57 protein-coding genes and 4 tRNA genes (2 of these 61 running past the window's edge) are annotated in these 56110 nt (G+C 60.4%); 44 read left to right on the top strand and 17 right to left on the bottom strand.

The features are described 5' to 3' along the window. The 4 genes from QQJ98_RS14845 to QQJ98_RS14860 form a co-directional block, all read left to right on the top strand. A protein-coding gene (locus QQJ98_RS14845; RefSeq protein ID WP_284326126.1) for an Nramp family divalent metal transporter crosses the window boundary here: on the top strand, nt 1–1215 show its 3' portion. 114 nt of this gene lie to the left of the window's left edge; 1215 of the gene's 1329 nt are visible here — the last part of the coding sequence; the start codon falls outside the window, past its left edge; the stop codon is at nt 1213–1215. Between the two features lie 319 nt (nt 1216–1534). Further along, a complete protein-coding gene (locus QQJ98_RS14850; protein WP_284326127.1) occupies nt 1535–2173 on the top strand; it encodes a glutathione S-transferase family protein in 639 nt (212 codons plus the stop codon). A gap of 13 nt (nt 2174–2186) precedes the next feature. Beyond that, the gene (locus QQJ98_RS14855) at nt 2187–3566 is read left to right on the top strand and encodes an L-serine ammonia-lyase (protein WP_284326128.1); all 1380 of its coding nucleotides are present in this window, start codon (nt 2187–2189) and stop codon (nt 3564–3566) included. Between the two features lie 207 nt (nt 3567–3773). Then, entirely contained in the window at nt 3774–4694 is a 921-nt protein-coding gene (locus QQJ98_RS14860; RefSeq protein ID WP_284326129.1) for a DMT family transporter, read from the top strand. On the opposite strand, the gene QQJ98_RS14865 is transcribed toward QQJ98_RS14860, so the two are convergent. Beyond that, the gene (locus QQJ98_RS14865; protein ID WP_284326130.1) at nt 4633–5307 is read right to left on the bottom strand and encodes a thiamine diphosphokinase; all 675 of its coding nucleotides are present in this window, start codon (nt 5305–5307) and stop codon (nt 4633–4635) included. The genes QQJ98_RS14860 and QQJ98_RS14865 overlap by 62 nt on opposite strands. Before the next feature lie 143 nt (nt 5308–5450). Here QQJ98_RS14865 and QQJ98_RS14870 point away from each other — a divergent pair, with 143 nt between their 5' ends. Next, nucleotides 5451–7985 (top strand): hypothetical protein, encoded by a 2535-nt coding sequence (locus QQJ98_RS14870; RefSeq protein WP_284326131.1) that lies wholly within the window; start codon nt 5451–5453, stop codon nt 7983–7985. 109 nt (nt 7986–8094) lie between these two features. On the opposite strand, the gene QQJ98_RS14875 is transcribed toward QQJ98_RS14870, so the two are convergent. Continuing rightward, nucleotides 8095–8331 (bottom strand): DUF2842 domain-containing protein, encoded by a 237-nt coding sequence (locus tag QQJ98_RS14875; protein ID WP_284326132.1) that lies wholly within the window; start codon nt 8329–8331, stop codon nt 8095–8097. Nucleotides 8332–8335: 4 nt separating this feature from the next. Beyond that, the gene (locus QQJ98_RS14880; RefSeq protein WP_284326133.1) at nt 8336–9628 is read right to left on the bottom strand and encodes an adenylosuccinate synthase; all 1293 of its coding nucleotides are present in this window, start codon (nt 9626–9628) and stop codon (nt 8336–8338) included. Nucleotides 9629–9774: 146 nt separating this feature from the next. Between QQJ98_RS14880 and QQJ98_RS14885 the strand changes: the two genes are divergently transcribed. From QQJ98_RS14885 to QQJ98_RS14905, 5 genes are all read left to right on the top strand, one after another. After that, nucleotides 9775–10170 carry a DUF6524 family protein gene (locus tag QQJ98_RS14885; protein ID WP_284326134.1) on the top strand — a complete coding sequence of 132 codons (396 nt, stop codon included), beginning with the start codon at nt 9775–9777 and terminating at the stop codon, nt 10168–10170. 57 nt (nt 10171–10227) lie between these two features. Beyond that, nucleotides 10228–10551: a VOC family protein gene (locus tag QQJ98_RS14890; RefSeq protein WP_284326135.1), complete on the top strand. Its 324-nt coding sequence runs from the start codon at nt 10228–10230 to the stop codon at nt 10549–10551. Nucleotides 10552–10731: 180 nt separating this feature from the next. Continuing rightward, nucleotides 10732–11166 (top strand): preprotein translocase subunit SecG, encoded by a 435-nt coding sequence (gene secG / locus QQJ98_RS14895; RefSeq protein WP_284326136.1) that lies wholly within the window; start codon nt 10732–10734, stop codon nt 11164–11166. Nucleotides 11167–11315: 149 nt separating this feature from the next. After that, nucleotides 11316–12959, top strand: coding sequence for a CTP synthase (pyrG, locus tag QQJ98_RS14900; RefSeq protein WP_284326137.1), 1644 nt, complete (start codon nt 11316–11318; stop codon nt 12957–12959). 18 nt (nt 12960–12977) lie between these two features. Continuing rightward, nucleotides 12978–13985: an HNH endonuclease gene (locus QQJ98_RS14905; protein WP_284326138.1), complete on the top strand. Its 1008-nt coding sequence runs from the start codon at nt 12978–12980 to the stop codon at nt 13983–13985. Nucleotides 13986–14021: 36 nt separating this feature from the next. Here QQJ98_RS14905 and QQJ98_RS14910 read toward each other — a convergent pair whose 3' ends face one another. Next, a complete protein-coding gene (locus QQJ98_RS14910) occupies nt 14022–14321 on the bottom strand; it encodes a helix-turn-helix domain-containing protein (RefSeq protein ID WP_284326139.1) in 300 nt (99 codons plus the stop codon). Then, entirely contained in the window at nt 14318–14656 is a 339-nt protein-coding gene (locus QQJ98_RS14915) for a type II toxin-antitoxin system RelE/ParE family toxin (protein WP_284326140.1), read from the bottom strand. Before QQJ98_RS14915 ends, QQJ98_RS14910 begins: the two co-directional genes overlap by 4 nt. A 220-nt stretch (nt 14657–14876) precedes the next feature. Between QQJ98_RS14915 and QQJ98_RS14920 the strand changes: the two genes are divergently transcribed. From QQJ98_RS14920 to QQJ98_RS14990, 15 genes are all read left to right on the top strand, one after another. Further along, a complete protein-coding gene (locus QQJ98_RS14920; protein WP_284326141.1) occupies nt 14877–15653 on the top strand; it encodes a 23S rRNA (adenine(2030)-N(6))-methyltransferase RlmJ in 777 nt (258 codons plus the stop codon). Nucleotides 15654–15668: 15 nt separating this feature from the next. Further along, nucleotides 15669–16559, top strand: coding sequence for a PhzF family phenazine biosynthesis protein (locus tag QQJ98_RS14925; RefSeq protein ID WP_284326142.1), 891 nt, complete (start codon nt 15669–15671; stop codon nt 16557–16559). A gap of 39 nt (nt 16560–16598) precedes the next feature. After that, the gene (locus tag QQJ98_RS14930) at nt 16599–17036 is read left to right on the top strand and encodes a tellurite resistance TerB family protein (RefSeq protein WP_284326143.1); all 438 of its coding nucleotides are present in this window, start codon (nt 16599–16601) and stop codon (nt 17034–17036) included. Next, nucleotides 17033–17806: a phosphate/phosphite/phosphonate ABC transporter substrate-binding protein gene (locus QQJ98_RS14935; protein WP_284326144.1), complete on the top strand. Its 774-nt coding sequence runs from the start codon at nt 17033–17035 to the stop codon at nt 17804–17806. Before QQJ98_RS14930 ends, QQJ98_RS14935 begins: the two co-directional genes overlap by 4 nt. 101 nt (nt 17807–17907) lie before the next feature. Further along, entirely contained in the window at nt 17908–18687 is a 780-nt protein-coding gene (locus QQJ98_RS14940; protein ID WP_284326145.1) for an ABC transporter ATP-binding protein, read from the top strand. 56 nt (nt 18688–18743) lie between these two features. After that, complete coding sequence (locus QQJ98_RS14945) at nt 18744–19466, top strand: transporter substrate-binding domain-containing protein (RefSeq protein ID WP_284326146.1); 723 nt, start codon at nt 18744–18746, stop codon at nt 19464–19466. 52 nt (nt 19467–19518) lie between these two features. Continuing rightward, on the top strand, nt 19519–20400 hold the full coding sequence (locus QQJ98_RS14950; RefSeq protein ID WP_284326147.1) for an ABC transporter permease: 882 nt from the start codon (nt 19519–19521) through the stop codon (nt 20398–20400). Next, nucleotides 20397–21224, top strand: coding sequence for an ABC transporter permease (locus tag QQJ98_RS14955; protein ID WP_284326148.1), 828 nt, complete (start codon nt 20397–20399; stop codon nt 21222–21224). The genes QQJ98_RS14950 and QQJ98_RS14955 overlap by 4 nt, the downstream gene beginning before the upstream one ends. Nucleotides 21225–21367: 143 nt before the next feature. Further along, complete coding sequence (locus QQJ98_RS14960; RefSeq protein ID WP_284326225.1) at nt 21368–22705, top strand: glutamine synthetase family protein; 1338 nt, start codon at nt 21368–21370, stop codon at nt 22703–22705. Nucleotides 22706–22845: 140 nt separating this feature from the next. Continuing rightward, on the top strand, nt 22846–23538 hold the full coding sequence (locus QQJ98_RS14965; protein WP_284326149.1) for a type 1 glutamine amidotransferase: 693 nt from the start codon (nt 22846–22848) through the stop codon (nt 23536–23538). A gap of 36 nt (nt 23539–23574) precedes the next feature. Continuing rightward, complete coding sequence (locus QQJ98_RS14970; protein ID WP_284326150.1) at nt 23575–24930, top strand: glutamine synthetase family protein; 1356 nt, start codon at nt 23575–23577, stop codon at nt 24928–24930. Nucleotide 24931: 1 nt separating this feature from the next. Then, nucleotides 24932–26233, top strand: coding sequence for an NAD(P)/FAD-dependent oxidoreductase (locus QQJ98_RS14975; protein WP_284326151.1), 1302 nt, complete (start codon nt 24932–24934; stop codon nt 26231–26233). A 179-nt stretch (nt 26234–26412) separates the two neighbouring features. Then, nucleotides 26413–27639, top strand: coding sequence for a DegT/DnrJ/EryC1/StrS family aminotransferase (locus QQJ98_RS14980; protein ID WP_284326152.1), 1227 nt, complete (start codon nt 26413–26415; stop codon nt 27637–27639). A 96-nt stretch (nt 27640–27735) separates the two neighbouring features. Beyond that, a tRNA-Gly gene (locus tag QQJ98_RS14985) sits at nt 27736–27810 on the top strand. 132 nt (nt 27811–27942) lie between these two features. After that, nucleotides 27943–28017, top strand: a tRNA-Gly gene (locus QQJ98_RS14990). A gap of 100 nt (nt 28018–28117) precedes the next feature. Here QQJ98_RS14990 and QQJ98_RS14995 read toward each other — a convergent pair. Further along, complete coding sequence (locus QQJ98_RS14995) at nt 28118–28399, bottom strand: DUF2218 domain-containing protein (protein WP_284326153.1); 282 nt, start codon at nt 28397–28399, stop codon at nt 28118–28120. Between the two features lie 119 nt (nt 28400–28518). Here QQJ98_RS14995 and QQJ98_RS15000 point away from each other — a divergent pair. After that, nucleotides 28519–28592: transfer RNA gene (locus QQJ98_RS15000), tRNA-Cys, on the top strand. A 34-nt stretch (nt 28593–28626) separates the two neighbouring features. Here QQJ98_RS15000 and QQJ98_RS15005 read toward each other — a convergent pair. Further along, complete coding sequence (locus QQJ98_RS15005; RefSeq protein WP_284326154.1) at nt 28627–29277, bottom strand: trimeric intracellular cation channel family protein; 651 nt, start codon at nt 29275–29277, stop codon at nt 28627–28629. A gap of 236 nt (nt 29278–29513) precedes the next feature. Here QQJ98_RS15005 and QQJ98_RS15010 point away from each other — a divergent pair, with 236 nt between their 5' ends. Further along, nucleotides 29514–29819, top strand: coding sequence for a (2Fe-2S)-binding protein (locus tag QQJ98_RS15010; protein WP_284326155.1), 306 nt, complete (start codon nt 29514–29516; stop codon nt 29817–29819). Beyond that, nucleotides 29767–30252, top strand: a complete 486-nt coding sequence (gene bfr, locus QQJ98_RS15015; RefSeq protein ID WP_284326156.1) for a bacterioferritin — start codon at nt 29767–29769, stop codon at nt 30250–30252. Before QQJ98_RS15010 ends, bfr begins: the two co-directional genes overlap by 53 nt. Nucleotides 30253–30462: 210 nt before the next feature. Here the strand turns inward: bfr and tdh are convergent, their stop codons facing one another. The 8 genes from tdh to pdxH form a co-directional block, all read right to left on the bottom strand. Next, nucleotides 30463–31488 (bottom strand): L-threonine 3-dehydrogenase, encoded by a 1026-nt coding sequence (tdh, locus tag QQJ98_RS15020; protein WP_284326157.1) that lies wholly within the window; start codon nt 31486–31488, stop codon nt 30463–30465. Then, complete coding sequence (locus QQJ98_RS15025) at nt 31485–32675, bottom strand: glycine C-acetyltransferase (RefSeq protein WP_284326158.1); 1191 nt, start codon at nt 32673–32675, stop codon at nt 31485–31487. The genes tdh and QQJ98_RS15025 overlap by 4 nt, the downstream gene beginning before the upstream one ends. 140 nt (nt 32676–32815) lie before the next feature. Then, nucleotides 32816–33382, bottom strand: coding sequence for a helix-turn-helix domain-containing protein (locus QQJ98_RS15030; RefSeq protein WP_431307828.1), 567 nt, complete (start codon nt 33380–33382; stop codon nt 32816–32818). A gap of 113 nt (nt 33383–33495) precedes the next feature. Further along, the gene (locus QQJ98_RS15035; protein WP_284326160.1) at nt 33496–34905 is read right to left on the bottom strand and encodes a protein adenylyltransferase SelO; all 1410 of its coding nucleotides are present in this window, start codon (nt 34903–34905) and stop codon (nt 33496–33498) included. A 132-nt stretch (nt 34906–35037) separates the two neighbouring features. Further along, nucleotides 35038–35114 (bottom strand) — tRNA-Pro (locus QQJ98_RS15040). A 42-nt stretch (nt 35115–35156) separates the two neighbouring features. Beyond that, nucleotides 35157–35603, bottom strand: coding sequence for a DUF192 domain-containing protein (locus QQJ98_RS15045; RefSeq protein WP_284326161.1), 447 nt, complete (start codon nt 35601–35603; stop codon nt 35157–35159). A 5-nt stretch (nt 35604–35608) separates the two neighbouring features. Beyond that, nucleotides 35609–36136 carry a cold-shock protein gene (locus QQJ98_RS15050; RefSeq protein ID WP_284326162.1) on the bottom strand — a complete coding sequence of 176 codons (528 nt, stop codon included), beginning with the start codon at nt 36134–36136 and terminating at the stop codon, nt 35609–35611. A gap of 118 nt (nt 36137–36254) precedes the next feature. Further along, nucleotides 36255–36857: a pyridoxamine 5'-phosphate oxidase gene (pdxH, locus tag QQJ98_RS15055; protein ID WP_284326163.1), complete on the bottom strand. Its 603-nt coding sequence runs from the start codon at nt 36855–36857 to the stop codon at nt 36255–36257. 96 nt (nt 36858–36953) lie between these two features. Between pdxH and fabI the strand changes: the two genes are divergently transcribed. The 8 genes from fabI (at nt 36954) to trpE (ending at nt 45306) form a co-directional block, all read left to right on the top strand. Continuing rightward, nucleotides 36954–37790: an enoyl-ACP reductase FabI gene (fabI, locus tag QQJ98_RS15060; RefSeq protein WP_284326164.1), complete on the top strand. Its 837-nt coding sequence runs from the start codon at nt 36954–36956 to the stop codon at nt 37788–37790. 32 nt (nt 37791–37822) lie between these two features. Then, nucleotides 37823–38437 (top strand): LysE family translocator, encoded by a 615-nt coding sequence (locus QQJ98_RS15065; RefSeq protein ID WP_284326165.1) that lies wholly within the window; start codon nt 37823–37825, stop codon nt 38435–38437. A gap of 74 nt (nt 38438–38511) precedes the next feature. Then, nucleotides 38512–39030 (top strand): xanthine phosphoribosyltransferase, encoded by a 519-nt coding sequence (gene gpt, locus QQJ98_RS15070; RefSeq protein ID WP_284326166.1) that lies wholly within the window; start codon nt 38512–38514, stop codon nt 39028–39030. Nucleotides 39031–39506: 476 nt separating this feature from the next. Further along, nucleotides 39507–40016 carry a DUF2127 domain-containing protein gene (locus tag QQJ98_RS15075; RefSeq protein ID WP_284326167.1) on the top strand — a complete coding sequence of 170 codons (510 nt, stop codon included), beginning with the start codon at nt 39507–39509 and terminating at the stop codon, nt 40014–40016. A 194-nt stretch (nt 40017–40210) separates the two neighbouring features. Further along, nucleotides 40211–41404, top strand: a complete 1194-nt coding sequence (locus tag QQJ98_RS15080; RefSeq protein WP_284326168.1) for an aminotransferase — start codon at nt 40211–40213, stop codon at nt 41402–41404. Beyond that, complete coding sequence (locus QQJ98_RS15085) at nt 41346–41807, top strand: hypothetical protein (protein WP_284326169.1); 462 nt, start codon at nt 41346–41348, stop codon at nt 41805–41807. The genes QQJ98_RS15080 and QQJ98_RS15085 overlap by 59 nt, the downstream gene beginning before the upstream one ends. Before the next feature lie 102 nt (nt 41808–41909). Continuing rightward, nucleotides 41910–43790 carry a peptidylprolyl isomerase gene (locus QQJ98_RS15090; RefSeq protein ID WP_284326170.1) on the top strand — a complete coding sequence of 627 codons (1881 nt, stop codon included), beginning with the start codon at nt 41910–41912 and terminating at the stop codon, nt 43788–43790. A gap of 7 nt (nt 43791–43797) precedes the next feature. Then, nucleotides 43798–45306 (top strand): anthranilate synthase component I, encoded by a 1509-nt coding sequence (gene trpE / locus QQJ98_RS15095; protein WP_284326171.1) that lies wholly within the window; start codon nt 43798–43800, stop codon nt 45304–45306. A gap of 298 nt (nt 45307–45604) precedes the next feature. On the opposite strand, the gene QQJ98_RS15100 is transcribed toward trpE, so the two are convergent. Further along, nucleotides 45605–47257 (bottom strand): divergent polysaccharide deacetylase family protein, encoded by a 1653-nt coding sequence (locus QQJ98_RS15100; protein WP_284326172.1) that lies wholly within the window; start codon nt 47255–47257, stop codon nt 45605–45607. Nucleotides 47258–47418: 161 nt separating this feature from the next. On the opposite strand from QQJ98_RS15100, the gene QQJ98_RS15105 reads away from it, so the two are divergent. The 6 genes from QQJ98_RS15105 (at nt 47419) to lexA (ending at nt 52344) form a co-directional block, all read left to right on the top strand. After that, a complete protein-coding gene (locus QQJ98_RS15105; RefSeq protein WP_284326173.1) occupies nt 47419–48006 on the top strand; it encodes an aminodeoxychorismate/anthranilate synthase component II in 588 nt (195 codons plus the stop codon). Further along, on the top strand, nt 48003–49016 hold the full coding sequence (gene trpD / locus QQJ98_RS15110) for an anthranilate phosphoribosyltransferase (protein ID WP_284326174.1): 1014 nt from the start codon (nt 48003–48005) through the stop codon (nt 49014–49016). Before QQJ98_RS15105 ends, trpD begins: the two co-directional genes overlap by 4 nt. Nucleotides 49017–49106: 90 nt before the next feature. Then, nucleotides 49107–49919, top strand: coding sequence for an indole-3-glycerol phosphate synthase TrpC (gene trpC, locus QQJ98_RS15115; protein WP_284326175.1), 813 nt, complete (start codon nt 49107–49109; stop codon nt 49917–49919). Continuing rightward, the gene (gene moaC, locus QQJ98_RS15120; protein WP_284326176.1) at nt 49916–50407 is read left to right on the top strand and encodes a cyclic pyranopterin monophosphate synthase MoaC; all 492 of its coding nucleotides are present in this window, start codon (nt 49916–49918) and stop codon (nt 50405–50407) included. Before trpC ends, moaC begins: the two co-directional genes overlap by 4 nt. After that, nucleotides 50404–51579: a molybdopterin molybdotransferase MoeA gene (locus QQJ98_RS15125; protein WP_284326177.1), complete on the top strand. Its 1176-nt coding sequence runs from the start codon at nt 50404–50406 to the stop codon at nt 51577–51579. The genes moaC and QQJ98_RS15125 overlap by 4 nt, the downstream gene beginning before the upstream one ends. Nucleotides 51580–51657: 78 nt before the next feature. Then, complete coding sequence (gene lexA, locus QQJ98_RS15130; protein WP_284326178.1) at nt 51658–52344, top strand: transcriptional repressor LexA; 687 nt, start codon at nt 51658–51660, stop codon at nt 52342–52344. A gap of 7 nt (nt 52345–52351) precedes the next feature. On the opposite strand, the gene QQJ98_RS15135 is transcribed toward lexA, so the two are convergent. Further along, a complete protein-coding gene (locus QQJ98_RS15135) occupies nt 52352–54457 on the bottom strand; it encodes a ComEC/Rec2 family competence protein (protein ID WP_284326179.1) in 2106 nt (701 codons plus the stop codon). A gap of 75 nt (nt 54458–54532) precedes the next feature. Between QQJ98_RS15135 and gltX the strand changes: the two genes are divergently transcribed. Beyond that, complete coding sequence (gene gltX, locus QQJ98_RS15140; protein WP_284326180.1) at nt 54533–55963, top strand: glutamate--tRNA ligase; 1431 nt, start codon at nt 54533–54535, stop codon at nt 55961–55963. Between the two features lie 75 nt (nt 55964–56038). Further along, on the top strand, nt 56039–56110 hold the 5' end (the start) of the coding sequence (gltA, locus tag QQJ98_RS15145; protein ID WP_284326181.1) for a citrate synthase. 1224 nt of this gene lie beyond the right edge of the window; 72 of the gene's 1296 nt are visible here — the first part of the coding sequence; the start codon lies at nt 56039–56041; its stop codon lies off the right edge, out of view.

Below are 56110 nucleotides of genomic sequence, written 5' to 3' on the forward strand. Positions count from 1 at the left end.
GCCTTTCTTGGGCCGGGCTATATGGTTGCGGTCGGCTATATGGACCCCGGCAACTGGGCGACCTCGCTCGCCGGTGGCTCGAAGTTTGGCTATACGTTGCTGGTGGTGGCGCTGATTTCCAACCTGATGGCAATTGTGCTGCAATCGCTGTGCGCCCGGCTTGCCATCGCCTCGGGGCGCGATCTGGCGCAAGCCTGCCGCGACGCCTACCCGCGCTATATCTCGATCCCGTTGTGGCTGGCCGCTGAAATCGCCATCATCGCCACCGACATTGCCGAGGTGATCGGCACCGCCATCGGCCTGAACTTGTTGTTCGGCATCCCGCTGGAGCTGGGTGTGCTGATCACAGCATTGGATGTGTTCCTGATCTTGTGGTTGCAAACCAAAGGCTTCCGCTGGCTAGAGGCCTTTATCATCGTGCTGTTGGGCGTGATTGCGTTGTGCTTCGGCATCCAGATTGCCCTTGCCGATCCGGTCTGGGCCGATGTGATCAAAGGCTTTGCCCCCACCACCGAAATCCTGCGCAACCCCGAGATGCTGTATCTTGCCCTTGGCATCCTTGGGGCGACGGTGATGCCGCACAACCTCTATCTGCACTCTGCCATCGTGCAAACCCGTGACTACGGCGACAGGATCCCCGAAAAGCGCGAGGCGCTGAAATTCGCCACCATCGACAGCACGGTAGCGCTGTGCTTTGCGCTGCTGATCAACGCCTCGATCCTGATCCTTGCAGCGGCTTCGTTCAACACTTCGGGCCGCACCGAGGTCGCCGAACTGGGCGACGCGCATCAGTTGCTGGGCCCGCTGCTTGGCTCGGGCATTGCCCCCACCCTCTTCGCCATCGCTTTGCTCGCCTGCGGGCTGAACTCCACCGTCACCGCCACCCTTGCAGGTCAAGCGGTGATGGAAGGCTTTTTGCAAATCCGCCTTGCGCCATGGCTGCGCCGCCTGATCACCCGCGCCATCGCCATCGTCCCCGCCGCTGGCGTCACCCTTTATTACGGCAGCGCTGGCACGGGGCGCTTGTTGATCCTGACCCAAGTGGTTCTCTCGCTGCAGCTGTCCTTCGCGGTGGTGCCCTTGGTGATGTTCACCGCCGACCGCGCCAAGATGGGGGCATTGGCAGCGCCCCGCTGGCTGGTCGCGCTGGCCATATTGATCGCCGTGGTGATCATCGCGCTGAACGCCAAACTGCTGTGGGATTTCATCGGCTGATCCCGCAGGCCCGCGCGCAATCGGCTAGAACGTCTAAATAGACTAAAACAAGATTAACATTTGCGTCCCGCGACCGGCGGCCTCGTCCCTACGGGACTTGGCCGCCGCAGAATTTTTGACGTAAGTTATTCATCTGTTTTCTAAATATCCCCGCCGGAGGCTTCCGATACTGGCCGCAGGAGCCTCCGGCGGGGATATTTAGAAAACAGATGAAATGGCACAACCACCTCCTTGCCGCCGCTGCGCACCGTAATGTGTCGCTTTCTGCATGCTAACCGGTGGGCCTTGCGCCATATTGGCGCGAAAGGAGCCAGCCCGCATGTATATCCTGCATCATACCCCCGACTCGGCAGCCCTGATCGTACGACTGGTGCTGGAAGAGCTTGGCCTGCCCTATCAGATCGCGCCCATTGATCGCGATGGCGGTGCGCTTGACACTGCGGCCTACCGCAAGCTGCAGCCTTTGGGCAAAATCCCTGCGCTGCAGACCCCGGACGCCACAATGTTTGAGACCGCCGCGATCCTGCTGCATCTGGCGGAAATTGCGGGCAAACTGGCCCCTGCGCCAAACACGCCGCAGCGCGGGCCGTTTCTAAGCTGGCTGTTCTTCACCTCGAACAACCTGCATCCGGTGGCGATGCAGTATTACTACCCGCACCGCGTCGCAGGTGTTGAAAATGCCGATGCGGTCAAGGCACAGGCCGCGGCGACCCTGCAAGAGTTGATGGCGACGCTGGAGAATATGGTGGCGCTTGACGCCCCCGACTGGTTGTCCACCACGCCTTCGGTCTTGGGATATTACATCGCGGTGCTGATGCGCTGGCTGTCAGAGCCCTGCCCAAGCGCCAGTTACCCAAGCCTGCACAAGATCCTTGCAGCGCTTGAAGTCACGCCCGCCGCCCGCGCCTGCGCCCAGGCCGAGGCTTTGGGCGACGCCATCTTCACCCATCCTTATTGATCGGACCGCCCGCATGTTTCTTTCGGTTTTCGACATGTTCAAAGTCGGCGTCGGCCCGTCTTCCTCTCACACCATGGGGCCAATGGTCGCCGCCGCGCGGTTTCTGGATCTGATGCGGGCCTCGCCGTTTCAGTTTGCCGGCGTCAAAGCCTCGTTGCACGGCAGCCTTGCCTTCACCGGCATAGGCCATGCCACCGACCGCGCCACCATTCTTGGCCTCGCAGGGTTTCACCCGGCAACCTATGATGCTGAAAAGGCCGAGAAAGCGCTTGCCGCAATCGCGGAGACCCACACGATCCACGCCGAGGGGCTGCCGCCGCTGCGCTTTGACCCCAAAGCCGATCTCAACTTTGATTACGGCCCCGCCTTGCCCGGCCATGCCAATGGCATGATGCTGAAAGCCACCGATGCGCAGGGCGACGTGATCTTGCAAGAGATCTATTATTCCATCGGTGGCGGCTTTGTGCTGAGCGCGGCAGAACTTGCCGACGCAGGTGCGGGCAAATCCAAAGCCAAGGCCGACGTGCCCTACCCATTCGAGACCGCCGACGAGATGTTGGCGATGGCGAAGGCATCGGGTCTGTCGATTGCGCAAATGAAGTTGGCGAACGAGTTGAAATTCCGCTCCAAGGCCGAGATCGACCGTGGCATCGCCCGGCTGTGGGAGGTGATGAATTCCTGCATCTCGCGCGGGATGGAGGGCACGGGCATCTTGCCCGGTGGCCTGAAAGTGCGCAGGCGGGCCAAGGGCATCCATGATGCGCTGCTGGCAGAGCGCGGGCTGAACATGACAGCGCCGCATACGATCAACGACTGGATGTCGCTTTACGCGATGGCGGTGAACGAGGAAAACGCGGCGGGGGGTCAGGTGGTGACGGCACCAACCAATGGCGCGGCGGGCGTGTTGCCTGCGGTGCTGCGCTATTATCTGGATCATGTACCGGGGGCGAGCACGCAGAAGATCGGGGAGTTTCTGCTGACCGCTTCGGCCATCGGTGGGCTTTGCAAGCACAATGCCAGCATTTCAGGGGCGGAATGTGGCTGTCAGGCCGAAGTCGGCTCTGCCGCCGCAATGGCCTCGGCGGCACTTGCCGCAGTGTTGGGCGGCACGGTGATGCAGGTAGAAAACGCCGCCGAAATCGCGCTGGAGCATCACCTTGGCATGACCTGCGATCCGGTCGCCGGGCTGGTGCAGGTGCCCTGCATCGAGCGTAACGGTTTGGGCGCGATCAAGGCGGTGTCTGCCGCAAGCCTCGCCTTGCGCGGCGATGGCGAGCATCTGGTGTCACTTGATGTCTGCATCGAGACGATGCGGCAGACGGGGCATGACATGCATGAGAAGTATAAAGAGACCTCGCTTGGGGGCCTTGCTGTCAACGTGCCAAATTGTTGAAACGCTGATCCAGCGGTGCCGCTTGCGCGGCAGATGTTTTCCCCTCCCCCGGCCTTCGCCGGGATGAGGGGGCTGCCGCCGCGACAGGATTGCGGCGGGATGCTGCGGGCAGCGGTGCAGATTGAGTATTTTTAAAAGAGCAAATCCTGCCGGCGCAGGGTCGGTTTCAGGCAGGACAGCGCACGCAGCCCCAGCTAGCCATGCTGCATGAACAATGATCGTATCATTCCCGGCATCCTGCTGATGCTTGCGTTTTGTGTCTTGGCGCCGTTGCTGGACACCGCATCGAAACTCGCCACCGCCGCTATTCCGGTGGGCCAGATCACCACGGCGCGGTTCTTGGTGCAGGGCGCTTTGATGCTGCCGATTGCCCTGCTGATGCGATTGCCGCTGCGGATTGATCGCAAGACGTCGATGTTGATCACCCTGCGCTCGGCGCTGCTGATCATTTCAACCTATGGATTCATTGCTGCGGTTCAGGTGATGCCGATTGCCGATGCGCTGGCGATTGTGTTTATCGAGCCGTTCATTCTGCTGCTGCTTGGGCATTTGCTGTTTGGCAACCCGATTGGCCCGCGCCGCATTGCGGCCTCGATCGTCGGCTTTGCCGGGGCGATGTTGGTGATCCAGCCGTCGATCACCCAATACGGCACCACCGCGCTTTATCCGTTGATGACGGCATTCAGCTTTGCGCTTTACATGTTGATCACCCAAGCCATCGCCACCGGTATGCATCCTGTCACCCAACAGCTGCATACCTCGATTGCCGGTGGGGTGATCTGTTTGCCGGTGATGCTATGGGCCAATGGCACTGGCATCGCCGAGTTGGACCCGGTGATGCCCGAAGGGCTGAACTGGCTTTGGCTGTTTGGCGTGGGGTTTTGGGCGGCGGCTTCGCATTTGTGCATGACGATGGCGCTGAAATCTGCGCCTGCCTCGACGCTTGCCCCGCTGCATTACCTTGAAATCGTCTCAGCCGTGATCCTGGGCTATCTGGTGTTCGGCGATTTCCCAAATGCGCTGACTTGGCTGGGCATCGCCATCATCGTGGCCTCGGGGTTGTATATCATCCACCGCGAGCGTCAGACCCTACGCCAAGCCCGATCAGTGCTGCCTGCAGAGATCTGATCGGCAGGATCACCAGCATCTTGCGGGCCGAGAACCGCAACTGCACCGGCCCCGAAACCTCGTTCGAGGTGCCGATCATCGCATCTGGCGCAAAGTGCAGGTCCTGCAACGGCCAGCGCAGCCCTTCGCTTTCCCCGGTCACCGGGGCCATCGGGAACAGCGAAAACCGACTGCCCAGCGGCAGGTCCATCTGCAGCTGCAAAGGTGCCAGAAAGATCACGTCCTGTGGCGAGATCACCAGACAGCGCTGATCCGGGTGGCGCAGCAAAGTGTTCAGCACCGCCAGACCATGATCCAGCCGCGCCCCCGCAAAGCCGATTCCCAGCACGAATGGCGCGCGGATCGAGCGCAAGGCCTTGTCAAAATCGGTGGTGACTTGTTCTGCAATCGGAAACAACCGCCCCGCCATCTGCGCTTTGGCCTGATCCGAGATCGAATCCATGTCGCCAATCACCGCCTCGGGCTTCGCCCCCAAGGCCAAAAGCCGGTCGGCCCCACCATCAGCCCCAACAATTCTTGGTGCAAACCGCAAGGCACGGGCAAGCTGAGCTTTGCCGAACGGCCCGCCGCCCGCCAAAGTTACCCCCTGCAAAGAGTCGACAATCACCTGCATAATCCCGATACTGTTCCTCGAATTGCGGCACAAACCCCATGCCGTGAACACAATCAATCCTTCAAATTACCCTGTTCTGTCCACGGAATTGAACAAAGCGCAGTGCAGGTTGACGACGTGAACTTTGTAAAGGCGGCATCCCGATGATCGGTGCAAGTAAAATTCTTACGGTATCTTACGGAACTTTCAGCTGCACGCTGGAAGGTTTCGACGAACCCTTCAACACCATGAAGGCCATCGCCGAGTATTTCCGTGATCTTGCCGCCGAGGACCGCTACTTTGGCGCAGAGCCGCCTACGCCTGACGCCGCCATGCTGCACCGGATTGCCGAGCGCGAAATTCAGCGCCGGGTCGAGGCTAAAATTCAAGACAATGGCGTGATCTTGCGGGCCGGCGATGCTGACACCCCCACGATTGCTGCGCCTGCGATTGCAGCGCCTGTTGCCGCTCCGGCTGTGATGCCTGCGGTGGCGGCGGCGGCTGGCCTTGACAGCAATGGCGAAAGCGTTGCCGCCCGCTTGTCGCGGTTGCGGGCGGCCCAAACGCCTGTCGCAGCACCGGATGTCGCCGCAGCCGTGGCCGAGCCGTCGGTGCAGCACATCGCCGAAGCTGCGGCCTTGGCGGATGAGACCTATAGTGAAGATCAACATTCCGAAGATATTCTGGCCAGCGTCACCGCTTTGGCCGCCGCAGAACCTGCGGGAATCGCAGAACAAGCGCCCGCTGATCTGATCGAAACTGTGGCAGCCGCTGATCAGCCAGATGCATCAGTCCTTGCCTTTGAGGACGCGACAGAGGTCGAGCCACAAGATCTGGCCGATCTGGCGGCACTTGATCTGGCGTCAGCGGACAGCGTCACGCCGCAAAGCACTGACGAAATCTACACCGAAGATTTGGTCTATGATGCGGATCTGGGTCTTGAGGATAACTTCGCCCAGCCCGAAGCATCGGCTCTGATCGCCTCCGATGCCCTGTTGATCGAAGAAACCGTGATCGAAGATGCCGCAGCGGAAGACGCCCCGGCCTTGGACCAAGCGCAGCCTGTTGCAGAGTTTGACATCGAAAGCTTTGCCGCCGCAGATTTCTCGGACGCGCAAGATGAAGCCACAAGCGCGGACACCACAGCGCATGATCCGTTGGCCGAGGCCGCGGCCTATGCTGACGACGATATGCTGGCCTCGCTGGGCGCATTGATCGCAGAAGATGATCAGGCACAGCCCGGTGAAGCCGTCGCAGAGCCCGTTGCCGCGCAGCCTGCCGAGACCCTGATCGACTCAGGCGATTACGATGATGCCGAGGATGACGTTCTGCTGGCCAACTTGGTCGCAGACCTTGAACCCACCAACACGCCTGCCGTCGCGCCTATTACTCCCGAAGCCGAAGCAAACGAAGAAGTGGCTGCGCCGGAAGCCACCATCGCCCGCGATGCAGAGCCAGCGCTGCCGACCGAAGCAGGTGAGAAAATCCAGCGCGCCCGCGCACGCGTTATCAAGATCCGCCGCGCCGATGCAACTCCGGTTCAGCCCCAAACCTCGCTGCTGTCGCCCGAAGCCGAGGCCGCTTTGCAGGCCGAACTCGCCGCACTCGAGGCAGAAATTGCCCCCGACACAGCAGCCCCACAGCCGGTTGCGGTGCGGCCAAACCGCCCGGTGCGCAACCTTGCTGTCCGCCCGGCGGCGGTTGAACCCTCCAACGAAGCCGAAGACGATGCCCGCCTCTCCGCCGCCTTGGCCGACGATATTGCGCCCGCAGCCGACGCCGTCGCTGCCTTGATGGCGGATACTCATGCTGTTGAAAGCAAAGCAGAACCTGCTGTCGACCCCCATGCCGCAGCGCAGGCCGAGGCCCGCAAACTGCTGGAAACCGAATCGGGGGACGATGCGGTGAACCGCCTGATTGCGGCCACCAATTCCGCGATGGATGATGAGGACAGCCGCCGCCGCCATTCCGCGATCTCGCATCTGAAAGCCGCCGTTGCCGCCACCGAAGCCGAGCGTCAGATCAAAGCCGCCAACCCCGGCAGACCCGCGCCGGATCGTCAGGACATCTACCGTCACGATCTGGAAAGCGTCGTGCGCGCCATGCCTGCCGATACCAATGTCGAAAGCCGCGCCGCCGCCAATGCCGAACGCCTGAGCCCGCTGGTTCTGGTCTCCGAACAGCGCATCGACCGTGCGAAACCCGCAACAGCCGCCCCACCCCCAGCCCCCGCCGCCGCGACCGCGACCGCGCGCGTGGTGATGCCGGTGCGTCCGCGCCGGATCGGTGGTGCTGCGGGTATGGCCGCGATGCAGGCCATGCCGCAGGAAGACAGCTTGATCGGCGACGACGATCAAGACGATCTTGATGCAACCGCCGAGGATGCTGGCAACTTCTTTGCCGACGGTCAAAGCTTTGCCGATTTCGCCGAAAAGCTGGGGGCAAACTCGCTTGCCGATCTGCTGGAAGCGTCAGCGGTCTATTGCGCGCACGTTCTGGGCCGCCCGGAATTCAGCCGCCCCTTCGTGATGCAGCAGGTCGAAAACATGATCGAGCAACCCGATCACGGCCGCGAAGACAGCCTGCGCGCCTTTGGCAACCTGCTGCGTCAGGGCCGCATTGCCAAGATCAAGCGCGGCCAATTTGCGATCACCGATCGCTCGCCCTTGCTGGCCGAGGCCAAGCGCATCGCGCTGTAAACCATAGAACAGGGCCGAGGCTGCCACTCGCGCCCATAAAACAGCCGGAACGTTGGGGAACGTTCCGGCTGTTTTCATTTTCAACCATCTTTTCCGATCATGTGACGGGCTAAGTTCGATCAGTGTCGTGCGTAGCCTCTGGGTCTGGTTGCCCGACACCCAGAAACACCCGCTTGAACGGCAAAATCCAGCCAAAACCCAGCAGAATATAGGCCGGAACCTCGGCCCAGATCGGCAACCTTGCGATGCTGTCGATCAGACTGACCGCCACCACCACATAGATCGGCATCCCGACCAGCAGGATCAGCAAGGCCCAGCGTTTGCGGGCTTTATAGCTCAGCGCCATCTGTTCAATCCGCGAACGGGTCGGTGACCAGAATCGTATCGTCACGCTCGGGCGAGGTCGACAGCATCGCCACCGGGCACTGGATCAACTCCTCAATCCGGCGCACATATTTGATCGCAGCCCCCGGCAGATCGGCCCAAGACCGCGCGCCTGCGGTATTCTCGGACCAGCCTTCCATTTCCTCGTAGATCGGCGTGCAGCGGGCCTGTTGATCGGCTGCGGTCGGCAGATAATCCAGCCGAACCCCATCCAGATCATACCCGACGCAGATTTTCAGAACCGGAAATCCGTCCAGCACATCCAACTTGGTCAAGGCAATGCCCGACACGCCGCTGGTGGCGCAGGTTTGCCGCACCAAAACCGCGTCAAACCAGCCACAACGCCGCTTACGGCCCGTTACAGTGCCAAACTCATGGCCGCGCTCGCCCAGACGGTCGCCATCGGCGTCGAACAACTCTGCCGGGAACGGGCCTTCGCCGACCCGCGTGGTATAGGCTTTCACGATCCCCAACACGAAATCAATCGCCGTCGGCCCAAGGCCGGTGCCCGTCGCCGCCTGCCCCGCGATCACGTTGGAAGAGGTCACATAGGGATAGGTGCCGAAATCAACGTCCAGCAAAGCCCCCTGCGCGCCTTCAAACAAAATCCGCTTGCCGGCCTTGCGGGCCTCGGTCAGCACTTTCCACACTGGTTTGGCATAGGGCAGCACCTGCGGCGCAATCGCAGCCAGAGCTTCCAGCAGCGCGGCGCGGTCGATAGGTTCAATGCCCAAGCCCCGGCGCAAGGCGTCATGATGGCCCATCAGACGGTCCACCCGCGTCTCCAGCGTCGCCGCATCGGCCAGATCGGCGACCCGAATGGCACGACGCCCGACTTTATCTTCATAGGCCGGGCCGATGCCGCGCCCGGTGGTGCCAATCTTCGCCACCCCAGTCTGGCCTTCGCGCGCGCGATCCAACTCGCCATGCACGGGCAGGATCAGACTGGCGTTTTCGGCGATCATCAGGTTTTCCGGCGTGATATCAACGCCCTGCCCGCGCAGCTTTTCGATCTCGGTGATCAGGTGCCACGGATCAAGCACCACGCCATTGCCGATCACCGACAGCTTGCCGCCGCGCACGATGCCCGAAGGCAGCAGCGACAGTTTATAAACCTTGCCATCAATCACCAAGGTATGCCCGGCGTTATGCCCGCCCTGAAAGCGCGCAATCACATCGGCCCGCTCTGAGAGCCAGTCGACGATTTTCCCCTTACCTTCGTCACCCCACTGGGCTCCGACGACAACAACATTGGCCACGGCATATCCTTCGCGTTTTGGAAAAACCGCGCGACCTATAGCGAGACATGCGCAGGTATGAAACCGCTAAATCACGCGCAACCGCATTGGGCCGCTGGACAGGCTGTCGCAGATGCGCCACCAAAGGCCAGATCAAGGGGGAAACCATGGGCATTATCCTGCGCTGGCTTGGGGCATTTTTGCTGCTATCGGCCACCTATAATCCGACGCAACTCAACTTCACCCGCTGGGCTGAGGCGAATTGGCAGACCCAAATGCCGCTGACCCTGCTGCTTGGCCTGCTTCTGGGTGTCGGGTACATGATCTATATTGGTGCCACGTTGCGCTCGATCGGCGCGTTCGGCATCATCCTAGTGGCAGCAATCGTCGCCGCCATGGTCTGGGTGCTGATCGACTACCAAATCCTCACCCTGCAAAACCCATCCCTGAACCTCTGGCTCGGTATCTTCGCTTTGTCGGTGGTATTGGGAATCGGTCTGTCGTGGAGCATCATCCGCCAGCGCCTGTCCGGTCAGGCCACCGTGGACGAGGTGCAGGAATAATGTTGCTGTATATCACCCTTGGCACCAATGACCTGATCGCGGCAAAGCGCTTTTACGATGCCACCTTGCCCCCCCCTCGATCTGCATTTCATCGGCGCGTTTGACGGCGAAATCGGCTACGGCCCCAAGGGCGCTGAAAACCCCCTCATCTGGATCAACCAGCCCTTCGATGGCAAACCCGCGACTGTCGGCAACGGCTCGATGCCCGCCTTCCACGCCACAACCCGCGCCGCCGTCGATGCGTTTCACGCCGCAGCCCTCGCAAGCGGCGGCCGCGACGAAGGTGCCCCCGGGCTGCGCTACAGCCCCAATTTCTACGCCTGCTACGTGCGCGATCCAGACGGCAACAAGCTCTCCGCCGTCTGCACCGCCGCAGAATAGTCAATGTCCTTGCCATTCATCTGTTCCCAAATATCCCCGCCGGAGGCATCCGCAGCTGGCAAAAGGAGCCTCCGGCGGGGATATTTAGGCAGAGAGGATGACCAAGACCCTCCCGAAGGGCTTGCACGCCTGACTGCATCCGCCTAGATAGGCCGCGACCTCTTAGAAAGCCCGTCCCGCATGGAAAACGTTATCCTCACCATCCACCTTATCCTCGCCCTGCTGTTGATCGGCGTGGTGCTGCTGCAACGGTCGGAAGGTGGCGGGCTTGGCATCGGGGCTTCGGGCGGGGCGATTTCGGGCCGTGCCGCCGCGACCGCCTTGGGCAAAGTCACCTGGATTTTGGCCATCGGCTTTATCATCACCTCGATCAGCATGACCCTGCTGGCCTCGCGCACGGCCTCGACGGCTTCGGTGATTGATCAGTTGGGCGCAGAACAGCCTGCAGCGCCTGCTCCGGTATCGAACCTGCCTGCCGGGGGCGATCTGCTGCCGCCGTCCAGCACCGACGCCCCGGCACCGCCGCCTGCGGCCACGCAAGCGCCAGATGCCACCGCTCCGGCAGCGCCTGCAGATGCGCCAGCCGCGCCAGCAACACCTCCGGCTTCAAACTAACACCAACTGTTGCAGCGCCACACGCTGCTGCAACTGCATCTTGCGGTCGGGTTGCGCAATGGGCCACTCTAGGCTATTGCTCGACTCCCGTGGTGCTGTGATTCTTTTCGCGTTTTCACAGCCGTTTTAACCAATGCACGGGGGCCCAAATGGCACGCTATATCTTCATCACAGGCGGCGTTGTGTCCAGCTTGGGCAAGGGTCTGGCCTCGGCCGCGTTGGGCGCGTTGTTGCAAGCCCGTGGTTACACCGTGCGTCTGCGCAAACTTGACCCCTATCTCAACGTCGATCCCGGCACGATGTCGCCGTTTGAACATGGTGAGGTTTTCGTCACCGATGATGGTGCCGAGACCGATCTCGACCTCGGCCATTACGAGCGTTTCACCGGCGTCTCCGCCCGCCAGACCGACAGCATCTCATCGGGCCGCATCTATTCCAACGTGTTGGAGAAAGAGCGTCGCGGCGACTACCTGGGCAAGACCATTCAAGTCATCCCGCATGTCACCAATGAAATCAAAGACTTCCTGCGCATCGGCGACGATGAGGTAGATTTCATGCTTTGCGAAATCGGCGGCACCGTCGGCGATATCGAGGGCCTGCCGTTCTTTGAATCCATCCGCCAGTTCATCCACGAACGCCCGCGCGGCCAATCCATCCTGATGCACCTGACCCTGCTGCCCTACTTGGCCGCCAGTGGCGAGCTGAAAACCAAGCCCACCCAGCACTCGGTCAAGGAACTACAATCCATCGGCCTCGCCCCTGATGTGCTGGTCTGCCGCAGCGAACATCCGATCCCGGATCGTGAACTCGAAAAGATCGCGCTGTTCTGCAACGTCCGCAAAGAGCATGTCATCCCCGCCTATGATCTGAAAACCATCTACGAGGCCCCGCTCGCCTATCACCGCGCGGGCCTTGACCAAGCCGTGCTGGATGCGTTCGGCATCACGCCTGCGCCGAAACCAAACCTGACCCGCTGGGTCGATGTGATGGATCGCCTGACCCATGCCGAGGGCGAAGTGCGCGTTGCCATCGTCGGCAAATACACCCAGCTGGAAGACGCCTATAAGTCGATCGCCGAGGCTTTGACCCATGGCGGCATGGCCAACCGCACCAAGGTCCGCGCCGAATGGATCGACGCCGAGATCTTTGAACGCGAAGACCCCGCAGCACATCTGCAAGACTTCCACGCCATCCTTGTCCCCGGCGGTTTTGGCGAGCGCGGCACCGAGGGCAAGATCAAAGCCGCGCAATTCGCGCGTGAGAAAAAGATCCCCTACCTTGGCATTTGCCTTGGCATGCAGATGGCGGTGATCGAATCCGCCCGCAACCTTGCCGGCGTCGCCAATGCGGGGTCCGAGGAGTTCGACCACGAGGCCGGCGCCAAGCGCTTCACCCCCGTGGTCTATCACTTGAAAGAATGGATCCAAGGCAACCACGTCGTCGCCCGCAAGGTCGGCGACGACAAAGGCGGCACCATGCGTCTGGGCGCCTATACCGCCGCACTGACCCCCGGCAGCCATGTGGCGCAAATCTACGGCAGCACCACGATTGAAGAACGCCACCGCCATCGCTACGAAGTCGACGCCAAATATATCAAACAGTTGGAAACCTGCGGCCTGATTTTCAGCGGCATGAGCCCGGATGGCCGCCTGCCCGAGATCGTCGAAGTCAAAGACCACCCGTGGTTCATCGGCGTGCAATTCCACCCGGAATTGAAAAGCAAACCGTTTGCACCGCACCCGCTATTCGCGGATTTCGTGCGGGCTGCTAAGGATGTGGAGCGGTTGGTGTAGGCAGGAAGGAAGTTTGAAATGGGTTTTTCTCAGAAGACCCTCAAAATGCTATGGGGCCGGGCGGCTGGGCGATGCTCTATGCCTGATTGCAGAACCGCCTTGGTCATGGACGCAACAGAAACGGACGACCAAGCACTAGTAGGCGAAAATTGTCATATCGTTGCTGAAGAAGATGCGGGACCGCGGGGTGACAAATTATTTCCAGTTTCATCTAGAAACGTTTATGGCAATTTGATACTTCTCTGCGCAAACCATCATACGCAAATTGACAAACAAGCTGATTACTATACGCGTGAGTTTCTCCATAAAACCAAATTAGAGCATGAAGAGTGGGTAGCCGGAAGCTTAGGTTTGGACAAAGAAAAGCAGGCCGATGACGAGTATTATTCTGGTTTAATTGATAATTGGGAACAAAAGGCCGAACTTGAATATTGGGATTCTTGGTCGAGTTGGCTCGTGAGTGAGCAGCCTAAAATGAGCGAGGAAAGATATGATGAACTGGTGCAACTCGCACGATGGATTTCAAGTCGTGTATGGCCTGCTCGCTATCCGCAAATAGAAAAAGCATTTGAAAATTTTAGATTAGTTCTGCGAGACTTTCTCCGCACATTTTCCTCAAAATCTGAGGCACGTATGGATGACAAGGTTCTACAGACTCGTCGTTTCTATAAGATTGATGTTTGGGATGAAGAACAGCACAGTTACCTCGTAAAAAAATATACCTATCACAATACTCTGCTTGCAGATTTGATTCTGGAGCTTACGAGAAGCGCAAACTTTATATGTGATCAAGTCCGCAAGAGCTTGACGCGTTCATATAGGCTGAAAGAAGGGGCTTTGACTATCGGACATGATCCACTTTTGGAGCATTCTTTGGATGAGATTCAGCCAAAATACTTGCAGATTGAAATTGGTCAGTTTGCACATCCGTATCCAGGTCTCGAAGACTTTATAACGGTGCGTGGTAGTCGATCTTTTCACTATGGAAATGGGCCGCTAATTGATTCTGAAAGGACAAAAACATAGCAAAGCAGTATTACTTCATAGCATCCCTGCCACAACTCACCCCTTCCCCAACACCCGCCGCACAATCCCCGGCTCCTTGGCGATCAACGCCAGCAACACCCGCGCCGGGCCATCTGGCTTCCGCCGCCCTTGCTCCCAGTTCAACAGCGTCGCTTTCTTCACCCCGATGGATCGCGCAAACTCCGCCTGCGACAGCCCCGTGCGGGCACGGATGGCGGGAACCTCGGGGTCTGGCACTTCCACCTCATGCACCACATAGCCTTCGCGCGCGCCCTGCGCATAGGCAAGCGCCTCTTTCAGCCCCTGTTCGATGCGATTGAACGCTTCCCTGCTCATTGCCGCTCCCCACATTCCGCGGCGAGAATTTCGCCCAGTTGGATCAGATATTCCATTTCCTTGGCGGAAAGATTGGACTTCTCATTCTTGGCAAACATCGTCACCAAAAATACTGGGCCGACTTCGGGCTTGTAATAATGGATGGTCCGAAACCCGCCACTTTTGCCACCACCCGTCCGCGCAAACCGAACCTTGCGCAGCCCACCACCCAGTAACACACCCGCCAAGGGATTGGCCGCCAGAAAATCGATCAACGCCAAACGCTCCGCCTCGGTCATCGCCGCCTTCGCACGGCGTTGGAAATCCGGCATCTCAATAACAGTTTCCAGCTTCATCTTCCTACGCGCCACTGGCGTATATGTCAATGGCGTATAAGGCCCGATCTTGCATCATCCCAACCCATTGTCAGCTTCAACGAAGAATCGCCGCCAAACCTTAACAAACCCTTAACTCCACCACCCTAACCCTCTGAAATCCCTTACCTAAAAAAGGTCCCGAGTTGGGACCGTCCTCGCACCCCCTTCCCCCCCGCAAAATCCCGCCCTATAAACCCCCATGCTGTCCTATCAACACCTGTTCCACGCCGGAAATCTCGCCGATGTCCAGAAGCACGCGCTGCTGGCTGTGATGCTCGATTACCTCACCCAAAAAGACAAACCGCTGACCTATATCGAGACCCATGCAGGCCGCGGCCTCTATGATCTGGGCTCTGAAGAGGCGTTGAAAACCGGCGAGGCCGAGGCAGGCATCGCCATCGCGGAAAGCTGGTTTCCCGCCCAGCACCCCTACCGCAACCGACTGAATGAGATCCGCGCCAGCTACGGCCCGCTGGCCTACCCCGGCTCGCCAATGATCGCCGCCCTATCTTTGCGCGACCAAGACACCCTCCATCTGGCCGAGCTGCACCCACAAGAACACCAACACCTGCGCCACGCCCTGAACCCGTGGAGCGCGCATATCTACCAGAAAGACGGCTTCGATCTTGCCCTCGCCATCACCCCGCCCACTCCGCGGCGCGGCCTGATGCTGATTGATCCCAGCTACGAGGTGAAGGCCGATTACGACGCCATCCCCAAGCATATCGCCAACATCAACCGCAAATGGAATGTCGGGATCATCGCGCTGTGGTATCCCCTGCTGACCGGCGGCCCGCATGGCCCGATGCTGAAAGCCTTGGCTGCGCAATTCCCCGAGGCTTTGCGATCCGAAGTCCGCTTCCCGCCTGCGCGTGAGGGCCACCGCATGGAAGGCTCGGGCATGTTCATCGTCAACGCGCCCTATGGTTTGGCCGACGAAGCCGCGAAAATCGAAGCGCAGTTTAAGGCGCTATAGCCCAAAAGGTTTCAAATGCTTGAATTTCACACGCTGGATGTGTTCACAGAAACCGCATTTAGCGGCAATCCGCTGGCGGTGGTGCTGGGCGCGGATGATCTGAGCGTGGCGCAAATGCAAACCATTGCGCGCGAATTCAACCTGTCGGAGACCATCTTCGTGCAGCGGCCGCAAAATCCGGCCCACACTGCCCGCGTGCGGATCTTCTTTCCCACCGATGAGATCCCCTTTGCCGGCCATCCCACCGTCGGCTGCGCCATCCACCTGGCCTGCGCGCATCATACTGGCGACTTTACCACCCTGATCACGCTGGAAGAACAAGCCGGGCTGGTGCCGGTCACCGTCATCCGTCAGGGCCAGAAAATCACCGCTGAGTTTGTCGCCCCCTTGCTGCCGTTCGCGGTGAAAACCGATCTGCCGCGTGATCTGATCGCAGCCGCGCTCGGCCTGAGCCCGGCGCAAATCGGCCTGCCCAATCATCACCCCGCCACGCACCAAGGCGGCCCGCGCTTTCTGTATGTGCCGGTTGGCGACCTGCAAACCCTCGGCCAAGCCAAACCGCACGAGCCGCACTGGTCCGCGCTGATGGCCCTTGCCGAAGTTGACAGCGCCTATCTCTACACCTGCGGTGAGGGTTGCGACTATCAGGCCCGGATGTTCTCGCCCACCGCTGGCATCGCTGAAGACCCAGCGACCGGATCGGCCAGTGCGCTGTTGGCCTCGCAACTGTGGGCCTCTGGCGCGATCTCGGCAGGAACCACGCAACTTTCCTTGCACCAAGGCTATGAGATGGGCCGCCCCAGTCAGATCGGCCTGACGATCGACGCAACCCCGCAGGGCCTGGCCGAAGTGCGGATCAAAGGCAGTGCTGTGCCGATCTGCGCGGGGCAAATCCGCGTCCCGTAACCGCTTGGCAAGCGCCAAAGCCCGGCCTATCCTGCGTCCATGTTCGCAGAAATTCTCCGCAGCCTTATGGCTCCCGCCCCGCCCCGCATGGCCGAACCCGATGCCCAGTTGGCGCTTGCCGCCCTGCTGGTCAGGGTCGCGCGCACCGATGGGCTTTACGCCGCCGAAGAGGTTGAACGGATTGAGAAAATCCTGATGACCCGCAACGGGCTTGACCCGTTTCAAGCCGCCGAGTTGCGCGCGCAAGCCGAGGATTTGGAAACCCAAGCCCCCGACACCGTCCGCTTTACCCGGGCGTTGAAAGCCGCAATCCCGCTGGAAGACCGCGCCGCCTTGCTCGAGTCGCTGTGGTCGGTTGCGCTTGCCGATGGCCAGCGCGATGCTTCCGAAGATCAGCAAATGCGGCTTTTGGCCAATCTATTGGGCCTTACTGATGTCGAATCTGCGCAGGCCCGGCAGAAGGCGGATCGTCCGTGATCGCCTCGCTTGGCATGTATGATCGCGCCGAAACCGCGGCGGCCAATGATCGACTTTGGGCAAATATCCGCGACGGCCTGCGCGCTGCGGGCGAGCCTGCCCCCGATGCGCTGACCCGTGGCGCCCAGGCCTATTGGGATGCCTGGCAATCGCCCGATCTGGTGTTTTCGCAGACCTGCGGCTTTCCGTTTCGCGCCCGCCTGCACGACAAAGTCACCCTGATCGGCACCCCCGATTACGGCCTGCCCGGCTGCCCGCCCGGCCATTACAATTCGGTTTTCGTGGCACGCAAAGACGACCCACGCAGCACTTTGGCCGCGTTTTCCGGCGCAGCCTTTGCCTATAACGAAGAGCTCAGCCAATCCGGCTGGGCCGCGCCGCAAAACCATGCAGGCGCACATGGTTTGCACTTTCCGCCCAGCCTGCAAAGCGGTGGCCATCGGCTTTCTGCCCTTGCGGTTGCCGAATCGCGCGCCGATCTGGCTGCGATTGATGCCCTGACATGGCAGCTTTTGTGCGAATACGACGACTTCGCTGCCGATCTGCGCGAAATTGCCCGCACCGAACCGCCAACTCCGGTACTGCCCTATATCACCGCCAAGGGCCGCGATGCCGCGCTGTATTTCCGCGTCACCAAAGCTGCGATCGCCGCACTTGTCCCAGCAGACAAGACCACGCTGCACCTGAAAGACCTGATCGCAATTCCGGCCAGCGCCTATCTTGCGGTGCCTACCCCGCCCGCGCCTTCGCAGAATGTGCATGGTTCTTAGGCAGATCGCTCAAAGCCTTGTCAAAATGCACTCTAAAACCCGTTGCAATGCCACCATTTCTGCGGCCTATTTGATCACCTGCCCCAATCCAAGGCCCAACAGTGACCGAATCTGCCGAGACACCCGTTATTGCGATCCATGATCTGCACAAAAGCTATGGCTCGCTTGAGGTCTTGAAAGGCGTCGATCTGCTGGCGCCGCGCGGCCATGTGGTGTCGCTGATCGGATCATCCGGGTCGGGCAAATCGACACTTCTGCGCTGCTGTAACCTGTTGGAGGACAGCCAGCAGGGCGAGATCCGCTTTGAGGGCGAACCCGTGCGCTGGAAAGGCCAGGGCCTTGGCCGACATCCCGCCGACCGCGCGCAAGTCACCCGGATGCGCACCAATCTTTCGATGGTGTTTCAACAGTTTAACCTGTGGTCGCACCTGACCATCCTGCAAAACGTTATGGAAGCCCCGGTCACGGTGATGAAGCGCGACCCCAAAGAGGTTGAAATCAAAGCCCGCGAATATCTGGCGAAAGTTGGTATTGCCGACAAGGCCGATGCCTGGCCCGCGATGCTCTCGGGCGGCCAACAACAGCGCGCCGCGATTGCCCGGGCCTTGTGCATGGAACCGCGCGCTTTGCTGTTTGACGAGCCAACCTCGGCCCTTGATCCAGAGCTGGAGCAAGAGGTGATCAAGGTGATCAAGGCATTGGCCGATGAAGGCCGCACCATGATTTTGGTGACGCATGATATGAAGCTGGCGGCGGATGTATCCGATCACGTTATCTTCCTGCATCTGGGCAAAATCGAAGAGCAAGGCCCGCCTGCCGCCCTGTTCGGCGCGCCAAAAACTGACCGTCTGCGCGGGTTCCTGTCCGCAGGCAGCCACTAGGTCTGGGATAAACCCAAACCATTAAGAAACCACCAATAACCAACTGGGAGACGACCATGAAAAAACTACTGCTTGCCACCACCCTGCTGGCGCTGACCGCAGGCTTTGCCGCCGCTGATGTGGTGCGTCTGGCGACCGAGGGCGCATACCCTCCCTTCAACTTCATCGACGACAAGGGTGAAGTCGCTGGTTTTGAGCGTGAATTCGGCGATGAGATCTGCAAGCGCGCAGCACTGGAATGTACCTGGACCACCAACGAATGGGACAGCATCATCCCCAACCTGCAATCGGGCAACTACGATGTGATCATCGCTGGCATGTCGATCACCGATGAACGCTCCAAAGTCATCACCTTTTCCGACAACTACTACCCGCCAGCCGCCTCGGCCTACCTTGCCGCCGCTGCGGATGCCGATGTGAAAACCGGCGTGGTTTCGGCACAAGTCGGCACCATTCAGGCGGCTTATGTCGCAGAATCGGGCGCAACTTTGCTGGAATTCCCCACCCCCGATGAAACCGTCGCCGCAGTGCGCAATGGTGAAGCCGCTGCCGTCTTCGCCGACAAAGACTACCTGCGCCCCTTCGCAGACGAATCCAACGGCGCTTTGATGTTCGTGGGCGAAGATGTTGCCATTGGCGGCGGTGTGGGTCTGGGCATGCGCCAGTCCGATACCGAGCTGAAAGGCAAGATGGACACCGCGATCAAGGCGATGAAAGCCGACGGCAGCCTGAACGCGCTGATTGAGAAGTATTTCGGCGCCGAAGGCCTGAAATTCTAATCCCCTTGGCCCCCGCTGCAAATCGGGGGCCGCTTTCATTCGGGCAGATCAGATGTTCGCAGCTTGCGCCGACCCCAAAGCGATTGAGGGCCTGACTTGGGCCACCTGCTACCTGACATCGGGCAAGCACCTTGATTTCTATGGCTCTTTTATCACCGTCCTGCTGCTGCTGGCGATCACCGCCCCGGTGGCGATGGCGCTTGGCTTTGGCGGTGCGATGGCCGCGCGCAGCCAGATCACGCCGCTGCGCTGGTTCGGCAAAGCCTATAGCGCGATGGTGCGCGGCGTGCCCGATATCGTTTATTTCCTGTTTTTCGTCATCGCGCTGGATCAGGGCATCGAATATCTGAACTTCCTGCGCGTCTGCCCCGACACCAGCCTTCCGGTGTTTCGCGGCATGGAATTCCACGTCTGCCCCGAGGCGAAAGTCCCCCTCTCCACCGCCGCTCCCTTCGTGTTTCAGGCCTACAATTTTGGCATTGCGGTGATCACCTTCGCCATCGTGTTCGGCGCATTCGTCGCCAATGTGATCTATGGCGCGATGCAAGCCGTTCCCCGCGCGCAACTGGAAACAGCCGAGGCTTATGGCATGTCGCAAGGCCAGGTCTTCCGCCGGGTGCTGGTGCCGCAAATGTGGACCTATGCCTTGCCCGGCCTGACCAACCTGTGGATGATCCTGATCAAAGCCACGCCCTTGCTTTTCTTGCTGTCGGTCAAGGATATCGTCTATTACGCCCGCGAATTGGGCGGCACTAAGACCCAAGCCTATGATTACCCACACCCCGATTGGCGGCTTTATTACTTCCTTGGCCTTCTGGTGTTCTACCTGTTGATGACGAAACTGTCCGAAATCGTGCTGTCCCGCATCGCCAACCGCCTGTCAAAAGGTCAAGCTACCGCCGCAGGCGAAGCGATGCGAAAGGCCACGATATGAGCTGCTGGGAAACCTTCACCGATTACGCCCTGCGCTCGATCGGCATCGGCGCGAAACTTCTGCCGAAGGCCGATTTCACCCTTTGCCAACAGTTCACCCTGATCGGCTCGGGCCTGATCTGGAACGTGTATTTCGGGGCTATGGCGCTGCTGTTCGGATTCTTTCTGGCCAATGCGCTGGCCTTGGCGCGTATCGCCCATAGCCCTTGGGTACGCAAACCTGCCGAATGGTTCGTCTTTGTGTTTCGCGGCTCGCCCCTGTTCATCCAGTTCTTCCTCGCCTATGAAATGCTGGTGATGCTGCCCCGGACAGGTATCGAGATTTTCGGCATGACCCTGACCTCCTCTTGGCTGACCAAGGCATGGGCTGGGGCGCTGATCGTGTTGTTCCTGAACACCGCCGCCTATTCTGCCGAGATTTTCTATGGTGCTTTGCGCTCAATCCCGAAAGGCGATCTTGAGGCTGCCGAGGCTTACGGCATCACCGGATGGAACAAATTCCGTCGCATCCAATGGCCAACCATGCTGCGTCTCGCTTGGCCCAGCTATACCAACGAGGCGATTTTTCTGTTTCAATCGACGACCTTGGTGTTTTTCTCGGGCTTCCCGGCGCTGAGCCAACGGGGCGATGCGCTATATTACGCCAACTATTTCGCCGACAAGACCTTCAACCCGTTCATCCCCTATCCCATCGTGGCGATGTACTTCGTCTTGCTGACTTTGGGGGTCATCTGGCTGTTTGGCCGCCTGAACCGCCACCTCAACCGCCACTTGCCGCAAAACATCCGCAGCAGAATTCGCTTGCGTCCTCAGCTTATCCGATAGTAAACTGAATTTGATCAAATTGCGGGACTGCTATCGTGGCAGCCGCCGGGATCACAAAAAAGGATAGGATCAAGGGCATGATCCAATCTGTCCGCTGGCCTTTGGCAAGTGTGGGCGGCGTCATGCCTTCCTGATGTGAAATGATGAAAGACTGGCTGAGAAAGCATCCCGACGTGCGCACCATTCGGGTGGCCGCGGCGGATTTGAACGGGCAAGCCCGTGGCAAACGCGTGCCTGCGCGCTTTGCGGATAATGTGGTGAAAAGCGGCACGCGGTTTCCGTTTTCTGTGCTGAACCTCGACATCTGGGGCGAAGATATTGACGACAGCCCGCTGGTATTTGAGCAAGGCGACCAAGACGGCATCCTGAAGCCGACCGAGCGCGGCTTTATGCCGATGCCGTGGCTGGAGGCGCCGACAGCACTGCTGCCGATCTGGATGTTCCGTGAAAACGGCACGCCCTATGAAGGCGATCCGCGCCACGCGCTGGCGACGGTGGTGAACCGCTTCAAGGCCAAAGGGCTGACCCCGGTTTGCGCGATGGAGCTGGAATTTTTCCTGATCGACGATAGCGGCAAGAACCTGCAAGCCCCCGCCTCGCCCCGTTCCGGCAAAGTGCGTAAGGCGGCAGAAACCCTGTCGATCCGGGCACTTGACGCCTTCGACACGTTCTTCACCGACCTCTACGACGCCTGCGAAGCGATGGACATTCCCGCCGACACCACCACCTCGGAAACCGGTTTGGGGCAGTTTGAGGTCAATCTGATGCACTGCGACGACGCCTTGCGCGCCGCCGATGATGCGTGGTTGTTCAAGATGCTCGTCAAGGGTCTGGCCCGTCGCCACGGCTTTGCCGCCAGCTTCATGGCCAAGCCATACCCGGAATATTCCGGCTCGGGTCTGCATACCCATTTCAGCGTGATTGACGAAAAAGGCGACAACGTGTTCGACTCGGGCGGCCCGAAAGGCACCGCGATGATGAAGAACGCCGTCGCGGGTTGCCTGAATGCGATGCACGATTCCGCGCTGATTTTCGCGCCACACCAGAACTCTTACGAACGGCTGGTGCCCGGCAAACACGCCCCCACCGCCATCGCTTGGGGCTATGAAAACCGCACCGCTGCCATCCGCATCCCCGCAGGCAACCCCGCCGCGCGCCGCATTGAACACCGCGTCGCGGGTGGCGATGTGAACCCCTATCTGATGCTGGCAGCCATCTTGGGCGCTGCGCTGGACGGCATCGAGAATCAGATGGAGGCCCCCAGCCCCATCGTCGGAAACGCCTATGCCGTCGAAGGTCTGGGGCAGATTCCAACCAGCTGGGAAGCCGCGATTGACGCGATGGAGCAATCCGAAATCGTATCGCGTTTCATCCACCCCGAGCTGATCAAGAACCTCGTCTCGACCAAACGGCAAGAGCTGCACTATATCGGCGAACTCACCGCGGCCGAGCGGATCGAACTCTACCTCGATACCGTGTAAGCGAAATTCGCGCGAATTTCGGCACGATTTCCGCGCGGAAATCGCCCTGCTTGCCGCGTTCGCAACCTCATTCAGCATCCCCTCTTGACCAACCGGGGGGGTGCTGCGCTACCCTGATCCACAGTCAAACCGGACACATCATGCGCATCGGAATCCTACAAACCGGCCTCGCCCCCGACGTGCTCGTGGAAACCTCGGGCGATTACCCCGACATGTTCGCACGCTTGCTTGCCGGCCACGGCTTCACCTTTCAGACCTTTCGTGTGGTCGAAGGCGAATTTCCGGCCTCGGTCGCCGACTGTGATGGCTGGCTTATCACCGGATCCCGCCACGGCGCCTATGAAGACCATGCGTGGATTCCGCCGTTGGAAAACTTCATCCGTGACGCCTATGCCGCCCATGTTCCGATGGTCGGCATCTGCTTTGGGCATCAAATCATCGCGCAAGCCATGGGTGGCCGTGTGGAGCGTTTTGCCAAAGGCTGGGCCATCGGTGCCACCGACTACGATTTCGACGGTCAGCACATCACGCTGAACGCCTGGCACCGCGATCAGGTCACCGAAAAACCTGCCAATGCCAAGGTCTTGGCCTCAAATGATTTCTGCACCAACGCCGCGCTGATCTACGATGATCGCATGCTGACCGTGCAGGCCCATCCAGAATTTCGTCCCGAATTCATTGATGGCTTGATGCACACTCGGGGCAAAGGTCTGGTCCCCGACGAGGTCATGGCGGCAGCCGCAGACCGGCTGTCAGACCCGATCCAGGACCAGACGATGGCGGATAAAATCGCCGCGTTCTTCAAGGCCAAAAGACACAACGTCCCCGCCTAGACCGACGGGGTTAACCCGAACCAACAGTGTGATAAAATGTCCAAATGGACCGACCAACTGCCAGAGGCAGCCCGCAACTACATCGGCGATCGCCGGGTGGACGAAGTCGAATGTGTGATCGGTGACATCGCTGGCGTCGCGCGCGGCAAAGCCATGCCCGCAGGCAAATTTGCCCATCAGGCCAACTACTTCCTGCCAAACTCGATCTTTCTGCAGACCATCACCGGCGAATGGGCCGACAATCCCTTCGATGCTTTCACCGAGCCGGACATGATTCTGGAGCCTGATTTCACCACCGCCACCGCCGCCCCTTGGACCGCAGATGTGACGCTGCAAGTCATCCACGACGCCAAGGATCAGCAGGGCAACCTTGTGCCGTTCGCGCCCCGCAACGTGCTGCGCCGCATCGTTGATCTCTATGCCGCCCAAGGCTGGACGCCCGTGGTCGCGCCTGAGATGGAATTTTTCCTGACCGCCCGCAACATTGACCCCAACCAGCCGGTGATCCCGCCGATGGGCAGATCAGGCCGCCGCGCTGCCGGCAAGCAGGCCTATAGCCTGTCGGCGATTGACGAATACGGCAAGGTCATCGACGACATCTACGACTTTGCCGAGGCGCAAGGTCTTGAAATTGATGGCATCCTGCAAGAAGGCGGCGCGGGCCAGATCGAGCTGAACCTCGCCCACGGCGATCCCATTCGTCTGGCGGACGATGTGTTTTTCTTCAAACGCCTGATCCGTGAAGCCGCCCTGCGCCACGATTGCTTTGCCACGTTCATGGCGAAACCAATCGCCGGAGAGCCCGGCTCTGCCATGCATATCCACACCTCGGTGGTCGATAGCAAAACTGGCAAGAACATCTTCTCGGATAAAAAGGGTGGCGAGACCGAAGCCTTCCTGCACTTCATCGCCGGGATGCAGAACCATCTGACCGGGGCCATCGCCCTGATTGCGCCCTATGTGAACTCTTATCGCCGCTATGTGCCGGATTTTGCAGCGCCGATTAACCTTGAATGGGGCCGCGACAACCGCACCACCGGCCTGCGCATCCCGATCAGCAGCCCGGCGGGTCGTCGGGTGGAAAACCGCCTGCCGGGGATGGATTGCAACCCCTATCTGGGGATCGCGGCGACCCTTGCTTGCGGCTATCTGGGCTTGATGGCGAAAAAACACCCGCGCCCGGAATTCAGCGGTTCCGCCTATATCGACAGCGACGATATCCCGGTCAACCTGGGCGACGCGCTTGATCTTCTCGAAGAGGATAAAGCCCTGTGCGAGGTGATGGGCCCTGAATTCGTAGCGGTCTACGATTCAGTAAAACGCAATGAATACAAAGAGTTCCTGCAAGTCATCAGCCCGTGGGAACGCGAACATTTGTTGTTGAACGTATAAGATGAACCTGCTGCATGCCAATGATCAGGCGGGGGCCTATCCCCCGTCTTACTACGCCGCCACCCGCACGCCGCTGGCCGAGTTTCCCGCGCTGCAAGGCCAGATCCAAGCCGATGTCTGCATCGTCGGCGGCGGCTATACAGGGCTGTCCGCCGCCTTGCATCTTGCCGAAAAGGGCTATGATGTCGTGCTGCTAGAGGCCCACAAGCTGGCCTTCGGCGCATCGGGGCGCAACGGAGGGCAGGTAGGCTCGGGCCAGCGTCAGGATCAGGACTGGATCGAGAAAGCCCTTGGCCGGGAAGTCGCCCACAAGCTGTGGGATTTGGCCGAAGAATCAAAGGCTTTGGTAAAGAACCTCATCCAAAATCATCAAATTCCCGTCACATTCCACCCCGGCATTGCCCACGCCTGTTGGACGGATGTGCAGGTGCGCGATAGCCATGTCTACGCCGAAAAACTGCACCGCGACTATGGCTACACCCATCTGGAAACCCTTGATCGGGTGGCGATCCAAAATCTGATCGGCTCCAAAGTCTATAAAGGCGGCGAGATTGACCGCGACGCAGGCCATCTGCATCCGTTGAACTATGCGCTGGGTCTGGCTGCGGCGGCAGCCAAAGCGGGCACGCGGCTGCATGAGCGTTCGGAAGTCATCCGGATCGACCATGGCGCAACCCCGGTTGTGCATACCGCGACGGGGAAGGTCGTGGCCAAGCAGTTGATCCTCGCCTGCAACGGCTATCTCGGCAATCTTGCGCCAAATGTTGCGGCAAAAGTCATGCCGATCAACAACTTCATCCTCGCAACTGAACCTTTGGGGGATCGTGCCAAGGACATCCTCAGCCAGCCCATTGCTGTGGCTGATACCAAATTCGTGGTGAATTACTGGCGGCTGTCCGAGGACAATCGCCTGTTGTTTGGCGGCGGCGAATCCTACGGCTATCGCTTTCCCGACATCATCAAGACCACTTCGAAACCGATGCTGGAAGTCTATCCGCAGCTGAAAGGCACCAAGATCGACTATGCTTGGGGTGGGACTTTGGCGATCACGATGAACCGGATGCCGTGCTTTACCCGGCCCTATCCCAACACGCTGTCGGCTTCGGGCTATTCGGGGCATGGCGTTGCCATGGCGACTTTGGCAGGCAAGATCCTTGCCGAAGCAACCGCCGCGCAGTCTGAACGGTTTGATCTGATGGCCAGCTTGCCGCAGCAGCGGTTTCCGGGTGGGGCGGCGCTGCGCTGGCCGCTGCTGGTGCTGGCGATGACATGGTATGGCATGCGCGACCGACTGGGGATCTAGGGTAAATTGCGCTGAAAACCTGTGGCAAACCACGCGGCCAGCCTGCAAAGCCGCGTGGAAACAGGCAAAACTCACCGCGTCGTCGGCGGATTTCACCACAAGGCCGCGATTGTCACTAGCCTGTCACCAATCCAGAGTCTAAAGCTTTCCTGAAGAAGAGTTTAAGGAAAGCTGTGATCATGGCTGCTGCGCAAAGTCTCTCTGCCCAAACCGCCCCGCAAACCCACGATGCCGAACCCATCCCCGAAGCCTGCCGCGCCGAGATTGACCGCTTGCTCAGCTCTGGCGATCTGTTCCGCTACACCGCTGCCGAGGGTGCGCCGGTAGCTTTGCTGGAAGAAGAATTTGCCGCCCTGCTGGGCGCGAAATATGCGCTGGCAGTCGCCTCATGTTCCGCCGCGCTGTTTTTGGCGATCAAGGCGCTGGATCTGCCGCGCGGCGCCACCATCCTGATCCCCGCCTTTACCTTTGCCGCCGTGCCTTCCGCTGTGGTGCACGCCGATTGCACGCCGGTGCTGGTCGAGGTTGGTGAGAATTACCGCGTCAATATGGTGGATTTCGCCGCCAAACTGGATGGCGCTGCCGCCGTGCTGATCAGCCATATGCGCGGCCACACCTCTGATATGGACGCGATCATGGCGCTGTGCGACGCGAAGCGCATCCCGGTGATCGAAGACGCCGCCCATAGCCTTGGCACCACTTGGCATGGCAAGAATATCGGCACCATTGGCAAGGTCGGCTGTTTCAGCTTCCAGTCCTACAAGCTCGTCAATGCGGGCGAAGGTGGCATCCTGATCACCGATGATCCTGAAATCGCCGCCCGCTGCGTGATCATGTCGGGCGCTTATGAGCAGAACTGGAAGAAACACCCCGGCATGCAGAACAGCTATATGCTGTGGCAAAACAAGCTGCCGCTCTACAATATGCGGATGCAGAACCTGTCCGCCGCCGTGATCCGCCCGCAGTTGCCGATGGTCGCGGAGCGCGTTGCCAAGGGCCGCGCTGGCCATGACCGCGTCGCAGCCGTGCTGAACGCCAACCCTTTCCTGACCGTACCGCCCGCCCTGCCCGCCGAGAATCGCGCCCCCGATTCCATCCAGTTCAACCTGACCGGGGCTTGGTCGGATGCGCAGGCCTTTGCCTTTCAGGCCCATGCCAAACAGCACGGCGTCACTGTGCAGATTTTCGGTCTGACCGAAGGCAACGCGCGCGCCTTCTGGAACTGGGAATTCCTTGGCCCCGCCCCCGATCTGCCGCAGACCCGTGCGATGCTGATGCGGGCCTGCGATGTGCGCCTGCCCACCCGCCTGACCGAGGCCGAGCTGGATTACATCGCAAACGCCCTGATTGCCGCCGCCAATGCCGTGAAAGCTCCGGTGAAATCGGCTGCGATGGCCTCTGCCTGAAGCCAAAAGAAATCAGCGAGATAAATCGCACCGCAGACTGCATTTCCCTCTTGCAGCCGCGATGTGCCTCGCTTATTTCACCGCCATCCGACGGTTGCGGGCGTAGCTCAGGGGTAGAGCATAACCTTGCCAAGGTTAGGGTCGTGAGTTCGAATCTCATCGCCCGCTCCATCGGAAATCAAAAAGGGCGTCCCTGTTGGGGCGCCCTTTTGCTTTGGAGCAGGCTGCAAAAATGCCGCAAAATTCCTTGGAATTACCCCTTGCACCGCCCGACGCACCTCGCTAAACACCGCCCTACGGAGTGCGGGCGTAGCTCAGGGGTAGAGCATAACCTTGCCAAGGTTAGGGTCGTGAGTTCGAATCTCATCGCCCGCTCCAGTTTCAAAACGGCCGCTCAATCGAGCGGCCGTTTTGTATTTCAGCCCCAATCTTGGTAACTCAGTCTTGGTAACTCACGCAGCCTCTTGATTGGAAAAACCTAATCCTGCCAATTCATTGCGCTAAAGCCTTCCCGAAACGCAAAGCGCTCCAGATGCTTATCAATCACCATCTTGGCATCGGCGCGCTTGTCATCGGCCACATCGGCAAAGCGCACCGACAAGGCTTCAGCCGTGGCGCTGACCTCGGCCACCCCCAAGCTGAAAGGGATCTGCCCCGCGTTTTCATCAAAACTGACCTCGATCTTATGGGCAAAATGCTTGCACAGCTGTTGCAAGTATTTTGAGGCTTTGGCGGTCTGAAATTCACCAACGAGTTGCATTGCTTATTTTCCCTTACTATTTCTATCAGGTTATATAACCGCGCTGCCGCCAAGTTCAAGCCAAACCCAAATCCCCCTTGCACCCTGCGCCGCTTTCCCCTATCTCACCCAAACCTTGAGGCGGGTGGGCAGGCAGGCTATGCGCTGGATTGCAAATCCATGTAGATCGGTTCGATTCCGATACCCGCCTCCAGGGATTTCCCAAAACATCTGATTTCCCAAAAGATCTAATGCGGTGGCCGCTCTGGCCTTGGGCGAAACACTGGCAGCGCCCAGTCAAAGCGGATCGCCAGAATACGGATCAGGCAGGCTGCAGCCAGACCAACCCCCATCGCCACCTCGGTTGGCAAATCAACCGCCATCGCCCCGATGAACAACACCGCCCCCGCCGCCGAAGCCGAGACATAAATCTCGCGCCGCAACAGAATCGACGGCTCTTGCCCCAGCAGATCACGGATAATCCCGCCCACCGCGGCCGTGATCACCCCCATCACCACGGCCACCAGCGGCCCCGCCCCGGCATCCAGCCCCTTGCTGGTGCCCGCAATCGTCACCAGCGCCATGCCAAACGCATCCAGATACAGCACCATCCGATAGCGCGAGCCGACCAGATGCGCGCCAAAATGGATCAGCGCGGCCATCACAAGACAGACTGCAACCGGCCTTGGGTCTGAAACCCAGAACACCGGCACCCCCAGCAAAAGATCGCGCAAGGTGCCACCACCTACGCCCGTCACCACGCCCAGCCACAAGAACCCCAATATATCCATCTGCTTGCGCGATGCGACCAAGGCGCCAGTCACTGCAAAAACCGCAGCCGCCGCCAGATCAAGAACCTGTAGGATCGGGGTCTGCAGCAGCGGCACGATTTCGGACATAGCGGCGCGTTCCTGATTTCTGGGGCGCGACAGCAGCGCCTGCATTGGTTTAGGCCAGCTTGGGCGGAAAAGCCAATGCGGGGTCTGGCGGCGACAAGATGCCAAGTAAAAGAATCAGGTTTACAATCTTTAGTATTTTGCTAGGTTTGAATAGCTGACAGAAAGCCTTTCGACACCCTCCCCGCCCTACGCCGATCCCGCCTTCTGTCCATCCCGCCTAAAGTCTTGGTGCCAAAGTGATCGTCTGCCATTGCCAAACCATCTCGGATCACGACATCCGCGCCGCCGTTGACTGGATGCGCGCCGCCGACCCCGACACCATCATCACGCCGGGCAAGATCTATCATGCTTTGGGCAAGCGCGCCGATTGCGGCGGCTGCATGCCCTTGTTCCTTGACACGATGCGTCAATCTGCGAATTTCGGTGTGGGTGCGGCAGACCAGCCGGGCCAACAGATCCCGAATCTCCGCAGCGTGAAAGGAATGTCCTATGAAGGGCGACCCAAAAGTTATCGAGTATCTCAACGCAGCTCTGCGCTCTGAACTCACTGCCGTCAGCCAGTATTGGCTGCACTACCGCCTGCAGGATGATTGGGGTCTGGGCCATCTGGCGGCGAAAAGCCGTGCAGAAAGCATTGAAGAGATGAACCACGCCGACAAGCTGATCACCCGGATCATCTTTCTGGAAGGCCATCCGAACCTGCAAAAGCTGGACCCGTTGCAGATCGGCCAAACCGTCCGCGAAACGCTGGAATGTGATCTGGCCGCCGAACATGGCGCGCGCACCCTCTATATCGAAGCGCGCCGTTACTGCGATCAGGTCGGCGATTTCGTCACCCGTGGGCTGTTTGACGAGCTGACCGCCGACGAGGAAGGCCATATCGACTTTCTGGAAACCCAGCTTGGCCTGCTGGACCGGATCGGCGACGAAAACTACGCGCAGTTGAACGCCAAGCCCGCCAATCAGGCAGAGTAAAGCGGCGCGTTTCACGCCTCGAACATATCAAAACGGCGGAGGATGTCCTCCGCCGTTTTCTTTGCAAAAGCAGCCGTCAATTGCACGATCTGGGCTAGCAAGCCCGCGATTTTTGGGGTGGCACTTTGTGGGCAAAAGTTAAGAAAGTCTGAACGATCGCCCACAAGCCTTTGATTCTGCGTAAACGGACCCCTTGTCCACGCGTGGACACTACGCCCAATCCAGCACAACCTTACCCGATTGCCCTGACCGCATGACCTCAAACCCGGTCTGGAATTCATCCACCCCAAAGCGGTGCGTGATGACTTTCCGAACGTCGAGACCATTCTCCAGCATCGCGATCATCTTGTACCAGGTCTCAAAAATCTCACGCCCATAAACGCCTTTTATTGTGATGGCCTTGAACACGATCCGGCTCCAATCCACGGGGGATTTCCCCGGCGGAATCCCCAGCATCGCGATCTTGCCCCCCATCACCATCGCCTCAATCATCTGATCAAGCCCGCGCTGATTGCCCGACATCTCCATCCCGACATCAAAGCCCTGCACGATCTTCAGCCGCGCCATCACCTCGCGCAGATCCTCGGTGGCCACATTCACCGGCGTCACATCCGCCACCTCAGCCGCCAATTTCAACCGCGCCGGGTTCACATCCGTGATCACCACATGCCGCGCCCCGACATGCCGCGCCACCGCCGCCGCCATGATCCCGATCGGCCCCGCCCCGGTGATCAAAACATCCTCACCCACCAGATCGAAACTCAGCGCCGTATGCACCGCATTGCCCAAAGGATCGAGGATCGCACCAATCTCATCATCAATGGAATCCGGCAACGGCACCACATTGAACGCAGGCAGCCGCAGATATTCCGCAAACGCGCCGGGTTCATTCACCCCAATGCCGCGCGTGGCCGGATCGAGATGGAACTTCCCAGCCCGAGACTGCCGCGACAACTTGCCGATCAAATGCCCCTCACCCGAGCAACGCTGGCCAATCGCCAACCCCTCGACCAAAGCGCCCTTGGCGACAATCTCACCGGCAAACTCATGCCCGGTGACCAGCCCCACCGGCACCGTCCGCGCAGCCCATTCATCCCAATTCCAGATATGAATATCAGTGCCGCAAATCCCGGTCTTCTTCACCTTGATCAGCACATCCTCGGGCCCAATCTCGGGCACACCGCGGTCTTGCATCCACAGCCCAACCTCAGCCTTCGCCTTGACCAAAGATTTCATCGGATCGCCCTCACTTCCTTGCCCGCCGCCTCAAACGCAGCCAGCGCAAAATCCAGATCATCGGTGCTCAGCGCCGCATTCATCTGCGTCCTGATCCGCGCCCCACCGTGAGGAACAACAGGATAGAAAAACGCCGAGACCATCACTCCGCGCGCGTCCAAAGCCCGCGCAAACGCCTGAGCCAAGGGCGCATCACCCAGCATCACCGGCACAATCGGATGCTCACCGGGCAGCAATCGGAACCCGATCGCCTCCAGCCCCGCGCGCCAGTAGGCCGCATTGTGGAATAGTTTTTCCCGCAGATCATCAGCTGCCTCGACAATATCCAACGCCGCCAGCGCCGCTCCCACCACCGCAGGCGGCAGGGCGTTTGAAAACAAATACGGCCGCGCCCGCTGGCGCAGCAAATCAATCATCGGCTGCGGCCCGGCGATATAACCGCCCAAAGCGCCACCCAAGGCCTTGCCCAAAGTGCCGGTCAATACATCGACCTTCACCCCGGCATGAAACGGCGCCCCCCGCCCCTGTGGCCCCATGAAGCCTGTAGCGTGGCAATCATCTACCATGGTCAGCGCGCCATATTTCTCGGCCAAAGCCGAAATCGCGCCAAGATTGGCAAGCGTGCCATCCATCGAGAACACGCCATCCGTCGCAATCATGATAAACCGCGCGCCATCAGCCACGGCTTTCAGCAACTGAACCTCAAGATCGACCATATCATTATTGGCAAAACGGTAACGCTTGGCCTTGCAGAGCCGCACCCCGTCAATGATCGAGGCGTGATTCAGACTGTCAGAGACAATCGCATCGGCCTCACCCAACAAAGGCTCAAACAGCCCGCCATTGGCATCAAAACAGGCAGCGAACAGGATCGAATCCTCCATGCCCAGAAAACCCGCGATCCGCTGTTCCAACTGACGGTGCAAGTCCTGTGTGCCGCAAATGAACCGCACCGAGGCCATGCCGTAGCCGTGGCTGTCCATCGCCGCCTTGGCAGCCATGACCAGTCGGGGATCATCCGCGAGACCCAGATAATTATTGGCGCAAAGATTAAGCATCTCACGCCCAGCCACCCGCACCCTTGCGCTCTGTGCCGCCTCAATCAACCGCTCCCGCTTCATCAGGCCATCGGCCTCGATCCCGGCAAGCGTATCTCGCAAATGGTTTAGAAATCTTGAATCTGTCATGGCAGAACTTCCTCCAGTTTAACGGAATTAATCGCAACTGCGCGCGAAAGTCAACATAGCGGAATAAAATCCGCTAAAACGGACCTCCGTTCACATTGGTCGAAATATCCTCGGGGTCCGGGGGCGAGCCCGCGGCGATGTCAACTGTCCTGAACGATCAGCAAGGCCCGTGCAGCGCCCGACTCGGCGGCAATCGCATGATCACGGTCGGCGGGATACCGCGCCGTATCCCCCGGCCCCAGCACCTGCTCATCCTCACCCGAGCGGACACGGATCTGCCCCTCGATCACCGTCAGATGCTCGCGGCAGCCAGCACTGTGCGGCTCGGACTCCAACAACCCATTGATTGCAAATCGCAAATCATAAACCTCATGCTCGCCCACAGCATCGGCAGGCGACAGGATACGGATTGAAACGCCAAGACCGCGACCGCCGATCACTGGGGCTGCCCCGGCGCGCACGACCTCGATTCCCGGCTCGGGACGGCCCTCCAGCAGCCCCGCAAAATCAACCTGCAACGCCTGCGTCAGATTCCACAAAGTCGCCACGGTGGGCGAGGATTCACCACGTTCAATCTGGCTGACCATAGAGCGGCTGACGCCCGATAGTTTGGCAACAGCATCGAGGCTTAGCCCACGCGCCTTGCGCGCCTCACGCAACGAGGCTGCCAATCTGTCGTGGATATCAGACCTTGGATTCATGCGCATACCCTGCATAGACAGAAGCAATCCGTCAACGCCCCGCCCGCAACCGCGCCGATTTCCGCGCGGAAATCGTGTACGGAATTCGCGCGAATTCCGCCCCGGTCAAGCTGTCGCGCTCAGGTGCCGCAATAGGTCACATAGCGCCCAAAGCCGATTGGCGCAGGCAACGTGAATGCCTCGCGCCCCAATTCCGGGGCGAACGGGTGTTGAACCTGGGTCAAAAGTGCCTGAAACGGTGCGATATCGCCCGCGTTTGCCGCCTCTAGTGCAGCTTCCACCAGATGATTGCGCGGGATCACCGCCGGATTTGCTGCAAGCATCGCAGCCTTTGCATCTGTCGCCACGCGCGCGCGCCAGCGCGGCAACCATGCGATGATCGCCGCCCTATCCTCGAACAGCGCCAGAAAGGCGCCCTCATCGCTGAAAACCCCAGCCAAGCGCCGAAACGCCAATGTCCAATCAACCCCTTGGATTGCCGACAGAAAATCATCCGCCAACGCACCGTCGCCCGGATCCACCCCGTGCAGTCCCAATTTATTACGCATCACTGCAAGCCATTCCGTGCGATAGATTGCGGCGATTGCCTCCAAGCGCGCATTGGCCAGATCGACCGCCTTGCTTTCATCCGAATCGAAAAACGGCAGCAAAGCTTCGGCAAGGCGCGCCAGATTCCAGCCCAAAATCAGCGGCTGATTGGCAAAGGCATAGCGGCCCTGCCGGTCGATCGAGGAAAACACCGTCCCCGGCGCGTAATGCTCCATAAACGCGCAGGGGCCGTAGTCAATCGTCTCACCCGAAAGCGCCATATTGTCGGTGTTCATCACGCCATGAATGAATCCCACGCCCATCCACTGCGCGATCAGCCGCGCTTGCGCGGCCACCACCGCATCAAACAAACCCAGTGCCCCAATCGCCCCCGGATAATGTCGCGCGATGGTATAATCCAGCAATCGCTTGAGCTTATCCATCTCGCCGCGCTTGGCGAAATATTGAAACGTGCCGACCCGGATGTGGCTGGCAGCGATCCGCGCCACCACCGCGCCCGGCAAAGCGCCCGCCTCACGCCGCACTTTCTCGCCGGTCATCACTACAGCCAAAGACCGCGTCGTCGGGATGCCAAAAGCCGCCATCGCCTCAGAGATCAGATATTCGCGCAGCATCGGCCCCAACGCCGCCTTGCCATCGCCGCCGCGCGAAAACGCCGTGCGGCCCGAGCCTTTCAGCTGCAAATCCCAGCGCCGCCCATCCGGCCCCAGAAACTCGCCCAGCAAATGCGCCCGCCCATCGCCCAAAGTCGGCGAATAGCCGCCAAACTGATGCCCGGCATAGGCCAAAGCCGCAGGATCCGCGCCCGGCGGCACCACAGCGCCAGAAAACCAACCTGCGGCATCGTCGATCTGCAGCCCCAGATCCGCTGCCAGCGCCGTATTCAGCACCACCACTTCGGGCGCGGGTGCGACATCAGGCGCTTGCCGCAGATAGCTTCCCGGCAGATCGCGCAGATAGCTGTTGTCGAACTGGATCATCGCGACTCTCCTGGATCAGAGATTGGGCCCTTGCCAAGGATATGGCCGTCGCATCCAAGCCAAGCAAGCGTGCAAGCTGCAAAAGCACCATACATTGGCCTGAAACATCAATAGATTGAGATTTTGGGAAATTGGTCGGGGCGAGAGGATTTGAACCCCCGGCCCTCTGGTCCCAAACCAGATGCGCTACCAGACTGCGCTACGCCCCGACTGCTTGCCTCTTAGCTGGCTTTATCAGGATTGAAAAGCCGCTATCCGCCAGAACATGGCCAAACTGCAAGAGATTGATCCAAAGCCGCACTGCGCAACTGCGATCCGGGCGCAATTCCCATCCGAGCAGCCAAGCCGCCGTTGATTTCCAACACCACAGCGACACCCTCGCCGCCATCAATCGGGGTTTCATCCTGCGGAACAGCATTGCTGTGCACCGCCGTCACCAGCCCGGTCTCATCGGCAAACACCATGTCAAGCGGCAACAGCGTGTTCTTCATCCAGAAATAGGCATGTTTCGGCTGATCATACACAAAAAGCATCCCCGCCGAGGCGGGCATCTTTTCGACAAACATCAAGCCTTTGCTGCGCTTCGCCTCGGTATCGGCAACCTCAACCGAGAATCGCTGCACTCCCGAAGGTCCGCGCAGTTCAACAGCATCAGGCGCGCAGCCCGCATAGGCGGCGCCTCCCCATAGCAAAGTCATTGCAATCAGCTGTGAACCGAAGCTTCCCATGACAACACCTGTACCGCCATCCGTCCCCGTTTGCCCTCGACGATGCGCAGGCACACAGCCTCGCCCGCCGCAAGATCCGCGAAACCGGAGTGGCGCAGCACTTCGACATGCACGAAGACATCTTCGTTGCGGCCAAAGACATTGGCAAAGCCAAAACCCTTGCCCTTGTCGAACCACTTCACCCGTGCCGGTTCCATCGGCAGGATCGCGATTTCTTCTGGCGTTGTACGCTCGGTATCTTCGCCCAGCGGAAATACAGATCCGGCCGGAGGCTCGATTTTAACGACCTCTACCGCCTGCACCCCGCGTTGGGTTTGCTGCACTTTCACCGTGATCCCGGCGCCATCGGCAACCGAGCTTTGCCCGTAATTTCGCAACACATTGGCGTGCAGCAATATATCCCCAGAGTGTCCCTCTGCGACTATAAAGCCAAAACCCTTGGCTGGATCGAACCACTTCACGAGGCCGTGCAGAATTTGCACGTCCAAATCTTCATCATTCATAGAAGGACCGTTTCCCCAGATAAAGCCCCTAGGGTTTAGTCATGCAGGCATTATTGGGGCGGTTGCAAGCGCTATCTTTTCTGCATTTTCGCACAGATCATTTCGCGCTTCGTGAAATTTACGGATTAAGTCGCAAAATTTCCCACGGCTTATCAATGGCTTGGCGTGACCAGCGAAACCGATCATGCAACCTAAAGGTGCCATCAGCCCAGAACTCCATCTCTAAAGGAACAATCCGAAAGCCGCCCCAGAACGCCGGGCGTGTGGGATTCGCACCCTGCGCGGCGGTGACCTTTGCCACCTCGGCCATCAGGGCCAAACGCGACGAAAGCGGCTGCGACTGGTCGCTGGCCCAGGCCCCCAAACGCGACTTCAGACTGCGGCTGGCATAGTACGCATCCGCAGGCGCGCCCTCTTCCCGGCTGACCAAACCGCGCACCCGGATCTGACGGCGCAGGCTTTTCCAATGCAGCACAAACGCCGCCTTCCCCGAAGCATCCAACTCGCGCCCCTTGGCCGAGCCATAATTGGTGTAGAACACAAAGGCTGCAGGCTCGATATCCTTCAGCAGCACCATCCGCACATTCGGCATACCCTCCGCATCCACCGTCGCAAGCGCAATCGCATTGGGATCGTTCGGCTCGACCGGCTCCGCCTCTGCCAACCAGCTTTTCGCAATGGCAAACGGGTCATCGCCCGCAAAAATTCCGCTTCTGTCCATGATCTTCCTCTTTTGACGAGATGGCGCACCCTTGATGCAGAGCGGCCTTTCGCCTACACAACTTCTTCAGGAAATAGGGTGGACGGGGAAGACCGAATGTCAACTGGACAAGTAAGCAACGGATTGATGGCAGGCAAGCGTGGCCTGATCATGGGGCTCGCCAATGACAAATCCATCGCCTGGGGCATCGCCCAAGCCATCGCGGCACAGGGCGCAGAGATTGCGTTTTCCTATCAGGGCGAGGCGCTGAAAAAGCGCGTTGAACCGCTTGCGGCGTCGATCGGCATGAATACCTTTGTGGAATGTGATGTCTCGAACGAAGAGTCGATCGACGCACTGTTCGCACATCTGTCCAAGCTTTGGGGCAAGATTGATTTCGTCGTCCATGCCATCGGCTTTTCCGACAAGAACGAACTCCGCGGCCGCTATGTCGACACGTCGCGCGCCAACTTCCTGATGACAATGGATATTTCGGTTTATTCCTTTACCGCCGTCTGCCAACGCGCGGCGGCGATGATGAACCACGGCGGCAGCCTTCTGACCCTCACCTATTATGGCGCGGAAAAAGTCATGCCACATTACAATGTGATGGGCGTCGCCAAAGCCGGGCTTGAGGCATCGGTGAAATACCTTGCCGAAGACCTTGGCAAAGACGGCATCCGGGTCAACGCGATCTCGGCAGGGCCGATCAAGACGCTGGCGGCTTCGGGCATCGGCGACTTCCGCTATATCATGAAGTGGAACGAGCTGAACTCGCCGCTGCGGCGCAATGTCACGCAGGAAGAGGTCGGCAAGGCTGCGCTTTATCTGTTGTCCGATCTCGGTTCCGGCACCACGGGTGAGAATTTGCATGTTGACGCAGGCTATCACGTCGTCGGCATGAAAGCCGTCGATGCGCCCGATATCGATGTCGTCACCGGTCGCAAAGACTGACCAACCGTTCAAGTTTCGCAAGGACCAGTGCCATGACCGTTGCCGCCTTTCTCGCCGTTGCTTTTCTGCATCTGATGGCCGCAATCAGCCCCGGCCCTGCCGTGCTGATGTCGGCGCGCACCGGCGTGACCGAAGGTCTGCGCACAGGGTTTTTCCTCGCCTGCGGTATTGGCGTCGGGGGTGTGATCTGGGCGATGGCGGCGCTGTTCGGGCTGAACCTTGTGTTCCAAGCCGCGCCTGCGCTGCTTTACACGCTGAAAATTGCGGGCGGCATCTACCTGATCTACATGGCCTATGGCATGTGGAAGACCGCCGATCAGCCGCTTGATATGGCTGAAACCGGCCGCCCACCGCGCAGCGCGCTGTCGGCGTTCCGGCTTGGCCTGATCACCCAGCTTGCCAACCCGAAACCCGCCGTGCTGTTCTCGGCGATTTTCGTCGGCACCGTGCCGCCCCATACCCCGGCTTGGGTTTACGGCGCTTTGCTTGCCGTGGTGTTCCTGAATGAGACGATCTGGAACACCCTCGTCGCCCGGATTTTTTCGTTCGAGCGTTCAAAAGCCACCTATATCAGCCTGAAATCCATCATCGATCGCTGCTTCGGCGGCATGCTTGCCGTGCTCGGGCTGAAGATCGCCGCGACCTGAGTTTCATCTGTTCATAAATATCCCGGGGGTGCGGGGGCTGGCCCCCGTGTCTTGCCAGCCAAAGGAGCCACGCCATGAATGACCGCTTGCCGCATGAAAAAGGCTTCCATGTCTCGTGGGACCAAATGCACCGCGACAGCCGCGCGCTGGCATGGCGGCTGGATGGCAAAGGCCCCGACAATGGTGCGTGGAAGGCCGTGGTCGGCATCACCCGTGGCGGCCTTGTGCCTGCGATGATCGTAGCGCGCGAGCTTGATATCCGCGTCGTCGACTCGATCTCGGTGAAATCCTACCACTCGGGCGGCGGCAAAGCCGATCAACGCCGCGAAGCGCAGGTGATCAAGGCCCCGCAGCCCGAGGTGATGGGCGACGGTGCCGGCATCCTGATCGTGGACGACCTTGTCGATTCCGGCAAAACGCTGGAACTCATCCGCGGCCTTTACCCAAAGGCGCATTTCGCCTGCGTCTATGCCAAACCCGAGGGCGAAAAGCAGGCTGACACCTATATCACCTCCGTCAGCCAAGACACTTGGATCTTCTTCCCATGGGACATGGCGCTGCAATATGTCCAACCCTTCCGCGGCGCGGATTAAGCCCAAGCAGGCGCACCACGGCCCTTGCTTGGGCACCCTGCGTCTAATCGTTGACGCAGCGCGACACCCCGTTATGGTGCTCAAATCCTCGGGTTTGCTTTGCTGGAGAAGACAATGCGGCTTGCCTATTTTCTGTTGCTGTCGCCGCTGCTGATGGCAGGCTGCCCGATCCCAAACACCAGCACAACCGCTCCCCCCGCCGACCTGAATATCACAATGCCAAAGTCAGAGGATGATATCGGCGTCAGAGGTCTCGACTTGAGCGATGCCAAACCCTGATTGTGCGGGGCCAACACACCCCGAGCAATGCAACAGCCCGGCCTGCAAGGACATCTCCCCACGCATCACTCTTGCGGCACAAAAGCGCGCCCGCTGCCCAAGGGCTTGCAAATGCGGCCCTTGTTGCGCCATATCGCGCAGGAACTGAAAGGCCGCCCGATGATCTGCGCCACCGCCTGCCTGAGGCACCTTCCGGCATGAAGCCGCCTGCCCACCCCAGCCGCGCGCACGTTCTGCATTGGTTGTTCGAGACCAGCCTTGCGATCAAGGGCCTGCTGTGCTCGTCAGAGTTTCTCTGTGGTCTTGCGCTGCTTTTGACCCCCAACGCCCCGGCTGCACGCCTGTTGTACTGGCTGACGCATTTCCAGATTGCCGAAAGTCCCACCGACACCCTCGCCACCTGGACACAGCGCGCGATGGAGGGCTTTCCCGTCGCCACCCAAGACTTTTACGGCTGGTATCTTCTGCTGCATGGTGGGCTGAAGCTGGCAATGGTGGTGATGCTTTGGGCGCGCATCCTGTGGGCCTATCCTGCGGCGATGGCAGTGCTGGCTGGCTTTGTGATCTATCAAATTTTCGAGTTTCAGCACTCCGGTTCGCCATTCCTGCTGTTGCTGGCATTTTTCGATCTGCTGATGATTGCCCTGATTTGGCAGGAATACAAAGCCCTGCAAGCCAAACGCACCGCCAAGACGGCGGCGCCTTAACCCAGCGTCCCGCCGCCCCGGACTTGATCCGGGGCCTCATCCATTCCACGAGGCCCCGGATCAAGTCCGGGGCGGCGGGGTGATTGATGTTACGCCACAGCACGCAATCCGGGGCTTCGCGCTTGAACTTGGCCGCGCATATGTGAACACTGCCGTAAAATCAAAGCGCCCCTCTGGGCCGCTCAGGAGGCCCGATGATCCATCCCCATGACCCCGCCCCGCTCAATCCTGCGATGGCCGCCACCGACCCGCCCCCGGTGATGGAGGCGCGGCGTTGGCTGGCTGGTGTGATCTTCCCGCCAGAGCGCCCCTTGATCAACATCTCCCAAGCAGCCCCGGTCGAAAGCCCGCCGTTGGGCCTGCGTCAGGCGCTGGCCGATGCCGCCCTGAACAACCCCGACGCCCACCTTTACGGCCCGGTTCTGGGCCTGCCCGCCCTGCGGGCCGAGGTGGCAAAACAATGGTCCGCAGCTTACGGCGGCACCGTGCTGGAAAGCCAAACCGCGATAACCCAAGGCTGCAACCAAGCCTTCTGCGCCGTGATGTCCACGCTTGCGGGAAAGGGCGATGAAGTGATCCTGCCGACGCCGTGGTATTTCAACCATAAAATGTGGCTGGATATGCAAGGGGTTAAGACCGTGCCCCTCGCCGCAGGGCCGGGCCTGATCCCCGAGCCCGAAGCAGCAGGCGCGCTGATCACCGACCGCACCCGCGCCATCGTCCTCGTCAGCCCCAACAACCCCGGCGGCGTCGAATACCCGTCCGAGACGTTGACCGCCTTCCGTGACCTCTGCCGCGCCCGTGGCATCGCACTGATCGTCGATGAGACTTACCGCGATTTCGATAGCCGCAGCACCCGCGCGCATGATCTGTTCACCGATCCCGATTGGCACGACACACTGATCCAGCTTTACAGCTTTTCCAAAGCATACCGTCTGACCGGCCACCGCGTCGGTGCCGTCACCGCCTCGGCCGCCCGCCTGTTCCAGATTGAGAAATTCCTCGACACCGTTGCCATCTGCCCCAGCCAGTTGGGCCAGATCGGCGCACTTTGGGGCATGCAAAACCTAAGCCAATGGCTCGCAGGCGAACGCGCCGAAATCCTGTCGCGCCGTGCCGCGATGGTCGCAGGCTTCACCGCCCTGCCCGACTGGAAACTGCTCGGCTGCGGCGCTTATTTCGCCTATGTCGAGCACCCCTACCCCATCGCCTCCGACGCGCTTTGCAAACGCCTTGTGTCTGAGGCTGGCCTCCTGATGCTCCCCGGCACGATGTTCCAACCCGCAGGCTCCGAAGCCGGAAAACGCCAAATCCGCATCGCCTTCGCCAATGTCGATCAAACAGGCATTGCCGAGACGTTCCGACGGCTGGCGGCGTTCAAGGGTTAAATCAAGTTGCCAATCTGAGGCCAAAAACAAAATGCGCACGAAGATCAGTTTGGCTGGCGCTCTCCTCGCATGTGGTGTGGTCGTCTTTTGGGTCACCAACCGCCCACACCTGATCATCGCGCTCGAAACTGAAGACGGCAAAGGCAGCCTGATCTATCACTGCCCGATCACCACCGATGTCATGGAAGCCAAAACCCGAGCGGCCGCCGCGCACACCGCGTTTCAGTCGCGCTTGTCGGCAATCACAAATGGCGCTGGTGCTCAGGCACAAGCCGCGATGCAAGCGGCGAATATCTCGGGCAATATTCCAAACCTCGATATGATTGGGTCGGACCTGCAGGCACAGGCGCGTGCGCTTCAGACCGATATAGAAGCCGAATTCAACTGCAAGGTCGAATTGTAAGCCGCAGGCCCATGCTTCGCCCCACATCCCCCAACCCACCCTTGCTCCCATCGGCTCAACCGCTTAGACAGCTAGCCAAACCTTTTTAAGACAGGCAGACCCATGGCCAAGGCATCCGAGACGTCCGACGACACCCCGAAGAAAAAGCGCCGGGGCGCCTCTGTCATGGTATGGGTGCTGATGGCCATGCTGATCGGCGGCCTGGGTGGCTTTGGTGTCACGAATTTTGGCGGCAACCTGACCTCGATCGGCACCGTCGGCGATCGCAGCATTGATGTCGGCGACTATGCCCGGTCCTTGCGGCAGGCGATGGATCAATTCTCCAAACAGATCGGCCAGCCCGTCACGCTGCAACAGGCGCAGGCCATCGGCCTTGACCGTCAGGTGCTGCAACAAGTCATGGACCGCGCCGCTTTGGACAACGAGGCCGACCGCATCGGTCTTTCGGTCGGCGATGCCACCGTCGCCAGCAAAGTCTCGGCGATCCCCAGCTTTCAGGGCCTTGATGGCTTTGACCGCACCGCCTACCGCGACGTTCTGCGCCAAAACAACCTGACCGAATCCAGCTTCGAGTCTGGCCTGCGCGCCGACACCGCGCGTGAGCTGTTGCAAACTGCGATTACCAGCGGCCTGACCACGCCGCAGACCCTGACCGACACCATCGCCGATTGGGCGGGCGAGACGCGCGGTTTTTCGATGCTGCGCTTGACCGAAAAATCGCTGACCACGCCGATGCCGCCACTCAGCGACGCCGATCTGCAAGCCTATTACCAAAGCCATATCGAAACCTACACCCGCCCCGAGGCCAAACGGATTTCCTATATCGCGCTGCTGCCGGAAACCCTTGCCAAAGACATGCCGCTGGACGAGGCCGCGCTGAAAGCCGATTACGACTCGAAATTGTCGACCTATATGGTGCCAGAAAAACGTCTGGTCGAACGCCTTGCCTTTGCCACCGATGCCGATGCCGCCGCCGCGAAAGCCCGCATTGACGCAGGCAGCGTCAGCTTCGATGATCTGGTGAAAGAGCGTAATCTCAGCCTCGATGACGTTGATCTTGGCGATGTGTCGAAAACCGAACTCGCCGCCGCAGGCGAAGCGGTGTTCGCGCTGAAAGACCCCGGCGTGGTCGGCCCGTTTGCCTCCCCTATCGGCCCTGCCTTGTTTCGGATGAACGCGATCCTCTCGGCACAAGAAACCAGCTTTGAGCAAGCCAAGCCCGAACTTGCGACCGAGCAGCAAATGGAAACCGCCCGCAAAGCCATCGCCGATAAGGTCGAAGCGGTCGATGACGCGCTTGCAGGCGGGGCCACCCTCGCTGATGTCGCCAAGGAACAAGGGCTAAGCGTTGCCACCACTGATTTCGCTCCCGGCGCCGATGATAACGACGCCATCACCGGCTATAAAGGCTTCCGCGACGCTGCCGCCAAAATGGCCGAAGGCGATTTCGCCGAAGCCGTGGTGCTGGATGATGGCGGCCTTGTGGTGATGCAACTCGACAGCACCGTGCCCCCCACCGCCGTAGCTTTCGACAAGGTGAAAGAAAAAGTCACCGCCTCCGCGCGTGACGAAGCGCTTGCCAAAGCGCTGTCAGATGAAGCCACCCGCATCAAAGCCGGGGTAGAGGCCGGGGCCAGCCTTGGCAGCTTTGGTATCGTGTCGCGCACCACCCGGATCGAGCGGAACGGTGCCGTCAACGACGCCCCCCCCGCGCTGGTCGAAGCGGTGTTCCAGATGCAGCCAGATGATCTACGCGTGATCGAGGCCCCCGGCTTTGCCGCCGTGGTGCAACTGAACAGCATCACCGCCGCCGATACCACTAGTGCCGACGCCACTGCCCTGCGCGAAGCCATCGACGTGAACGCAGGTCGGGCAATTTCCGAAGACGTGATGGCGCTTTACACCGCCGCCTTGACCAGTGCCGCTGGCATCACACTGGATCAGAACGCCATCAACGCGGTCAACGCGCAGATCAGCAACTGAGGCAGCCATGAACCTCTTGCCGTCTTTTGAAGCGTTTGAACAGGCGTGGCTGCAGGGCAAAAACCAATTGGTTTATGTCCGCCTTGCCGCTGATCTCGATACGCCCGTCAGCCTGATGCTGAAACTGGCCGAAGCCCGCACCGACACGTTCATGCTGGAATCGGTGACGGGTGGCGAGGTGCGTGGCCGCTATTCGGTGGTCGGCATGAAGCCCGATCTGATCTGGAAATGCCACGGCACCACCGCGTCGATCAACCGCGATGCGCGCTTTGATCCGCAAGCATTCACCCCGCTGCCCGATGCGCCGCTGGTGTCGATGCGCGCGCTGATCGCGGAATCCCGCGTAGATCTGCCCGAAGGACTGCCCGCGATTGCCTCGGGCCTGTTCGGCTACTTGGGCTATGACATGATCCGGCTGGTGGAGCATCTGCCGAACATCAACCCCGATCCCTTGGGCCTGCCCGATGCCGTCCTGATGCGCCCCTCGGTTGTCGCTGTGCTGGATGGCGTGAAAGGCGAAGTGACGCTTGTGGCACCGGCTTGGGCCGCGTCGGGCCTGTCCGCCCGCGCCGCCTACGCCCAAGCAGCCGAGCGGGTGATGGACGCCTTGCGTGACCTTGACCGTGCCCCTGCCGCCGCACGCGATCTGGGCGAAGCCGCAACCGTGGGCGAGATGAGATCGAACTTCACCCATGACGGCTATAAACAAGCCGTTGAAAAAGCGAAAGATTACATCCGCGCGGGTGACATATTCCAAGTCGTGCCAAGCCAACGCTGGGCGCAAAGCTTCAGTTTGCCGCCCTTCGCCCTCTATCGGAGCCTGCGCCGCACCAACCCGTCGCCGTTCATGTTCTTCTTCAACTTCGGCGGCTTTCAGGTGATCGGGGCCAGCCCCGAAATCCTCGTCCGCCTGCGCGATGGCGAAGTCACCGTGCGCCCGATCGCAGGCACCCGCATGCGCGGGGCCACACCGGAAGAAGACAAGGCGCTGGAGCTTGATCTGCTGGCGGATAAGAAAGAGCTCGCCGAGCATCTGATGCTGCTCGATCTGGGGCGCAATGATGTGGGCCGGGTGGCAAAAGTCGGCACCGTGCGCCCGACCGAGCAATTCATTATCGAGCGGTATTCCCACGTCATGCACATCGTCTCAAACGTGGTGGGCCAGATTGCTGAGGGCGAAGACGCGCTGTCGGCGCTGCTGGCTGGTCTGCCCGCAGGCACGGTATCCGGCGCGCCAAAGGTCCGCGCCATGGAAATCATTGACGAGTTGGAACCGGAAAAGCGCGGCGTCTATGGTGGCGGCGTCGGCTATTTTGCAGGCAACGGCGAGATGGATTTCTGCATCGCCCTGCGCACTGCCGTGCTGAAGGATGAAACCCTGTATATCCAAGCGGGTGGCGGCGTCGTCTACGACAGCGACCCCGAGTCGGAATATCAGGAAACCGTCAACAAATCCCGCGCGCTGCGCCGCGCCGCCGAAGATGCGGGTCTGTTTGTGCGCAAAGGCAACCTTTAGCCTCTGATCCAAACGGTAGTGCCGTCTTGGTGGCCATCGAGGCCACACGCGACGGCGCTGCCGGGGAAGTGCCTGCTTGTGTTGCGCGCGGCGCAAACCTCGGTTGCCTCCGGCGGGAGTATTTCAAAAAGAGCAAATCTGACCTCTGCTCTGTGATTTCACATTGTGATAAACATCCCCGCCGGAGGCATCCGACAGCGATGCCGCGCTATAGGTTTATGGTTAAGAAAGCCTGAAGCGAAAATCTTAATGCCCTGAATTTATAAGATAATCATGAGGGTCCCGATGCGGGACCACCCTATTGCACAGCCAAAACCGCCGAAATTGGGGCCAAGGCGACCGAAGCGCCGCGCCCCTCCAGTGACCATTCCATCAGCGCGGCAATCGTCTCGGGCCGGGTGGTGCCGACCACGGCAACCCGTCCCTCTTGCGCCGCCTTGAACGCCGCGCGGTCGAGATAGCGGCGGATCAGTGGCGAGTCTTCCCCGCCAGCATCCAGATCGCGGAAGATCACCGCGGCGGGCACGCCTTCACGCCGGGCCACCTGATCGGCCGCGTTCAGCCCGGCATCAAAGGTCACCAGCCCACGTCCCTGATCCTTGACCAGCGGCACCACCATTGTCGCCAGCGGCCGGTTATCCTGAAAGCCCGCCGCCCCGATATCCATCACCGCCACCGCTTCGGGCAGGCTTGCGGCATTGGCCTGAAAGGTCTGTTCAAGATCGCTTGCCGTGGCACCCGCAGGGATCCCGGATGCCAACATCACCACCTCTTTGCCAGCCGCCCGGTAGATCGCCTCGGCAGCCGCCGCATTGGGGTCCAGCGGATCAATCACAAAACTGACCGCAAATGGCAGCGCAGCCAACTTGGCCCGATCCAGATCGCTTGCGCCAGTGTCGACCAGCAAGACCGCGAACAGCGGCTTGCCGAGATCATTGGTGAAGGGCGCCGCGAATTGCGCAAGCGGGGTGGTATCGGTGGGAACCACCGGGGCGGCAGTGGCCGGGTCTGTGCCTGCGTCGGGAGCATCATCTGCCGCGATGCTGGGCAGACGCCCGACGGTTACGCCATCGACAGATTTTGTCAGGCCAGCGCTGGGGGCCAAAGTCTCGGGTTGGCTGCTGTTCAGCACTTTCGGCAGCGGTTGCGGTTCAGCGGTCGCTTCCGCCAATGGGGCCTGTTCAGGTATCGCACCTTCGGGGGACATCGGTTCGACGGCGATCTCGGTCTCGGGTTGCGGATCCAATTCCATCAGCGCGGGCGCATCCGGCTGATCGGTGGGCGCGGGTGTCAGCAAGGTTTCGGTCGTCTCGGCGGGCGCGGGTGGTGGCAGATCGGCCTGACCGGGCACTGCATCCGTCCCGGCGGCTGACGGCAACATCGCAGGAGATGCCGCGCGCGGGGCGGTGTCCATGCCAGCCTCAACCTGTGGCGCATCCGCGTCAGTCGCGCCGGGCGTGTTCAACCCTGCCGGAGCCTCGGCGCTCGCAGCGGGTGCCAGCGTCTTTGCGTCAGCTTTAGGAACGGCGTTCTCAGGTACAACCGCTGTTGGCACAGCCGTCGACGCATCAGAGGCAGCGCCTGCCGATGCCAAAGGCGCGACGGGTTCGGGCAAAGGTGCGGCGGGCTCGGGCAAAGCCGTTGCTACCGTTTCGGGTGCTTTTGGCGCGGACGGCTCCGTGGCAGACGGGGCATCGGTGGTGGCTTCCATTCCAGGATCTGCCGCAGGCTGCGCAGGTGTGGTGGCTGGTGTGGAACTTGCCTCAGGCTCGATTTCAACTGCGGGTGCGATCGGCGTTGGCGCGACCACCACCACCTCAGCCACGGTTGCGGTCTCCGAGTCAGCGCCTGCGCCAGCGGGCGGCATCGGTGCCAATTGCGACACAACCGCAAGCCCCAAGCCCGCGACCACGCCGCCCACGACGATACCTGTTACGAAATTCCGGATCACAACCGCCTCCACCTGCTATTAGACGCCACTTGCCCTTGACGCCCCTTCACCGCTAAGCCCATCTATACCGATCTGTCCAACCGGGGGCCTTCGCTTGCTTTGGCTCTCTATAAACCAAAACCGCCGCCGCCTTCATCCCTTTTCCGTCCGGACCTTGCAAGATGCTCCTGCTTATCGACAACTACGACAGCTTTACCTACAACCTCGTGCATTACTTGGGCGAATTGGGCGCGGATGTGCGCGTGGTGCGCAATGATGCGATGTCGGTGCAGGAAGCGCTGTCGCTGCGGCCCGAATTGATCGTGTTGTCGCCCGGCCCCTGTGATCCCGCCAGCGCCGGGATCTGTATTCCACTGACCAAAGCCGCCGCAATGGCCGATGTGCCGCTTTTGGGCGTTTGCCTTGGCCATCAGACGATTGGTGAGGCGTTTGGCGGTCGCGTGATCCGCTGCCATGAAATCGTGCATGGCAAAATGGGGGCGATGCATCATCACGGCGGCGGCATGTTCCGCGACCTGCCCTCACCCTTTGCAGCCACCCGCTATCATTCTTTGGTGGTCGAGAAAGATACCCTGCCCGACTGCCTGGAAGTCACCGCATGGCTGGAGGATGGCACCATCATGGGTCTGCGCCACAAAGAAAAACTGATCGAGGGCGTGCAATTTCACCCTGAATCCATCGCATCCGAGCATGGCCATCAGCTGCTGCGCAATTTCCTTGATGCCGCCCGCGCGCGTGTTCCGGCATGAGCGATATTCTCAAACCGCTGATCGGCATTGCCGCCAGCCGCCCGCTGACCCGCCCCGAAGCCGAAGCCGCCTTCGGCGCGTTGTTTGACGGGGCAGCCACTCCGGCGCAAGTCGGCGGCTTTTTGATGGCGCTGCGGGTGCGCGGCGAAACTGTCGATGAATATGCCGCCGCCGCAAGCGTGATGCGCAGCAAATGCAACGCCGTGCGCGCGCCCAGTGGGTCCATCGACATCGTCGGCACCGGTGGCGATGGCAAAGGCACGTTGAATATCTCGACCGCTACGGCTTTTGTGGTCGCGGGCGCGGGGGTTGTGGTGGCCAAGCACGGCAACCGCAATCTGTCGTCGAAATCCGGGGCCGCCGATGCGCTGACAGAGATGGGTCTGAACGTCATGGTCGGCCCGGAAGTGGTGGAAAACTGCCTGAATGAGGCCGGCATTGGCTTTATGATGGCGCCGATGCACCACCCGGCCACCCGCCATGTCATGCCGGTGCGCGCCGAACTTGGCACCCGCACGATTTTCAACATCCTTGGCCCACTGACCAATCCGGCTGGCGTCAAACGCCAACTGACCGGCGCGTTTTCGCCCGCGTTGATCCGCCCGATGGCCGAAACCCTGCTGGCTTTGGGGTCGGAAAAGGCATGGCTGGTGCATGGCGGCGATGGCTCGGATGAAATCTCAATCGCCGCCCCTACCGCCGTCGCTGCGCTGGAAAACGGGGCTGTGCGCGAATTCACCCTGCACCCCGAGGATGCCGGCCTACAGGTCTATCCGTTCGAGGCGATCCAGGGCGGCACGCCCGCGGAAAACGCCGTCGCCTTTCGCGCCCTGTTGGATGGTGCCAAGGGCGGGTTTCGGGACGCTGTGCTGCTGAATGCTGCAGCCGCCCTGGTTGTCGCCGACAAAGCGGCATCCTTGCGCGAAGGCGTTGAAATGGCACAGGTTTCCATCGACTCGGGCGCTGCACGCAGCAAAATTGAGGCGCTGAAGCGTCTGACCAACCTCTAACGCGCGGCCCCCGCCGCAATGGGGGGCTCGCATCAGCGCGGTGGTCTGATCGGGCCCGAACGCGATCCAGACAGACAAGAAGGGCCTGCCATGACCACGATCCTAGACCGCATCAAAGCCTATAAACTGGAAGAAATCGCAGCCCGCAAAGCCAGCCGCCCGCTGGCTGATCTTGAACAAGCCGCCCGTGCTGCGCCTGCCCCGCGTGGCTTTGCCAAAGCGCTGTCGGATGCCGCGATCTCGGGCTATGGCCTGATTGCCGAGATCAAAAAAGCCAGCCCTTCCAAGGGCTTGATCCGCGCCGATTTCCATCCTGCCGAGCTGGCGCAAGCCTACGAGGCCGGTGGCGCCACCTGCCTGTCGGTGCTGACCGACACCCCCAGCTTTCAGGGCGACGACGCGTTTCTGACCGCGGCTTCCGGGGCCACCCGCCTGCCCTGTCTGCGCAAGGATTTCATCTACGACACATATCAGATCGTCGAAGCCCGCGCTTTGCACGCCGATTGCATCCTGATCATCATGGCATCGCTGTCAGACGCCCAAGCGGCCGAGTTGGAAGCCGCCGCGTTTGAGCAAGGCATGGACGTGCTGCTCGAAGTCCACGACCGCGCCGAATTGGACCGTGCCTGCCTGCTAAAATCGCCTCTGATGGGCATCAACAACCGCAATCTGCACACGTTTGATGTGACTCTGGACACCACCCGTCAGCTTGCCCGCTATGTGCCGGAAGATCGTCTGATCATCTCGGAATCGGGGCTATTCACCCCCGCCGATCTGTCGGATGTGGCCGCCTATGGTGCGCGCTGCTTCCTGATTGGCGAGGCCCTGATGCGTCAGGCCGATGTCACCGCCGCCACCAAAGCCATCCTCGCGCAGCCCTTGTCCTCCGAGGCGGGCGCATGACCCAAGCCAAAACTGGCCTGTCGCATTTCGACGACCAAGGCCGCGCCCATATGGTTGATGTCTCGGACAAGCCCGTGACGGCGCGGATCGCCGTTGCGCGCGGGGCGGTGCGGATGTCGGCGGAAACCTTGGCGCTGATCAGCGAAGGCCGTGCCAAAAAGGGCGATGTTCTGGGCGTGGCCCGGCTTGCAGGCATTATGGCTGCAAAGAAAACCGCCGATCTGATCCCGCTCTGCCATCCTCTGCCGATCACCAAAGTCTCGCTCGATCTGACCACCGACACCAGCCTGCCCGGCATCGTGGTCGAGGCGACCGTCAAGACCGGCGGCCAGACCGGCGTCGAGATGGAGGCGCTGACCGCCGTCACCATAGCCTGCCTGACAATTTACGATATGGTCAAGGCGGTTGAGAAATCCATGTCGATCGAAAGCATCCAGCTGATCCTGAAAGATGGCGGAAAATCAGGTCGTTACGAGGCAAAGCTATGATATCGGTTGCAGATGCCCTTGCCCGCTGCCTTGCCCTCGTCCAGCAGACGACGACCGAAACTGTGCCGCTGCGCCGCGCCAATAACCGTGTCATGGCCAGCGCGGCCGTGTCGCAAATGACCCAGCCGCCGTTCGCGGCCTCGGCGATGGACGGCTACGCTTTGGGCCGCAGCGCTGGCCCCGGTGAGACTTTCACCGTGATCGGCGAAGCAGGCGCAGGCCACGGCTTTGCGGGCGCGATCCAAGCCGATCAGGCCATCCGTATCTTCACTGGCGCGCCGCTACCCGAAGGTGCCGCCAGCATTGCCATTCAAGAAGACATCCGCCGTGACGGCGACCAGATCACCCTGACCACCACTGCCAAGCCCGGCGACAACATTCGCCCGCGCGGTCAGGATTTCACCTTTGGTCAAGCGCTGTCGCCACGTCTGCTGCGTCCGAACGACCTTGCCTTACTGGCTGCGATGAACGTGCCCGAAATCAGCGTCCGCCGCCGTCCCATCGTCGCCCTGATGGCCTCGGGTGACGAGTTGGTGATGCCCGGCGAGACGGCCGCCCCGGATCAGATCATCGCCTCGAACACTTTCGCGCTTGCCGCCATGGTCGAAGCTGCGGGTGGCGAGGCCCGGATGCTGCCGATCGCGCGCGACTCAGAGGCCTCTTTGCGCACAGTTTTCGCGCTGACCGAAGGCTGCGATCTGATCGTCACCGTGGGCGGTGCCAGCGTCGGCGACCATGATCTGGTCGGTAAAGTCGCCGCGGATCTGGGGCTGGAACGTGCGTTCTGGCAAATCGCCATGCGGCCCGGAAAGCCGCTGATGGCCGGGAAAGTGTTGGGAATCCCGATGCTTGGCCTGCCCGGAAACCCGGTTTCCGCCATAGTCTGCGGCCATCTGTTCATGGTGCCAATGCTCAAAGCCATGCTCGGCCTTGCGCCGGAGCCGCAGGTTCTGACTGCGCGCTTGGGCAGCGATCAGCCCGCCAACGGCCCGCGCGATCACTACATGCGCGCGCGGCTTTCGATTGAGGCGGGCCAGCCCACAATCACCGCCTTTGCGCGACAGGATTCCGCCCTGTTAACCATTCTGACCGAAGCCAACGCCCTTCTGATCCGCCCTTTGGGCGACGGTCCGCGCAGTGCTGGTGAGGTGGTAAACTACATCCCAATTTAACTTGCCGCGCCAAAGCGCTTGACACAAAGCAAGAACACGGGCAGAACATAGCAACAACATCTGCATAAGGGCTGGGGCATGCTGACGCGTAAGCAACTGGAACTCTTGGATTTCATCAAAACCCGTATGGATAAGGACGGTGTTCCGCCGTCTTTCGATGAAATGAAAGATGCGCTGGATTTACGCTCCAAATCCGGCATCCATCGCTTGATCACCGCCTTGGAAGAACGTGGTTTCATCCGCCGCCTCGCGCACCGCGCCCGCGCGTTGGAAATTCTGAAGCTGCCCGACGCTATGGAAAAACCGGGCTTCTCGCCCAAGTTGATCAAGGGCGACAAAGTAGACCCGCCGCGCAACGCGATGCCGATTGCGGCCGTCTACGCGATGGAACTGCCTGTGATGGGCCGCATCGCCGCAGGTGTCCCGATTGAGGCTATTTCCCATATTTCCCATCACGTTGCAGTGCCGGGCTCGATGCTTTCGGGCAATGGCTCGCATTACGCGCTCGAGGTGAAGGGCGATTCGATGATCGAGGCGGGCATCAACGATGGCGACATCGTGGTGATCCGCGAACAGATCACTGCAGAGAATGGCGATATCATCGTCGCTTTGGTCGAAGATGCTGAAGCCACGCTGAAGCGGTTCCGCCGTCGTGGCAATATGATCGCGCTGGAAGCAGCCAACCCCGCCTATGAAACCCGTGTCTTTCCAGATCACATGGTGAAGGTGCAGGGTCGTCTTGTCGGGCTGATCCGCAGCTACTGATCCTAAGTTATTGATGCGCAAGCTTTGCGTTTGGTTTGGCAAAGCTGCGGTCTTGCCAGATCGGCTTTTGTGCCATCCAGATCCGTTGGGTGTCGCGTGTGGGTGTAAGGGTAAGTCGCCCCTGTTGAACCGACACAGCCAATGACCCGGTTTGATCCAGCATTTTCCGCCCGATCACGATACAACCGGCAGCACCCGACTCGACCGGGGCTATCGCCGCAGGCATAATCACCAGATCAGCCTGCGCGCAGGCCGCGGAAAATGCCTGTGCACCCACTTTTCCGCCTAGCGCAATGCCGCGCCAGCCGTCTATCGCAAACACCCGTGCGCCCTTTGGGCCGCTAAATCCTGTGCGTTGGTAAGCCTCTGTTTGCAAAGATAAATCACCATCGCCCTGCAACCAGCTCTCCGCCGAAAACCCAGCACCCTGTGCCGCCGACAGCGCCCGGCCTTCAGTACCCAGCAGCCCCACCAGCACGCCATCGCTGGAAATCAACAAAGGCGCGCGCATCGCAAACACCCAAAGGCCAACCGCAAGCATGATCGGCGCAAGCCCCGCCCAACGCGCAGGCCCGCGCCAAAGCACCACCCAAATGCTTGCCAAAGTGATCAGCGGCATCACCCAAGGCCCCGGCCGGATGATCGGGGTCACAGCACCCTCAAGCCCGGCAACCCAGTGCGCGACAAACAAGATCCAAGCCCCCGCTTGCTCCATCACCCAAAGCGCGGGGGCGGCCAGCCCGATCGGTGCCAAAAGGGCGGCCACCGCACCCGCCGCCATCAGCACCGACATCATTGGCACCGTCAGCAGGTTGGCGAGCAGCCCGTAATCGGTAAAGCGGTTGAAGGTCGCGGCGGCAAACGGCGCCGTCGCCACCCCCGCCAGCAGCGAAGTCAGCACCAAAGTGAACACCGGCATCAGCCAGCGCGGCAGTCTCTCGCGCAGGATCTGCCGGTCCAGCGCCGAAAACCCCGCGATCAGTGCCACTGTTGCCGCAAAAGACAGCTGAAACCCCGGCTCAAGCAAGCTTTCGGGTTGCGCCAACAGCAAGATCATCGCCGACAAGGCCACCGAGCGCATCGAAAGCCCGCGGCGGTCAAACAGCACGGCCCCCAACATGACGCAAACCATCAAAAAGGCCCGCACCGTCGCCACATTGGCGCCCGAGAGCATCAGATAGAACAACGCCACCGCAAAGGCCGCCAGCGCCGCCACTTTTTTCGAATTGACCCGCAATGCCACCGGCGGCACCAGCGCCAGACCATAGCGCACCAAAGCGAAGACAAAAGCAGTGATGAACGCCATATTCATCCCCGAAATCGCCAGCAAATGCGCAAGGTTCGAATCGCGCAAAGCCTGCACGGTATCCAGCGAAATCGCCGAGCGGTCGCCGGTCATCGCTCCGGTCGCAAATGCCCCCGCCTCGGACGGCACTGCCGCGATCATCGCGCGGGTCAGATCGCTGCGCAAACGGTTGATCACCTGCGTGCCCGGCGCAGGCGCTTCCCACAACAACACCGGGCTGCGGCTGTAGCCAACCGCACCCAACTGCTGGAAATAGGCCATCCGCCGAAAATCGAAGCCACCCGGCTCGGTAGGCCCGTCAGGGGCTGCCAGCGAGGCAGTCAGCAGAATCACCTGCCCCGGATCAAGGCTAACCTCTTGTCCTCGCAGTGATATTCTGACTAAACGCGGTGTCTTGGCCGGGTCCAGATCCTGCAGCACCACCCGATCCAGCGTGACGCGCAACGCATCAGAGCGTGATCGGTCCACAGTGATCAACCGGCCTTGCACAGCTCCATAATAGCGATGCTCTAGCATGGGTGCCGCCACCAGATGCGCGCGCAAGCCCGCCGCGACAATGCCAACCAGCACACAGCCCAGCACCACCAGCACCGGATGCGCAAGCTCGGGCCCCACGCGATGCAGCACAATCATCGCGGCGATCCCCGTCAGACAGCCGCCATAGAACGGCAGCGCAGGCTCGAACGGCAAGCCAAACCAGATCGCGATGCCACAGCCCAAAAACACCGGCACCCAGGCAAAGAGCCGCCCACGCGCCTCTTGCAGCGCCAACAGCGGCCTAAGCAGGATGCCCGTCAGCGCCGCCACCTTGTTTTGCCCCCCGCATTTGCCTAAAGCTGCCGCGATCCTATTGCCGATAAGGTTTCCGAAAGGTTAACGCCGATGCCCCGCTCCTCCGAATCAAGCCACTCTGAAGCCCGCCCAATTGTCACCCGCTTTGCGCCCTCGCCCACCGGCTATCTGCATATCGGCGGCGGGCGCACCGCGCTGTTCAACTGGCTCTATGCGCGCGGCCGTGGTGGCAAATTCCTGCTGCGGATCGAGGATACCGACCGCGAGCGTTCCACCCCCGAGGCCACCGCTGCCATCCTGCGCGGCCTGACTTGGCTGGGGCTTGATTGGGATGGCGAACCCGTCAGCCAGTTCGCCCGCAAAGACCGTCACGCCGAGGTTGCGCGCGAAATGATGGCGCGCGGAACCGCCTATAAGTGCTTCAGCACGCAAGAAGAAATCGCAATCTTTCGGGCCGAGGCCGAAGCGCGCGGCTCTTACGCCCTGTTCCAAAGCCCGTGGCGCGACGCCGATCCTGCCACCTTCCCCGATGCGCCCTTCGTGATCCGAATGAAAGCCCCGCGCACCGGTGAGACGATCATCAACGACACCGTGCAAGGCCGCGTCGTGATCCAGAATTCCAGCCTCGATGATATGATTTGTTTACGTTCTGATGCGACACCTACCTATATGTTGGCCGTGGTGGTCGATGATCATGATATGGGCGTCACCCATGTTATCCGGGGGGACGACCATCTGAACAACGCCGCGCGCCAGCAGATGATTTACGATGCGATGGGGTGGGAGATTCCAACCTGGGCGCATATCCCGCTGATTCATGGCCCTGATGGCAAAAAGCTGTCGAAACGCCACGGCGCCACCGGGGTCGAGGAATATCAGGCGATGGGCTATCCGGCGGCGGGGATGCGCAACTATCTCACCCGCCTTGGCTGGGCGCATGGCGATGCCGAGATTTTCACCACCGAGCAGGCGCTAGAGATGTTCGATCTGGGCGGCATTGGCCGCGCGCCGGCCCGTTTGGATTTCAAGAAACTGGAAAATACCTGCGGCCATCATATCGCAATGGCGGATGATGCTGCGCTGCTGCATGAATTGACCGCCTATCTGGTTGCTGCGGGCAAGCCAGCCTTGACAGAAACGCAGAGCGCGCTGTTGAAATCTGCACTATACTGCGTGAAAGATCGCGCTAAGACATTCCCAGAATTGCTTGAAAAGGCTCATTTTTCATTGATTTCACGCCCGGTTCAACCCGATGAGGCTTCGGCCAAGTCGCTGGATACGGTATCCCGTGGTATACTGAAAACATTGACGCCGCAGCTGCGAAATGTTAGCTGGACAAAGGACGCGTTGGAGCCGATCCTTAACCATGCAGCCGCAGAAAACGGGATCGGGTTTGGCAAACTTGCCGCCCCCCTGCGCGCGGCTTTGGCGGGGCGCACTGCGACGCCAAGTGTGTATGACATGATGCTTGTCATCGGTCAGGACGAAACGATTGCCCGGCTAGAGGATGCGGCGGCCTGATCCGCCCTCCCCCTGCCACACCGGAACGCAAGGCCGCCCACTGCCGTTGGGCTGGCTTATATTGGGGGACGAAAGATGGCTGAACAGACCAAGACCGCTACGCTTAATCTTGACGGAAAATCCTACGACCTTCCGGTATATTCGCCG

Source organism: Cypionkella aquatica (assembly GCF_030161095.1).
GTDB lineage: Bacteria > Pseudomonadota > Alphaproteobacteria > Rhodobacterales > Rhodobacteraceae > Cypionkella > Cypionkella aquatica.

Coding starts and splice junctions, on each gene's coding strand:
- QQJ98_RS14850 (WP_284326127.1), top strand. CDS start 1,535: ATGTATATCCTGCATCATACCCCCGACTCGGCAGCCCTGATCGTACGA.
- QQJ98_RS14855 (WP_284326128.1), top strand. CDS start 2,187: ATGTTTCTTTCGGTTTTCGACATGTTCAAAGTCGGCGTCGGCCCGTCT.
- QQJ98_RS14860 (WP_284326129.1), top strand. CDS start 3,774: ATGAACAATGATCGTATCATTCCCGGCATCCTGCTGATGCTTGCGTTT.
- QQJ98_RS14865 (WP_284326130.1), bottom strand. CDS start 5,307: ATGCAGGTGATTGTCGACTCTTTGCAGGGGGTAACTTTGGCGGGCGGC.
- QQJ98_RS14870 (WP_284326131.1), top strand. CDS start 5,451: ATGATCGGTGCAAGTAAAATTCTTACGGTATCTTACGGAACTTTCAGC.
- QQJ98_RS14875 (WP_284326132.1), bottom strand. CDS start 8,331: ATGGCGCTGAGCTATAAAGCCCGCAAACGCTGGGCCTTGCTGATCCTG.
- QQJ98_RS14885 (WP_284326134.1), top strand. CDS start 9,775: ATGGGCATTATCCTGCGCTGGCTTGGGGCATTTTTGCTGCTATCGGCC.
- QQJ98_RS14890 (WP_284326135.1), top strand. CDS start 10,228: ATGCCACCTTGCCCCCCCCTCGATCTGCATTTCATCGGCGCGTTTGAC.
- secG (WP_284326136.1), top strand. CDS start 10,732: ATGGAAAACGTTATCCTCACCATCCACCTTATCCTCGCCCTGCTGTTG.
- pyrG (WP_284326137.1), top strand. CDS start 11,316: ATGGCACGCTATATCTTCATCACAGGCGGCGTTGTGTCCAGCTTGGGC.
- QQJ98_RS14905 (WP_284326138.1), top strand. CDS start 12,978: ATGGGTTTTTCTCAGAAGACCCTCAAAATGCTATGGGGCCGGGCGGCT.
- QQJ98_RS14910 (WP_284326139.1), bottom strand. CDS start 14,321: ATGAGCAGGGAAGCGTTCAATCGCATCGAACAGGGGCTGAAAGAGGCG.
- QQJ98_RS14915 (WP_284326140.1), bottom strand. CDS start 14,656: ATGAAGCTGGAAACTGTTATTGAGATGCCGGATTTCCAACGCCGTGCG.
- QQJ98_RS14920 (WP_284326141.1), top strand. CDS start 14,877: ATGCTGTCCTATCAACACCTGTTCCACGCCGGAAATCTCGCCGATGTC.
- QQJ98_RS14925 (WP_284326142.1), top strand. CDS start 15,669: ATGCTTGAATTTCACACGCTGGATGTGTTCACAGAAACCGCATTTAGC.
- QQJ98_RS14930 (WP_284326143.1), top strand. CDS start 16,599: ATGTTCGCAGAAATTCTCCGCAGCCTTATGGCTCCCGCCCCGCCCCGC.
- QQJ98_RS14945 (WP_284326146.1), top strand. CDS start 18,744: ATGAAAAAACTACTGCTTGCCACCACCCTGCTGGCGCTGACCGCAGGC.
- QQJ98_RS14950 (WP_284326147.1), top strand. CDS start 19,519: ATGTTCGCAGCTTGCGCCGACCCCAAAGCGATTGAGGGCCTGACTTGG.
- QQJ98_RS14955 (WP_284326148.1), top strand. CDS start 20,397: ATGAGCTGCTGGGAAACCTTCACCGATTACGCCCTGCGCTCGATCGGC.
- QQJ98_RS14960 (WP_284326225.1), top strand. CDS start 21,368: ATGAAAGACTGGCTGAGAAAGCATCCCGACGTGCGCACCATTCGGGTG.
- QQJ98_RS14965 (WP_284326149.1), top strand. CDS start 22,846: ATGCGCATCGGAATCCTACAAACCGGCCTCGCCCCCGACGTGCTCGTG.
- QQJ98_RS14970 (WP_284326150.1), top strand. CDS start 23,575: ATGTCCAAATGGACCGACCAACTGCCAGAGGCAGCCCGCAACTACATC.
- QQJ98_RS14975 (WP_284326151.1), top strand. CDS start 24,932: ATGAACCTGCTGCATGCCAATGATCAGGCGGGGGCCTATCCCCCGTCT.
- QQJ98_RS14980 (WP_284326152.1), top strand. CDS start 26,413: ATGGCTGCTGCGCAAAGTCTCTCTGCCCAAACCGCCCCGCAAACCCAC.
- QQJ98_RS14995 (WP_284326153.1), bottom strand. CDS start 28,399: ATGCAACTCGTTGGTGAATTTCAGACCGCCAAAGCCTCAAAATACTTG.
- QQJ98_RS15005 (WP_284326154.1), bottom strand. CDS start 29,277: ATGTCCGAAATCGTGCCGCTGCTGCAGACCCCGATCCTACAGGTTCTT.
- bfr (WP_284326156.1), top strand. CDS start 29,767: ATGAAGGGCGACCCAAAAGTTATCGAGTATCTCAACGCAGCTCTGCGC.
- tdh (WP_284326157.1), bottom strand. CDS start 31,488: ATGAAATCTTTGGTCAAGGCGAAGGCTGAGGTTGGGCTGTGGATGCAA.
- QQJ98_RS15025 (WP_284326158.1), bottom strand. CDS start 32,675: ATGACAGATTCAAGATTTCTAAACCATTTGCGAGATACGCTTGCCGGG.
- QQJ98_RS15030 (WP_431307828.1), bottom strand. CDS start 33,382: ATGCGCATGAATCCAAGGTCTGATATCCACGACAGATTGGCAGCCTCG.
- QQJ98_RS15035 (WP_284326160.1), bottom strand. CDS start 34,905: ATGATCCAGTTCGACAACAGCTATCTGCGCGATCTGCCGGGAAGCTAT.
- QQJ98_RS15045 (WP_284326161.1), bottom strand. CDS start 35,603: ATGACTTTGCTATGGGGAGGCGCCGCCTATGCGGGCTGCGCGCCTGAT.
- QQJ98_RS15050 (WP_284326162.1), bottom strand. CDS start 36,136: ATGAATGATGAAGATTTGGACGTGCAAATTCTGCACGGCCTCGTGAAG.
- pdxH (WP_284326163.1), bottom strand. CDS start 36,857: ATGGACAGAAGCGGAATTTTTGCGGGCGATGACCCGTTTGCCATTGCG.
- fabI (WP_284326164.1), top strand. CDS start 36,954: ATGTCAACTGGACAAGTAAGCAACGGATTGATGGCAGGCAAGCGTGGC.
- QQJ98_RS15065 (WP_284326165.1), top strand. CDS start 37,823: ATGACCGTTGCCGCCTTTCTCGCCGTTGCTTTTCTGCATCTGATGGCC.
- gpt (WP_284326166.1), top strand. CDS start 38,512: ATGAATGACCGCTTGCCGCATGAAAAAGGCTTCCATGTCTCGTGGGAC.
- QQJ98_RS15075 (WP_284326167.1), top strand. CDS start 39,507: ATGAAGCCGCCTGCCCACCCCAGCCGCGCGCACGTTCTGCATTGGTTG.
- QQJ98_RS15080 (WP_284326168.1), top strand. CDS start 40,211: ATGATCCATCCCCATGACCCCGCCCCGCTCAATCCTGCGATGGCCGCC.
- QQJ98_RS15085 (WP_284326169.1), top strand. CDS start 41,346: ATGTCGATCAAACAGGCATTGCCGAGACGTTCCGACGGCTGGCGGCGT.
- QQJ98_RS15090 (WP_284326170.1), top strand. CDS start 41,910: ATGGCCAAGGCATCCGAGACGTCCGACGACACCCCGAAGAAAAAGCGC.
- trpE (WP_284326171.1), top strand. CDS start 43,798: ATGAACCTCTTGCCGTCTTTTGAAGCGTTTGAACAGGCGTGGCTGCAG.
- QQJ98_RS15105 (WP_284326173.1), top strand. CDS start 47,419: ATGCTCCTGCTTATCGACAACTACGACAGCTTTACCTACAACCTCGTG.
- trpD (WP_284326174.1), top strand. CDS start 48,003: ATGAGCGATATTCTCAAACCGCTGATCGGCATTGCCGCCAGCCGCCCG.
- trpC (WP_284326175.1), top strand. CDS start 49,107: ATGACCACGATCCTAGACCGCATCAAAGCCTATAAACTGGAAGAAATC.
- moaC (WP_284326176.1), top strand. CDS start 49,916: ATGACCCAAGCCAAAACTGGCCTGTCGCATTTCGACGACCAAGGCCGC.
- QQJ98_RS15125 (WP_284326177.1), top strand. CDS start 50,404: ATGATATCGGTTGCAGATGCCCTTGCCCGCTGCCTTGCCCTCGTCCAG.
- lexA (WP_284326178.1), top strand. CDS start 51,658: ATGCTGACGCGTAAGCAACTGGAACTCTTGGATTTCATCAAAACCCGT.
- gltX (WP_284326180.1), top strand. CDS start 54,533: ATGCCCCGCTCCTCCGAATCAAGCCACTCTGAAGCCCGCCCAATTGTC.